This window comes from Mesorhizobium sp. B2-5-13 (assembly GCF_006440535.1).
Taxonomy (GTDB): Bacteria; Pseudomonadota; Alphaproteobacteria; order Rhizobiales; family Rhizobiaceae; genus Mesorhizobium; species Mesorhizobium salmacidum.
Genome location: NZ_VFUI01000004.1, coordinates 282,757 through 339,646, shown reverse-complemented (window position 1 = coordinate 339,646; position 56,890 = coordinate 282,757). Strand labels below are relative to the sequence as shown.

54 protein-coding genes and 3 pseudogenes (2 of these 57 running past the window's edge) are annotated in these 56,890 nt (G+C 62.9%); 26 read left to right on the top strand and 31 right to left on the bottom strand.

Annotated features, from left to right (window positions below; all coding sequences use genetic code 11):
* From FJ434_RS10125 to FJ434_RS10100, 6 genes are all read right to left on the bottom strand, one after another.
* Positions 1–391: the 5' portion of a TadE/TadG family type IV pilus assembly protein gene (locus FJ434_RS10125; protein ID WP_140505828.1), read on the bottom strand. 104 nt of this gene lie to the left of the window's left edge; only the first 391 of its 495 coding nucleotides appear in the window; the start codon lies at positions 389–391; its stop codon lies off the left edge, out of view.
* A 7-nt stretch (positions 392–398) separates the two neighbouring features.
* On the bottom strand, positions 399–1,910 hold the full coding sequence (locus FJ434_RS10120) for a pilus assembly protein TadG-related protein (RefSeq protein WP_140746021.1): 1,512 nt from the start codon (positions 1,908–1,910) through the stop codon (positions 399–401).
* 68 nt (positions 1,911–1,978) lie between these two features.
* On the bottom strand, positions 1,979–2,254 hold the full coding sequence (locus FJ434_RS10115; RefSeq protein ID WP_246678255.1) for a hypothetical protein: 276 nt from the start codon (positions 2,252–2,254) through the stop codon (positions 1,979–1,981).
* A 4-nt stretch (positions 2,255–2,258) separates the two neighbouring features.
* Complete coding sequence (locus tag FJ434_RS10110) at positions 2,259–3,692, bottom strand: type II and III secretion system protein family protein (protein ID WP_140617560.1); 1,434 nt, start codon at positions 3,690–3,692, stop codon at positions 2,259–2,261.
* A 65-nt stretch (positions 3,693–3,757) separates the two neighbouring features.
* Complete coding sequence (cpaB, locus tag FJ434_RS10105; RefSeq protein ID WP_140617559.1) at positions 3,758–4,798, bottom strand: Flp pilus assembly protein CpaB; 1,041 nt, start codon at positions 4,796–4,798, stop codon at positions 3,758–3,760.
* A 92-nt stretch (positions 4,799–4,890) separates the two neighbouring features.
* Positions 4,891–5,109, bottom strand: a complete 219-nt coding sequence (locus FJ434_RS10100; protein WP_140617558.1) for a Flp family type IVb pilin — start codon at positions 5,107–5,109, stop codon at positions 4,891–4,893.
* Between the two features lie 540 nt (positions 5,110–5,649).
* On the opposite strand from FJ434_RS10100, the gene FJ434_RS10095 reads away from it, so the two are divergent.
* The 6 genes from FJ434_RS10095 to FJ434_RS10070 all read left to right on the top strand — a co-directional run bounded on the left by FJ434_RS10095 (position 5,650) and on the right by FJ434_RS10070 (position 10,501).
* Positions 5,650–7,038, top strand: coding sequence for a CpaF family protein (locus FJ434_RS10095; protein WP_140746017.1), 1,389 nt, complete (start codon positions 5,650–5,652; stop codon positions 7,036–7,038).
* Positions 7,038–8,006 carry a type II secretion system F family protein gene (locus FJ434_RS10090; protein WP_140617556.1) on the top strand — a complete coding sequence of 323 codons (969 nt, stop codon included), beginning with the start codon at positions 7,038–7,040 and terminating at the stop codon, positions 8,004–8,006. Before FJ434_RS10095 ends, FJ434_RS10090 begins: the two co-directional genes overlap by 1 nt.
* An 18-nt stretch (positions 8,007–8,024) precedes the next feature.
* Positions 8,025–8,975 carry a type II secretion system F family protein gene (locus FJ434_RS10085; RefSeq protein WP_140746015.1) on the top strand — a complete coding sequence of 317 codons (951 nt, stop codon included), beginning with the start codon at positions 8,025–8,027 and terminating at the stop codon, positions 8,973–8,975.
* Between the two features lie 53 nt (positions 8,976–9,028).
* Positions 9,029–9,568: a tetratricopeptide repeat protein gene (locus FJ434_RS10080; protein ID WP_140746013.1), complete on the top strand. Its 540-nt coding sequence runs from the start codon at positions 9,029–9,031 to the stop codon at positions 9,566–9,568.
* A gap of 2 nt (positions 9,569–9,570) precedes the next feature.
* Positions 9,571–10,110 carry a prepilin peptidase gene (locus FJ434_RS10075; RefSeq protein ID WP_140746011.1) on the top strand — a complete coding sequence of 180 codons (540 nt, stop codon included), beginning with the start codon at positions 9,571–9,573 and terminating at the stop codon, positions 10,108–10,110.
* A 193-nt stretch (positions 10,111–10,303) separates the two neighbouring features.
* Entirely contained in the window at positions 10,304–10,501 is a 198-nt protein-coding gene (locus FJ434_RS10070) for a hypothetical protein (protein WP_140746009.1), read from the top strand.
* Positions 10,502–10,809: 308 nt separating this feature from the next.
* On the opposite strand, the gene FJ434_RS10060 is transcribed toward FJ434_RS10070, so the two are convergent.
* The 8 genes from FJ434_RS10060 to FJ434_RS10025 all read right to left on the bottom strand — a co-directional run bounded on the left by FJ434_RS10060 (position 10,810) and on the right by FJ434_RS10025 (position 16,969).
* Positions 10,810–11,103: a hypothetical protein gene (locus FJ434_RS10060; RefSeq protein WP_140746005.1), complete on the bottom strand. Its 294-nt coding sequence runs from the start codon at positions 11,101–11,103 to the stop codon at positions 10,810–10,812.
* Positions 11,104–11,168: 65 nt separating this feature from the next.
* Complete coding sequence (locus tag FJ434_RS10055) at positions 11,169–11,687, bottom strand: ferritin-like domain-containing protein (RefSeq protein WP_140746003.1); 519 nt, start codon at positions 11,685–11,687, stop codon at positions 11,169–11,171.
* A 152-nt stretch (positions 11,688–11,839) separates the two neighbouring features.
* Positions 11,840–12,841 (bottom strand): ATP-dependent DNA ligase, encoded by a 1,002-nt coding sequence (locus tag FJ434_RS10050; protein WP_140746001.1) that lies wholly within the window; start codon positions 12,839–12,841, stop codon positions 11,840–11,842.
* A gap of 56 nt (positions 12,842–12,897) precedes the next feature.
* The gene (locus FJ434_RS10045; RefSeq protein ID WP_140745999.1) at positions 12,898–13,341 is read right to left on the bottom strand and encodes a PPC domain-containing DNA-binding protein; all 444 of its coding nucleotides are present in this window, start codon (positions 13,339–13,341) and stop codon (positions 12,898–12,900) included.
* Positions 13,342–13,367: 26 nt separating this feature from the next.
* Entirely contained in the window at positions 13,368–13,685 is a 318-nt protein-coding gene (locus FJ434_RS10040) for a plasmid stabilization protein (RefSeq protein ID WP_140505910.1), read from the bottom strand.
* Positions 13,686–13,794: 109 nt separating this feature from the next.
* Positions 13,795–15,507 (bottom strand): HAD-IIB family hydrolase, encoded by a 1,713-nt coding sequence (locus FJ434_RS10035; RefSeq protein ID WP_140745997.1) that lies wholly within the window; start codon positions 15,505–15,507, stop codon positions 13,795–13,797.
* A 10-nt stretch (positions 15,508–15,517) separates the two neighbouring features.
* On the bottom strand, positions 15,518–16,489 hold the full coding sequence (locus FJ434_RS10030) for an SDR family oxidoreductase (RefSeq protein ID WP_140745995.1): 972 nt from the start codon (positions 16,487–16,489) through the stop codon (positions 15,518–15,520).
* A 78-nt stretch (positions 16,490–16,567) separates the two neighbouring features.
* Positions 16,568–16,969 (bottom strand): hypothetical protein, encoded by a 402-nt coding sequence (locus FJ434_RS10025; RefSeq protein ID WP_246672818.1) that lies wholly within the window; start codon positions 16,967–16,969, stop codon positions 16,568–16,570.
* 192 nt (positions 16,970–17,161) lie between these two features.
* Here FJ434_RS10025 and msuE point away from each other — a divergent pair.
* Both msuE and fghA read left to right on the top strand, forming a co-directional pair.
* Positions 17,162–17,722 (top strand): annotated as a pseudogene (msuE, locus tag FJ434_RS10020) (FMN reductase).
* A 275-nt stretch (positions 17,723–17,997) separates the two neighbouring features.
* Positions 17,998–18,861, top strand: coding sequence for an S-formylglutathione hydrolase (gene fghA, locus FJ434_RS10015; protein ID WP_181165850.1), 864 nt, complete (start codon positions 17,998–18,000; stop codon positions 18,859–18,861).
* Between the two features lie 16 nt (positions 18,862–18,877).
* Here the strand turns inward: fghA and FJ434_RS10010 are convergent, their stop codons facing one another.
* Positions 18,878–20,161 carry an FAD-binding oxidoreductase gene (locus tag FJ434_RS10010; protein WP_140745993.1) on the bottom strand — a complete coding sequence of 428 codons (1,284 nt, stop codon included), beginning with the start codon at positions 20,159–20,161 and terminating at the stop codon, positions 18,878–18,880.
* A gap of 361 nt (positions 20,162–20,522) precedes the next feature.
* On the opposite strand from FJ434_RS10010, the gene FJ434_RS10005 reads away from it, so the two are divergent.
* From FJ434_RS10005 to FJ434_RS09975, 7 genes are all read left to right on the top strand, one after another.
* A complete protein-coding gene (locus FJ434_RS10005; RefSeq protein ID WP_140745991.1) occupies positions 20,523–21,296 on the top strand; it encodes a glucose 1-dehydrogenase in 774 nt (257 codons plus the stop codon).
* Positions 21,297–21,376: 80 nt separating this feature from the next.
* On the top strand, positions 21,377–22,699 hold the full coding sequence (gene hisD, locus FJ434_RS10000; protein WP_140505793.1) for a histidinol dehydrogenase: 1,323 nt from the start codon (positions 21,377–21,379) through the stop codon (positions 22,697–22,699).
* Positions 22,700–22,714: 15 nt separating this feature from the next.
* The gene (locus tag FJ434_RS09995; RefSeq protein WP_140745989.1) at positions 22,715–23,743 is read left to right on the top strand and encodes an alcohol dehydrogenase catalytic domain-containing protein; all 1,029 of its coding nucleotides are present in this window, start codon (positions 22,715–22,717) and stop codon (positions 23,741–23,743) included.
* 1 nt (position 23,744) lies between these two features.
* A complete protein-coding gene (gene hutC, locus FJ434_RS09990) occupies positions 23,745–24,476 on the top strand; it encodes a histidine utilization repressor (RefSeq protein ID WP_140745987.1) in 732 nt (243 codons plus the stop codon).
* A gap of 431 nt (positions 24,477–24,907) precedes the next feature.
* Positions 24,908–25,915, top strand: coding sequence for an ABC transporter substrate-binding protein (locus FJ434_RS09985; protein WP_140746085.1), 1,008 nt, complete (start codon positions 24,908–24,910; stop codon positions 25,913–25,915).
* Positions 25,916–26,039: 124 nt separating this feature from the next.
* Positions 26,040–26,807, top strand: coding sequence for an ABC transporter permease (locus FJ434_RS09980; RefSeq protein ID WP_181165849.1), 768 nt, complete (start codon positions 26,040–26,042; stop codon positions 26,805–26,807).
* Between the two features lie 10 nt (positions 26,808–26,817).
* Positions 26,818–27,600 carry an ABC transporter ATP-binding protein gene (locus FJ434_RS09975; RefSeq protein WP_140745985.1) on the top strand — a complete coding sequence of 261 codons (783 nt, stop codon included), beginning with the start codon at positions 26,818–26,820 and terminating at the stop codon, positions 27,598–27,600.
* A 36-nt stretch (positions 27,601–27,636) separates the two neighbouring features.
* Here FJ434_RS09975 and FJ434_RS09970 read toward each other — a convergent pair whose 3' ends face one another.
* The 3 genes and pseudogenes from FJ434_RS09970 to FJ434_RS09960 form a co-directional block, all read right to left on the bottom strand.
* Positions 27,637–27,966, bottom strand: a complete 330-nt coding sequence (locus FJ434_RS09970) for a hypothetical protein (RefSeq protein ID WP_140745983.1) — start codon at positions 27,964–27,966, stop codon at positions 27,637–27,639.
* Positions 27,967–28,162: 196 nt separating this feature from the next.
* The gene (locus FJ434_RS09965; RefSeq protein ID WP_140745981.1) at positions 28,163–30,055 is read right to left on the bottom strand and encodes an ABC transporter ATP-binding protein; all 1,893 of its coding nucleotides are present in this window, start codon (positions 30,053–30,055) and stop codon (positions 28,163–28,165) included.
* Positions 30,055–31,907: pseudogene (locus FJ434_RS09960) on the bottom strand (ABC transporter ATP-binding protein). The gene FJ434_RS09965 and the pseudogene FJ434_RS09960 overlap by 1 nt, the downstream one beginning before the upstream one ends.
* Before the next feature lie 319 nt (positions 31,908–32,226).
* Here FJ434_RS09960 and FJ434_RS09955 point away from each other — a divergent pair.
* Positions 32,227–33,666: a 2-hydroxyacid dehydrogenase gene (locus FJ434_RS09955; RefSeq protein WP_140745979.1), complete on the top strand. Its 1,440-nt coding sequence runs from the start codon at positions 32,227–32,229 to the stop codon at positions 33,664–33,666.
* A 28-nt stretch (positions 33,667–33,694) separates the two neighbouring features.
* On the opposite strand, the pseudogene hutH reads toward FJ434_RS09955, so the two are convergent.
* From hutH to FJ434_RS09930, 5 genes and pseudogenes are all read right to left on the bottom strand, one after another.
* Positions 33,695–35,190: pseudogene (gene hutH / locus FJ434_RS09950) on the bottom strand (histidine ammonia-lyase).
* Positions 35,191–35,338: 148 nt separating this feature from the next.
* A complete protein-coding gene (locus tag FJ434_RS09945) occupies positions 35,339–36,442 on the bottom strand; it encodes an alcohol dehydrogenase family protein (RefSeq protein ID WP_140745977.1) in 1,104 nt (367 codons plus the stop codon).
* Between the two features lie 9 nt (positions 36,443–36,451).
* Entirely contained in the window at positions 36,452–37,831 is a 1,380-nt protein-coding gene (locus FJ434_RS09940; protein WP_140745975.1) for an aspartate aminotransferase family protein, read from the bottom strand.
* Between the two features lie 36 nt (positions 37,832–37,867).
* Complete coding sequence (locus FJ434_RS09935; protein ID WP_140745973.1) at positions 37,868–39,361, bottom strand: NAD-dependent succinate-semialdehyde dehydrogenase; 1,494 nt, start codon at positions 39,359–39,361, stop codon at positions 37,868–37,870.
* A 130-nt stretch (positions 39,362–39,491) separates the two neighbouring features.
* Positions 39,492–39,983, bottom strand: a complete 492-nt coding sequence (locus tag FJ434_RS09930; protein ID WP_140714870.1) for an Lrp/AsnC family transcriptional regulator — start codon at positions 39,981–39,983, stop codon at positions 39,492–39,494.
* Positions 39,984–40,066: 83 nt separating this feature from the next.
* On the opposite strand from FJ434_RS09930, the gene FJ434_RS09925 reads away from it, so the two are divergent.
* The 10 genes from FJ434_RS09925 (at position 40,067) to doeB (ending at position 49,927) form a co-directional block, all read left to right on the top strand.
* Positions 40,067–41,452, top strand: a complete 1,386-nt coding sequence (locus tag FJ434_RS09925) for a PLP-dependent aminotransferase family protein (RefSeq protein ID WP_140505768.1) — start codon at positions 40,067–40,069, stop codon at positions 41,450–41,452.
* Positions 41,453–41,595: 143 nt separating this feature from the next.
* Positions 41,596–42,387 carry an ectoine/hydroxyectoine ABC transporter ATP-binding protein EhuA gene (gene ehuA, locus FJ434_RS09920; protein WP_027145205.1) on the top strand — a complete coding sequence of 264 codons (792 nt, stop codon included), beginning with the start codon at positions 41,596–41,598 and terminating at the stop codon, positions 42,385–42,387.
* A 70-nt stretch (positions 42,388–42,457) separates the two neighbouring features.
* Complete coding sequence (gene ehuB, locus FJ434_RS09915; protein ID WP_140745971.1) at positions 42,458–43,309, top strand: ectoine/hydroxyectoine ABC transporter substrate-binding protein EhuB; 852 nt, start codon at positions 42,458–42,460, stop codon at positions 43,307–43,309.
* A gap of 169 nt (positions 43,310–43,478) precedes the next feature.
* The gene (gene ehuC, locus FJ434_RS09910) at positions 43,479–44,138 is read left to right on the top strand and encodes an ectoine/hydroxyectoine ABC transporter permease subunit EhuC (protein WP_140714866.1); all 660 of its coding nucleotides are present in this window, start codon (positions 43,479–43,481) and stop codon (positions 44,136–44,138) included.
* A gap of 34 nt (positions 44,139–44,172) precedes the next feature.
* Positions 44,173–44,832, top strand: coding sequence for an ectoine/hydroxyectoine ABC transporter permease subunit EhuD (ehuD, locus tag FJ434_RS09905; protein WP_140505765.1), 660 nt, complete (start codon positions 44,173–44,175; stop codon positions 44,830–44,832).
* A 3-nt stretch (positions 44,833–44,835) separates the two neighbouring features.
* Positions 44,836–45,615: an ectoine utilization protein EutA gene (gene eutA, locus FJ434_RS09900; RefSeq protein WP_140745969.1), complete on the top strand. Its 780-nt coding sequence runs from the start codon at positions 44,836–44,838 to the stop codon at positions 45,613–45,615.
* A gap of 5 nt (positions 45,616–45,620) precedes the next feature.
* Positions 45,621–46,613 (top strand): hydroxyectoine utilization dehydratase EutB, encoded by a 993-nt coding sequence (eutB, locus tag FJ434_RS09895; RefSeq protein ID WP_140745967.1) that lies wholly within the window; start codon positions 45,621–45,623, stop codon positions 46,611–46,613.
* A complete protein-coding gene (gene eutC, locus FJ434_RS09890; RefSeq protein WP_140745965.1) occupies positions 46,610–47,602 on the top strand; it encodes an ectoine utilization protein EutC in 993 nt (330 codons plus the stop codon). Before eutB ends, eutC begins: the two co-directional genes overlap by 4 nt.
* 139 nt (positions 47,603–47,741) lie before the next feature.
* Positions 47,742–48,920, top strand: a complete 1,179-nt coding sequence (doeA, locus tag FJ434_RS09885; RefSeq protein ID WP_140714860.1) for an ectoine hydrolase DoeA — start codon at positions 47,742–47,744, stop codon at positions 48,918–48,920.
* A 5-nt stretch (positions 48,921–48,925) separates the two neighbouring features.
* Positions 48,926–49,927: a N(2)-acetyl-L-2,4-diaminobutanoate deacetylase DoeB gene (doeB, locus tag FJ434_RS09880; protein ID WP_140745963.1), complete on the top strand. Its 1,002-nt coding sequence runs from the start codon at positions 48,926–48,928 to the stop codon at positions 49,925–49,927.
* 118 nt (positions 49,928–50,045) lie between these two features.
* Here the strand turns inward: doeB and FJ434_RS09875 are convergent, their stop codons facing one another.
* The 8 genes from FJ434_RS09875 to FJ434_RS09840 all read right to left on the bottom strand — a co-directional run.
* Complete coding sequence (locus tag FJ434_RS09875; RefSeq protein ID WP_140745961.1) at positions 50,046–50,498, bottom strand: MaoC/PaaZ C-terminal domain-containing protein; 453 nt, start codon at positions 50,496–50,498, stop codon at positions 50,046–50,048.
* Between the two features lie 8 nt (positions 50,499–50,506).
* Positions 50,507–51,583 (bottom strand): Gfo/Idh/MocA family oxidoreductase, encoded by a 1,077-nt coding sequence (locus FJ434_RS09870; protein WP_140745959.1) that lies wholly within the window; start codon positions 51,581–51,583, stop codon positions 50,507–50,509.
* Positions 51,576–51,905, bottom strand: coding sequence for an L-rhamnose mutarotase (locus FJ434_RS09865; protein ID WP_140745956.1), 330 nt, complete (start codon positions 51,903–51,905; stop codon positions 51,576–51,578). The genes FJ434_RS09870 and FJ434_RS09865 overlap by 8 nt, the downstream gene beginning before the upstream one ends.
* A gap of 10 nt (positions 51,906–51,915) precedes the next feature.
* Positions 51,916–53,028 carry a mandelate racemase/muconate lactonizing enzyme family protein gene (locus tag FJ434_RS09860; protein WP_140505750.1) on the bottom strand — a complete coding sequence of 371 codons (1,113 nt, stop codon included), beginning with the start codon at positions 53,026–53,028 and terminating at the stop codon, positions 51,916–51,918.
* Positions 53,029–53,033: 5 nt separating this feature from the next.
* Positions 53,034–54,131, bottom strand: a complete 1,098-nt coding sequence (gene ugpC / locus FJ434_RS09855) for a sn-glycerol-3-phosphate ABC transporter ATP-binding protein UgpC (RefSeq protein WP_140714850.1) — start codon at positions 54,129–54,131, stop codon at positions 53,034–53,036.
* A 4-nt stretch (positions 54,132–54,135) separates the two neighbouring features.
* Positions 54,136–55,002 (bottom strand): carbohydrate ABC transporter permease, encoded by an 867-nt coding sequence (locus tag FJ434_RS09850; protein WP_140617472.1) that lies wholly within the window; start codon positions 55,000–55,002, stop codon positions 54,136–54,138.
* 2 nt (positions 55,003–55,004) lie between these two features.
* Entirely contained in the window at positions 55,005–55,901 is an 897-nt protein-coding gene (locus FJ434_RS09845; RefSeq protein ID WP_140745954.1) for a sugar ABC transporter permease, read from the bottom strand.
* A gap of 122 nt (positions 55,902–56,023) precedes the next feature.
* A protein-coding gene (locus tag FJ434_RS09840; RefSeq protein ID WP_140505742.1) for a sugar ABC transporter substrate-binding protein crosses the window boundary here: on the bottom strand, positions 56,024–56,890 show its 3' portion. The gene runs 453 nt beyond the window's last position; 867 of the gene's 1,320 nt are visible here — the last part of the coding sequence; the start codon falls outside the window, past its right edge; it ends in the stop codon at positions 56,024–56,026.

Genomic DNA, 56,890 nt, shown 5'->3' with positions numbered 1-56,890 from the left:
CGTCCACGACATCGACAGTGCTCTTGCTGCTAAGATAAAGCTGCGTGCCCGTGGCCACATCAACCGCGTCCAGCGAGCGCGCCATGGTGATGTCAACTGCCGCCGGCAGCCATCCGGTCACCCTGGCGCTGCCGTTGGCGACCGCCCCATTGGCAGCAAGGTTTTGAGCCCGCCCCTTGCAGGTCTCCCAGTCACTGCTGCATCGTGCCATGTAGCGACCCGCATCCTCAACGCCGGCTTCGAGAAGCAGGCGCGTGTTCAGGATGTTGGAGAACTCAAACACACCAGCCGATAACAACAACACGAGTGGTATGGTGATCGCGGCTTCCACCAAAGCGGCGCCACTTTCGTCGCCTTGAAACCGCCCGATGATTTTGCCGAATCTGGTCATGTCGACTCTACCGATACAGTTGGGCTTCGTTGCGGAATGCTTTGTCTAGAAGGGTGTTGTTCGCAAACCCTCCATCGACGTCGACGATCTCAAGGCTGATCGGCTTTTCGCCAGCCGAAGGATCTTCGGGGTCTTTGGTGTTATCCTGCTTCTGGATGGGGCTGTTTATAAAGACGCTGGCATAGCCATCAGGCTTGAGCTGGACATGGCCATTGATCTTGGCTTGGTTGGCGATGCAGTCGACGATCGCCATGTTGAGCAACCGCCGATCGGGGTCAGCTGTCGGCGTCGTGCCTTTGAAGCAGGCCGGAATGCCGGTTTCCTTTGTCGGCGCCTTGGACTTGTCCCCGACGAGCCCGTTCGCAATCTCGTACTTATAGACGTCATATCTCGACGCCGGCACAGCGGCGCCGGTCGGGTTGGTGGTGCTAGGGACGGAGGGATATGCCGCACCGTGATTGATCAGCCAATAATTGCTGCGATCCCAGGTCGAGTTCGTCATCCCCGTGGTGGAATCGAAGCTGTTGCCCGGCGGCAGCGCCATGGCCGTCCCGTCCGTATTGGGTGTGTATTTGTTGCAGTTAGAGGTTTTATCTACCCCCTTGCGAACATTGCTCGCCGGCCGATATTGCCAATCGGTGTCATGGCTCTTCAGCGAAGTGCTGTAGATGTCGAAACGTACATTGAGACCAGCGTTGACCTGGCCCAGGGTGACGCCGGTCTTAGTGGTGAGCTTATCGCGTTGATAGCAGGTGCCGGCGGTTCCGATAGCGAGCGCGTCCCGCAATGACGTGAGATTGTTGTCGATCAGTCCGAAATTGCCTGGGCCGGGGTTCGAGTCAACCTTGAGGATACGGTATTCGCGGCTATAGGCGAGCCCGGCGGCGAACGCCTGCTGGATGGTTTTGCTGGTCAACGGGTCGGTCGTCTCGAACGGATTGCACATGAAGATTGGCACCGTTTCGCAGATCGACTGGACAAATCCGGCGACAGCCTGCGGCTTGATATCAAAGGTGTTGCTGCCGCCTAGAAAGCTTGCCGGAAAAATCGCCCCGAAAGCACCGGCACCATCGGTCAAACCGGAAGGATTCACGGAGACGAGGGCGAATGACACCGCTTTCGGATCGGTACTTGCCCACGCCACGCCATTCGCGTCAACGCCGTCAGCGTCCAATCCCGTGCTGTCGCTGGCGGGTATCCCGGTCAGATACTTGATGGTCACGTCCGCCAGGGCGAGAGTGTGGTCGCCAGTGGAGGTGGAAAATTTGGTGGTGTTGGTCAGAAGGGTTGTAGCGGCCAGATTTGCCCGGGTGATCGAATCCGGCCTGCCATCCAGTTCAGCGGCCGTCGCTAGCGCAAGCGCATCGACGCCTTTCTGAAGATCATTGTGCAGTCCGTAGGCCCGGCTCATATCGATTGCCAGCAGAGCGAAGCCGATAAGCACCGGCAGCATGATCGCCACGAGGATCATCGCTACGCCGCGTTGATCGTTCCAGAAGGCACGAATGGTCCCCAACATGACCTTACTCTCTGCTCTCTTGCAGGGCCCCTCGCATGCCCGGCGCCCTCCGCATCCTTCCGTTCAGTTCACGGCGTCGTCACACCCGACCCGCCGACATTGACCGTGATGGCTGGCGGCGGCGGCGGTGGTGGCGGATATTTGTAATTGTGCGCAACAAGTGCGGCGCGCGTGCCGTCGCCTTCGATATGTGTGTTCCTGGAGGCCGGGTTGAGCGGGTCCACCGTCTGCAGCAGCGAATTGTATTTCTGCGTGTCGCCGGCAGCCAGGGTCACCGAGTCGTAGTGGTTCAGATAGTCCGCGGCACAGCCCGAAAGCGACCCGGCAAGCAGAATGAGGATCAAGGCGCTATTTCTTGACATAGAGCATCTTGTCCTTCGATTTGAAATCCAGCATGTGGCCATAGGGGCCGGTGACGCCTTCGCCATGTTCATACTTGCGGATCATGTCCTTGTTCACTTCGAGCTGGCCGAGCACGAAGAACTCCGGATCGTTCGCCGGCCGCGTCTTGTCGAACGGCGTCGCCAGCTGCTCGCCGGGCTTCACCGGCCGCACGATATGCGGCGTGACGACGACGACCAGTTCGGTCTCTTCCTTCTGGCTGCTCGAATTGCGGAACAGCGTGCCGATGACAGGCACCTGGCCCAGCCACGGCACCTGGTTCTGCAGCTTGGTGGTCTTGCTGGACAGGAGCCCACCGACGGCGAAGCTCTGGCCGTCGCGCAGTTCGACCACGGTTTCCAGCTTGCGGTTGGTGAAGATCGGGTCGCCGGCGGTGGTGAAGCCGGTCAGGTCGCTGACCTCCGGCGCCAGCTGGATGTGGATCTTGTCGTCGGCGAGCACGACCGGCGTGAACAGAAGATTGACGCCGAATTGCTTGTATTCGATCTGGACCTCGCCATTCTTGTCGACGCTGCGGATCGGAACCTGGCCGCCCGCGTTGAAGCTGGCCGGTTCGCCGGAAAGCGTGGTGAGGTTTGGCTCGGCCAGCGTGCGCACGACGCCCTTGGCCTCCAGCGCCTCGATGATCAGATCGACCTTGATGTTGCTGTCGATGACGCGAGTGATCAAGGCTGCGAAGGGATTGCTGTTCGACAACAGGCCACTGACCAGATCACCCGTACCGAGCACTGCTCCGTCCGCATCGACCGTGGCAATACCTGTTCCAGTCCGGGTCGTGCCTCTGCTGTTCGTGCTCTTGATCGACACACCGAGATCGCGGCCGGCGTTGCGCTTGGCTTCCAGCACGCGCACTTCGAGATTGACCTGCTGGCTGTCGTCGACGGTGACTGCATTGATGATGGCGTCGGGACCATATTGCTGCGCCACTTCCATGATCGCCGCCAGCGTGGCGCCGTCCTTGACATGACCGCCAAGCCGCACCCTGCCATTCACCGAGCCGATTTCGATGCGCGACCTTGGCGACACCTGGCGGATCGCCGCCGCCATGTCGCTGACATCGACGCCGACCTCGATCTGGATGACGCCGAGCGATCGCTTGTCGGGTGAGAACAGGTTGACAGTGGTGGTGCCGGCGCCCTTGCCGATGACGTAGAGCGTACGGTCGGTCATTGGCTGCGCATCGGCGATCTTCTCGTCGCCGACGACGATATCGCCGAGATTGGCATTCACCTGGAGCGTCACCGATTGCGACATCGGCAGGAAGATCCGATGGACGCTAGGGTTCGACACGTCGATGAAGCGGTCGGCGGCATCGGCCGCAACGCTCGACAGCAGCGCCATAAGCACGGCCGCCGCCATCCTCAACCAAAACCCCTTCATTCCCCGTCTCCCCAAATGCTGCTTGAGGCAGCCACCGTGTCGCGCGGTATTGTGCCGCATTATTATCATGGTTGTCGCGGCACGTCATATGTCTCGAGCTTCACGCCACGAAATACGCCCACGGTCACGTTCTTCGGCGGTTCCGGCTGCACATATTTGATCACTTCCTTGACGACCTCGCGCACTTCAGGCGCAGATGTCACGGCCGGAGCGGGTTTGACCTTGCCCATCTCGTCAAGCCGGCTTCCCACCCTTTCCACGGCCTGAGCCAGCCCGGCCAGCTTGTCGTCGGCCCGCTTGCGCTCAGCTGCCGCCAAGGCTTCCGCTGCAGCCTTCTTGTCGAGTTCGGCCTGCCTGGCAGCGACATCGGCCGGTGTTTCGCCGGTCAGATCGGAAAGCGTCACCCGTTCGGTCGTCTCGCCCTTGCTGGCGGCGGCCTGGCGAAGCGCCAGCGACAATTGCCCGGCACCTGCCGCCAGTGTCAGCTTCTGCGCATCCTTGGTGCTGGCCTCGAGCGTCACCGACTTCACCACGGTTGGGCTGTCCTTGCTCACATCGGCCACCTGGTCGATGGCCAGCACCTTCATGCCCTGTAGCAACACGTCGACAAAACTCTTGTCCGCGCCATCCTCGCCGCGAACCGTTCGGGTCAGCAAGACATCGACCCGGTCGCCCGGGAAGACGAAACCCGCAACGCCCAGCACGTCGTTGACCCTGATGGAAACGGCCTTCATCCCTTCGCCGAGCACCGCCGAAAGCGTGGCGCGCTGCCCCGGCCCAGTGATCTTGCTGGCGAGGACAGGTTCGTTGGCACTAATGGTTTGAAGAGCCTGCCTCGTGCCGTCGCCTGCCAGAGCTTCCTTCGTTGTCTTGAAGGCGCCCGTTGGAACCGCGCCCGCCGGCCAGGCCACTTCGCGCAATTTATCTGCGGTGAGCGCGTCGCCGAACTTCAGCGGCATTGCCGCTACGACGACTGTGCTGCCTTGAACGAGGCCCGTTTGCGCCATGGCGCTACGCTGGCCGGCCAGCCAGATATTGACCAGCACAACTGCCAGAACGCCGAACACGCCGGCGAGAACGATCATGATAAGCGTATTGGCGCGCATGTCCCAAGCCCCAAGCCCCAATGCGGGATTCGCCCGCTTCGATAGGACTCAGGCCCGGCTCGAGCGATCCGGGCCTGAGTGTAGTCAAGCGATCAGCTGCCGATGCCGGTCGTGGCATTGCAGGCGCCAGTCGGGTGCGCGTCGAGGGCCGTGCAAAGGGCCGAGAAACGACCATTTACCCAGCCGCCGATGGCGAGGACAGTCAGGATCGATGCTACGGCGATAATGCCGATAAGGATGGAATATTCGACCATGGCAGCGCCGTTTTCGTCGTCGCGGAACTGCCGGGTCATCGTCATGAGCTTGTTCATGTCAATTTCTCCCTTGGAGGTTTGAACCCGACGAGACAGAGCCAAGGATGAACTCCATACCCAAGCATCCCCCGTCATCTCGATCCTAGGTCCCGAGAAATTGCAGAGTCAAATGGGATTAACGGTTCCTTAACTTTCCAATACATCAACTTTCGATTTGAGCGCGGCTTTGATTTTCAGCAAGAGCTTGATTCGCCTAATTTTTCAAGCGTCCTTAACCATTCGTTCACAATTATGCCTACCCACTAATGAAGTGATAACTACTTTAGCCATATGGCATATTCCTTTATATCTAATGGGTTATAGCCAGATATGGAGTGGCGTCCATGGCGGAGCACGCAAGGGGGCAGGGCCGCTGCAAAGCTTAGTGCAGCACTCATGTTTGAGAGTATGGAGACCGGAAATAAAAACGATATTTTTCTGGTGCGCTCCTTAACTATGTTGAAAGTATTGACCAGGCGCGAGGCGCCACGGCGCTTGTGCCCTGATTGGTTAACGTTTAGTTTCCGCTAATGCAGGGTTAGGGGAGCATAGGCGATTATGCTGGGGCGGTTCATCAAGGGGACAAGCGAACAGCAGGCAGTGACGAAGGTCGAGCCGCCGGCGGTTTCGCCTGTTGCCCAGCCCCTTTCGACCGCCGCTGATATTGAATCGCATGGCGATGATTTTCTGACGCTCAAGGTCGAGATTCATCGCCATCTTATCGATCGGTTCAACCTGACCGCGCTTGAAAGTGCTTCCAAGGATGAGATCCTGAACGAGATCCGTCCGATCGTGCGCGAGTTCGTTCGAAATCGGAACGTGCCGTTGAACGCACGCGAACTCGATCAATTGACCAGCGACACCGCCGACGAGATGCTGGGACTTGGGCCGATCGAACCGCTGCTCAAGGACGATTCCATTACGGATATTTTGATCAACACCCACAAGCGCGTTTTCATAGAGCGGCGTGGCATCGTCGAAGAAACGGCAATCCGCTTCCGTGATGAGGCGCATCTGCTGCGCGTCATCAACAAGATCGTTTCGGCGATAGGCAGGCGTGTCGATGAATCCTCGCCGATGGTCGATGCCCGCCTGGATGACGGCTCACGCGTCAACATCGCGGTGCGACCGATCTCGGTCGATGGTCCTCTGGTATCGATCCGGAAGTTCTCCAAGAACCCGTATTCGCTCGAACGGTTGATGGCGTTCAACTCCATTCGCCAGCCGATGGTCGATCTGCTGCGCATCGCAGTACAGGCGCGCAAATCGATCCTCGTTTCGGGCGGCACCGGCAGTGGCAAGACTACGCTGCTCAACGCGCTGTCGAGCTACATCCCCTCGAAAGAGCGCCTGATCACCATCGAGGATGCGGCCGAACTGCAGTTGCAGCAGCCTCATGTCGGCAGGCTTGAAACGCGCCCACCCAATGTCGAGGGCAAGGGCGAGGTGCGCCAGCGCGAATTGCTGAAGAACGCGTTGCGCATGCGGCCCGATCGCATCATCGTCGGCGAGGTGCGCGGCGAGGAAGCCTTTGACATGCTGCAGGCCATGAACACCGGCCATGAAGGCTCGATGACCACCATTCACGCCAACACCCCGCGTGACGCGATCTCGCGGCTGGAACAGATGGTCGGCATGGCCGGCATGCCGATGACGCACGACTCGATCCGGGCGCAGATTGCCTCCGCCATTGACATCATCGTTCAAACACAGCGTCTTTCGGACGGCGGCCGGCGTGTCACCTCCATATCGGAGCTGACTGGCATGGAGGGCAATGTCGTCCAGCTTCAGGAAATCTATCATTTCGTCCGCCGTGAGGTCACAGCCGAGGGCAAGGTCATCGGAGAGTTTCGCGCAACCGGTGTCCGTCCGCGTTTTGCTCCGGAGGCCGCGACGCTTGGCCATCATTTTGCCAAGGACGCCTTCAACCCGCAGGTCGCCCTCTGATGCCGACTGGTCAAGCTCTGCTGTATTTCATCTACATGCTGGCGGCAGCCTCGGTCATTCTCGCCGGCGAAGCCCTGTATCTTTCATTTGCCGGCCGCCGCTCCCGGTCTCTAGCAGTTAATCGCCGATTGAAGCGGCTCGCTGGCGACGCCCCGGCCGAACAAACGTTACAGGGATTGCTGCGAGAGCGCGGGCTCACGGACTCGGGCGATTTTCTTTTCGGTATGGTCTGGTTGAACAGGCTCTACACCCAGTCCGGTATCACCGGAAATCCGTTGACCTTCGCCGCAACATTTCTGCTTGCAGGGCTGGCGATGGCGTTGCTGCTGGTACTCTTCCATTTTTCCGGTTTGCCGTCGCTCATTGTCTTTCTGGTCGTAGGGGTTGTCCTGCCGCTTCTCGTCCTCCGGCGTGCCCGCAACAAGCGAATCCGGAAATTCGCCAAACAGCTGCCGGATGCGCTGGACATGATTGTTCGCTCGCTGCGCGCCGGACATCCCGCTTCGGTCGCGATCGGTCTTGTGGGGCGCGAGATGCCGGATCCGCTCGGTACCGAGTTCGGTATCGTTTCCGACGAGATCACCTTTGGTCTCAGCATCGAGCAGGCCGTGCGAAAGCTTTCGCAGCGTGTCGGCTTCGAGGGCCTTCAACTGCTGTCGGTATCGCTGTCGATCCAGGCCAAGACGGGCGGCAATTTGACCGAAATTCTGGCCAATCTTTCCTCGGTTCTGCGTGAACGGCAGAAACTGCGAATGAAAATCAGGGCGCTTTCGGCCGAAGGTCGCGTCTCCGCGTGGATCATCTCCTTGTTTCCTATTGTGATGTTCTTCATCCTTCAAATCGTTGCCCCAGGCTATTACGGCGGCGTCTGGGGCAACCCGCTCGTCTTCCCGATATTTCTGCTTTTCGGGTTGTGGGCGCTGCTTGGCGACTTCATCATGTACCGGATGGTTACTTTCGATTTCTGACTGGGGCGACGAAAAAAATTGTTTTCGAACATTCAGAACCTGGGCTTCTTGGTGTCTATTGCCGTCTTTGTGGCGGCGGTGTCCTTCTTCCTGTTCGGTGCGCTTGTCTTCCTGCCGGCTCTGCAGACACGAAAGCTCGTCGCGCAGAGCCTGATGGGCGAAGGAATTACAGACCGCCGATCGATGCTCGGACAAGACCAGCTTGCCAAGCTTGCGGCGCAACGGCCGGTCGATGCCTACTTCAAGTCGGTCGAGAGGGAGCGCGATGAGCCAAATGCCCTGGAGGCGAAGCTGTTTCGCGCCGGCTTTTATCAATCAAGCGCACCACTGATTTATACGGTGTCCCGCCTTGTCGCGGTCTGCGTCGGTTTTCTGGCAATGTATGCAGTCCTGTCGCGGGTTCTGCCGCCGCACCTGCCAGGTTTCATCACCCTTGCTGGTTCTGCCCTGTTCGGCCTCGCCTGCATGGTGATTCCCTCCATTCTGCTCGACCGTTTCGAGAACAGCCAGAAACAGATCTATCGTCGAGCCTTCCCCGACTTCATGGACATGATGATCACCTGCGCCGATGCCGGCATGAGCCTGGAGGGGGCAGTCGAACGCGTCAGCCATGAAATGGCCGCCACCCACAAATGGCTGGGGATACAGCTGTCGATCATGAATTTGCAGTTGCGTGCTGGCAAGCCGTTGCGCGAAGCGCTACGCGAACTTTCAGATCGCATCGGACTTGACGAGGCGCGGGCACTGGCTGTCCTGTTCCGTCAATCGGAAGAGCTCGGCACCAGCCTCACCGATGCCTTGCGTGTTTATAGCGCCGAGATGCGGGGGCAACGAATCCTGAGTGCCGAGGAACGGGCCAATTCTCTTCCCGTCAAAATGATGATCCCCTTGGGGTTGTGCATCTTCCCTGTCGTGATGATGGTCATTATGTTGCCGGTGATCATCCGCATGAGGGGCATTTTCTTCTAGTTACATCTATGCTTTGGTCCTAATGTGAGTCGGGGATCCTCGAGGGGAACTATATGAAAAGGGTTATCGCTGTCGCAGCTTGCCTGTTGACGGTTGTCCTTGCCGGCTGCCAGACGGACGCCGCGGACGGTGTCGTCCGCACCAACGAGCCGTCGAAAGGCGATGTAACGTCCTTTGGCGATGCGTTCGACGGATTGAAGACGGTCGGCGACGTCGAATACTACGCCTCGGACCAGGCTGTTGCCGAAGCCAAGAACCAGTTCCGCGCCGAGAATTACGGCAATGCCGGCGCCTTGTTCTTCAAGGCGACGCAGCTGGCGCCCAATGACGGCGGCGCCTGGATGGGACTTGCTGCTTCCTGCGACCGCATCCACCGCTTCGACCTCGCCGATCGCGCCTATGGCCGCGCGTTCAAGCTGATGGGGCCATCGCCCGAATATTACAACAATGTCGGCTATTCCCATCTGCTGCGCGGCAAGCTGCAGGACGCGCGCAGCAATTTCCTCAAGGCCTATGAACTGGCGCCCAACGATCCGACCGTGGCCAACAATCTGAAGCTGCTCTCGTCCAGCGTGCAGAACATCGAGCGCTGAACGTGCTGCTGATCGAAGCCATACTGCTGAAGGTATTGGCCGCGGCCCTGCTCGCACGGACTGGCTGGCTCGATTTTACCACTCAGAAAATATCCAACCGCGACGTGCTGTTGCTGCTCTGCCTCGGGCTCGGATCGCTGCTGCTTATGTCGCTCCGGGCCGGGTCCTGGTGGGATATGGGTTTGAGCGCGCTTGCAGGGCTGTTGCTGTTTCTGGCGCTCTTCCCATTCTGGTTGCTGCGCAAGATCGGGGCCGGCGATGTCAAGCTGCTGGCGGTCGTGCCGCTTCTGATCGGCGGTAGTGGCCTGACGGTATTTTCGCTGCTGTTGATGGTTTTCGCGCTCGCCACGGCCTTGGTCGTGAAGAACCCGCTCCTGCTGCCTCAAAGTGCCTTCCGCGTCTATGTCCAGCATCTCGATCAGCGGGGCGTGGTGCCTTTCGGCGTGCCGATCTCGGCGGCCGCGATCTGTACGATAGCGCTCCAAGTCTACTGGAGTTTTGTCTTGGCCAACAGCTCTGGAATCCTGGGCCAGCTCAACTAGCACCTCGTCGCTGTGTAGATACTGTTCAGCGCAACGGTCTGACAATCGTGCTGCTCGTCGTCGCCCTGAACGCAGCAAGCGGGCTCGGGAATCACCACGGTTCACGAAATATTATGTGACGGAACGTCCGGGCCGCCAGTGTCTTTGGCCCTCGAGGCGGCCGTTCGCCTCGGTAACTCAAAGGAGAAGAAGAATGCCCAATAAAGGTGGTAGCCATGAGCAACATGTGAAAGCAGGCCAGCAGAGCCACAAGAACATGGATGACAAGAACCGCCAGCAGCAGGCGGCCGGTGGCAACCAGCGCCAGCAAGGCGACAGCTCCGGCAGTATGCGCGGCGGGACCCATGAACAGCATGTGAGAGCTGGCGAGCAAAGCCACAAGAATCGCTAGCCAACCCCTGTGGCATCGAGCCCGTCCCGAGCGCTCGGGACGGGCTCTGCATGGTGATAGGTGCTGCGGTCAACCCGCCCGGTCCGGCGAAAGAGAGGCCGCCGAAAGAGAGACAGATTTGATGCCCGATCCTAGAGAACCCGACCCCAACCACGACGTGCCCATGCCCGCTCCCAACTGGAAGCCCAAGCCGATCGGCGAACCGGAGCCGGACGGATTGCCCGATGAGGCGCCGTTACCCAATCCTGATGAGAATGAAGAGCCCCCGTTGCATGCGGCCGGCTGACCCGATTGCGGACGTCGTTTGGTCACTCGTCGTCGGCGTGGCCGCCTTCCCTTGAAAGATCGCGTGAGATGGCCGCCTCCTCGACGTCGTCGGGCAATGCCTCGTCGCTTTCCTGGTAGGCATTGTCGTCATCTTCCTCGGGCAAGTCGCCCTCAGCCTCGTCTTCCACCTCGGCGTCGTCGGGAAGGATTTTCGCGCCTGCGAGCGCGTCCCAGTCCTGCTGCTCGATCACGGGACCTTCGGTTTCTGCCGCGTCTTCGGCCTGCACTGCGTCTTCGGGCTGCACTGCGGGTTGCTTTGTTTTGCGGGGGTCCATCGTCGTTCTCCGAAATCCGGGGAGTTGCCCCGGATCGCCTTGCGCCCGGGGCAATAGCTCGCTTGCTAGGCGGCCTGTTCCAGGGCACGTTCGTTGACGCCGCCCTCGCCAAGGCTGGAAAGTGCCTTGTCGGTCGCCGTCTCTTCCTCAAGGGTCTCGTTGAGGAGTTTGACCACGTCGCTCTTGCCGAGCTGTTCGGCCCAGGCGATGAGCGTGCCGTAGCGCGCGATCTCGTAGTGTTCGACGGCCTGCGCCGCCCCGACCAGCCCAGCATCCAGCGCGGGGTCGCCCTTATATTCCTGGAGGACTTCCGAACCCTCCTCGATGATGCCGTCGATGGCCGGACAGGTCTTGCCTCGGGCCGGCTTGTCGAGAAGCTCGAAAATCTGTTCGAGGCGGTCGACCTGGTCCTCGGTCTCCTGCAGATGTTTCTCGAACGCCGCCGAAACATCTTCGGATTCGGCGCCCTTCGCCATTTTCGGCAGCGCCTTCAGGATTTTCTTCTCGGCATAATAAATGTCCTTCAGCCCGTCGAGGAACAGGGCTTCAAGGCCCTTCGGTGCCGCTTTCTTCGCAGTCGCCATGATTGTCATCTCCAATTATCAATTATCGTGAAGCCCACCAGCGGTGTAGCTGGGACACAACTTGCCATCGGGAAGGTTGTTCCAGCCCTTTCGCGAAGAGGCGACCGGGAGGGCGCCTCCGGCCAGCGAGCGCGCCCGTGGCGCGAACTGCGTCACTCGATCTGCCGCATGGTGCACTGGCGCGGCGCCTTGTCCGGGCGCCAGCGCAACAGTTTGGTGCCATGCCGGAACCTGTCGCCGGTGACATGATCGAAGCGGACCTCGACCACAAGTTCCGGCCGCAGCGGCTCCCATTCGCCGCTGCGCTGCGTGCTCCAGCGGCTCGGTCCGCCCGGCGCCTTGCCGGTGAAGCCGGGTCCGCCACGCAGCTTTTCCAGCTCTCGGGTGACACGGGCCCGGTCATCCCTGCCGATGGTCGAGGTAAAGCCGACATGGTCGAGTTTGCCGCTCCCATCGTAGAGGCCGAGCAGGAGCGAGCCGACCTCCCTGCTTCCGGTCAGATAGCGAAATCCGCCAACCACGCAGTCGGCGGTACGCAACCGTTTGACCTTGACCATCGCGCGTTCGCCCGGCCGGTAGGGGTCGGCCAGCAATTTGGCGACGACGCCGTCGGTGGGACCATGGCCGGCCCCTTCCAGCCAGCGCCTTGCGGCCGCCGGATCGGTCGCGCTGGGCGAGAGCCGCAAGCCGGGTTTGGCGCAATCGCGAACGAAGTCCTCGACCGCCCGGCGGCGTCGCGACAACGGCGCGCCAAGCAGGATCGTCCCGCCCGGCGCGGCCGGCATGTCGAACTGGATCAGCCGGGCAGGCGTTTGCGCGCTCAGCTTGCGGATACGGCTTTCGGCCGGGTGAAGCCGCATCTGCAGCGCGTCGAAGGATAGCTGGCCATCGAGTTCGATGACGATTTCGCCATCGACAACGAAGTTGCGGGCCTCCACCTGCTGCAGCATGGCGACGACTTCCGGGAAGTAACGGCCAAGAGGTTTGCCGGATTTGGCGCGCAAGTCGACATCCGTGTCGCCCTTGAAGGCGAGGCAGCGAAACCCGTCCCATTTGGGCTCGTATTGCCAAAGGCCTTCCCCCTCCGGCAGGGCGTCGGCGGCCTTGGCCTCCATGGGCGGCGTGTCCAGGGGTAGGGCGAACCTGTGCGTCATTGAACTATCGCTCTCCGGGGCGTCGCGCCCCTCGGCGAAGCGCCCGCAAAGACACCTCAGCCGCCGAGATCGATCAAAGCCACACCGAACTCGGCGCGCTTGCGGCGGCGCAGGTGACCCGGCGCTTCCACCACGGTGACTTCCAATGTCGGCCGAACGGTGCCTTCGAGCAGATGGCCGCCCCTGGTCGTGCCGTCGCTCAAGCCAAGCACCGCGTGGACATGAAGACTTGGCTTGCCATCATCGCCCGTCGCGACATCACCGATCGCGCTCAGGACCTCGCATTGCTCGTCTACCGGGATTTTTCGATAGCGCTTCGCCTCCAGGTCGAACCAGCCGACAGTGGCCCGTTGGAACGCGCCGATCGCCGTCAGGGACGCGCTGCCGATCGTCTGCTCGACCGCGAAGCTGGTCAGTGCCGCGAACGCTTCCTCACCCGGGTCGAGCACCACGACAAATGTCCGTTGGCCGTTGGCCTCGTTGACCAGTCGCGATTTCATGCCGGTGTTCCGATCTTCGAGGCCGTTCAGTGGGCGTGGTGTTCGGCGTTCCTCTTGCGGGTCGCCGCCGCCTTCCTTGCCGATTCGGACCGGCTGGCGGCCGATCGGGAAGCGGACGCCTTTCCGCCGCTCTTGCCGCCCTTGTGCGCCGCCGGATGACCCGTGTGCTTGCCACGCCCGGAGCCGCCTTCCTTCTTGCCGCCACCATCGTCCTTGTTGACCGTCGCCCATGCGCGTCGCTCGGCTTCCTTGTCGGAGACGCCACGCTTCTCATAACCTTCGGCAATATGGTCGGCCTTTCGTTCCTGCTTGTCGGTGTATTTGGATTTCTCGCCTCGTGGCATGATCGTTTCTCCTTCTCGATAGAGGTTGAACGTCAAGTCGCCGCCCAAGTTCCAATCGCGGTCGGCGAACCGGCCGTTCCCGACGTCGTTCATGACCGCCTCCGGGCTGCTATTCCTCAGGCGCCGTCGCCGGTGCGGTGTAGCGCCGCCGAACGGCATCGAGAACCCGTTTGCGGCTCTCCTCCGCCGAAAGCTTCTTGTCCTTTTCCGCCTCGGTGGTTTCGCGGGCGAGATCCTTGTCCCTGATCTGCTGGCGGAACCATTTCGAATAGTCGCCCGCGCGCAGATGGAACTCCCAGGTCTTGTCGTCTATGCCTTCGGCCATCTGGGCAAAGATCATCAGATTATGGGCCCTGAGGTTCATCGCGTCGTCGGGACCGCGGAAATAGAAGCTGCCGGTCTCATCGAGGTGGCCCTCGGCATATTTGCGGCTGTGGCGCTTGAGAGACTGACGAGGTTCGATGACCTTGACCGTCGTGAGTTTTTTGCGCGCTTGCGGCCGCCAGAACAGAACCCGGTCGCCCTTGGGCGTGGGAATGTCTTTCGGCGGCTCGATGCCCGTCTCGTGGCAGAAGGCCTTCACCACGTCCTTCGCGTTGGGGCCAAGGGCGATGACGGCCGTAACCAGGCGCAGGGCGTCGGTCGAAATCGCCTCGGGATGGACGGTGATCAGGATCGTGCCCGGCAGTTCCAGCGAGAGCACGGAGCGCGTATCGTCGCGCCGCTTCGGAAGAAGATGGTGCGCTTCGTCGATGACCAGCCAATGCGGTCTTGCGGTGCGGCGGCGAAAACTGCCGAGGCCAGGCAGCAGGTCGGCAAAGAAGTCAGGCCGTTCATCGACACGAAGCGCCAGGCCATTGACGACGATATTGCTGTCGGCCTTGGCCATCAGATCCAGCACCTGCGCCTTTGTTGGCGCGCTCGACCCATCCCCGAGCCGAACGGCGCCCTCGAGGCCGTCATAGTCACCCTCAGGGTCGAAGACGCAAAACTGAAATCGGCTCTCGACAAAGCGTTCCGTCAGCGCGGTGGCCAGGGTGGATTTGCCGATGCCCGAACTGCCGGCGATGAGCACGCTTTCAGTCGGCGACAGATAGATGTCGTCGCCACCGGACGATCCCAGAACAACGCCGTCATGACGTTTCGGCACGATCCCGTGGTCGCGTTCGATCAATTTGGCGATCAGTTCCTCGACGCCTTTGCCGCGTGCGCCGCGCGTGACCAGGTTTGCGGTGCCTTTGACCGCGGGAATGGCATTGTCGACCGCAACGCTGCAGCCGCAGGCCTGCAGGAAGGCATGATCGTTCTCGGCGTCGCCGATACCCACCACATTGTGCGGCGACAGGTGAAGGTCCTCGAGTGCGGCCGCCAGCCCGGTGGCTTTGTTGACGCCGCTCGGCAGGATCATCACCGCGCCCTTGTTGAAGATGATCTCGAGCTCGAGCCCCATCTTCTTGATGACCTCGAGCACAGTCGCCTGATGTGGCTCCCAGGTAGCGACGATCGACCGTCCCGACGAAAGTGGCTTTACCCCCTGTTTTTTCAGCATGGCGATGAATTTGGGCTCCGGCGATGGCGAGATCGCCCGCTCCTCCTCACTCGCCGGGGTGTAGATCAGGGCGCCGTTCTCGGCGACGACCTTGTCGAACATGCCGATGTCGGGAAACACGCGCTTGAGGTCGGGCAGCTCGCGTCCGGTGACCAGAAGCAGTTTGCGGCCACTTTTCTTGAACCGCTCCAGTGCGGCGAGGGTTTTCTTGGAGACAACTCCGTCATGTGCGAGCGTCCCGTCATAGTCGGTCGCCAAGGCAATGAAATACATTGCGATGACCTCAGTAGCCGCCGACGATCGGCAGGATCTCGCCGGTGATGTAACTCGAGCAGTGCGGGGAGGCGAGGAACACATAGGCCGGAGCCACTTCCTCCGGCTGTGCCGGCCGTTTCATCGGCGTGTCCGCGCCGAATTTCGAGACGTCGTCGGCTTCCTTGTCGGACGGATTGAGCGGCGTCCACACCGGGCCAGGCGCGACCGCGTTCACCCTGATGCCCTTGGCGATGAGGTTGCCCGAAAGCGCGCGCGTGAAGGCGTGGATGCCGCCCTTGGTCATCGAATAGTCGACCAGTTGCTTGGAGCCGTCTATGCCGGTAACCGAACCGGTATTGACGATCGCCGAGCCCGGCTTCATGTGCGGCACCGCTTCCTGTGCCATATGGAAATAGCCGTAGAGATTGGTCTTGAGCGTCGTGTCGAAATGTTCTTCGGTCAGGTCGCCGAAGTCGCTGGAGTGGATCTGGAAGGCGGCATTGTTGACCAGCACGTCGATGCGGCCGAATGTTTCGACCGCTGCCGCCACGGCATCGTGGCAATCCTGCCGTTCGCTGACGTCGGCCTTTATGAGGATGCAGCGCCGACCTTCTTTTTCGACGGCGGATTTTGTCTCTTCGGCGTCCCTGTCCTCGGCCAGGTAGACGATCGCGATATCGGCGCCTTCGCGGGCGAACAATACCGCCACCGCGCGACCGATGCCGGAATCGCCGCCTGTGATGAGAGCCACCTTCTCCTCGAGTTTCCTTGATCCGAGATAATAGGGTGCATCGTAGAGCGGGGCAGGTTCGATCGCCGCTTCATACCCGGGTTTCGCCTGATGTTGCTTGGGGAAGGGCGGCTCGGGATAGGTGCGCGCGCCTGCCTGCATGGCGTGTTCAGCCTTGCCGTTGCGCTTCGATTTGTCCTTGGCGCCGATGCCGCGCTGGATATGGCGTTGCTTGGCGGCTTCACTGGCGGTCTGGGATTTCGTCTCCATGGTTGTCTCCTTGGCTGAAGAAAGTTCAACGCGCGGCGGACCGAAAGGTTTGCGCGATGCCAAAGCTTGTCGTCCGCGTCAGTCCTTGACGTAGGCGCCGGGTTGGCGGCCCGATCTTGGAGACTTCGCGTCCTTCGAGTGTTCGGAGATCGTCGGGCCCGCGCCGGATGTCTTTTCAGTTGCCGGGCTGGGTGTCGCCTTGCCGGGCTGGCCTCCGGACTGATGTGTTTCTTCCTTTGTCTGATCCGCTGGTCGCGTGAGCCCCATTCCGCCTGCCGGCGGCTTGTTGCCCGCTGCATCGGGCGAGAAATCATCGCTCGGATCCGAGCCGGTCCTCGCCGGATATTTCCGTGCGCCGGTTTCGTATTCGGTCCTCTCGCGTGCCATGGCCGCCTCCGTGTTTGCCTGAACGGAAAACAGCCGCGGGCCGATCAGGTTCCGAACAAACGGTGATGATCGTCCCTTTTCCAGCGGTCGCATCGGCCCTCGCGTGCGACGGCTGCAGCCCGCACGCTCGCCAAGCCATGCTCCTTTTTCAAGGATGGCGCTCCGGAAGAAAAGTGTTTTTCCGATTTCGCTCCACGGCGACCGTCAATTCCTTTTATTCGGAAGTAATGTCTATAAAAACTATGGACATTCCGGCTGGTTCGAAAAGATCACAGGGCATCCATCATGACCAACCCGGCCATTGTCGGCTTCTCCGGCAAATTTCACGCGGCCCTCCAAGACCCGCGGCTTCGTGGACCATATCGTGACGGAGATCGCCGGGCGATACGGCCTTACCGCCAGCACCCATGATATCGTTGATGTCGGTCCCAGCCTTGGCAATGCCAAAGGGACGCGCGACCTGGATGTACAGGCTCGCGCCATTCTCGAGCGGATCCTGGCCGCCGATGTCCTGGTGGTCGGCTCGCCCACCTACAAGGGCAGCTATACCGGTCTGTTCAAGCATTTCTTCGATCTCGTCGACCCGGCGGCCCCCAGGGGCAAGCCGGTGCTGCTGGCGGCGACCGGCGGCGGCGACCGCCATGCGCTGATCGTCGAGCATCAACTGCGGTCGCTGTTCGGCTTCTTCGAGGCCTTTGCGCTGCCGACGGCCGTCTTCGCCTCGGAGAAGGATTTCGTCGACGCGTGCTGGCATCCGAAGCGATCCAGGCCCGTATCTGTCTCGCGGTGGACGATGTCGGCCCGGCGCTTTTCGGCCGGCAACGCGCCAGGATCGCCGCCGAGTAGCGTGCTGCGGAATATCTCCCACTCCGACCCATGAGCGCGCTGAAGCGGCCCCTGAACGCGCTTAGCGCGCGGTAGGGCGACATCCAGCACGCTGCCTGTGCCACCTGACCGTCAGCGGCGTTGCCAAGATGATGCGGGCTGCCGATTTCGATGGCGATGGCCGACGCCCGATCGGACCTGGCCCGATATCCAAAGCCCAATCCGTCGAGGTTGCCGTAGTCCCGGCCGATGCCGTAGACAAGCGGCGGTGAATCACATTGGCGGAGAAGAAACACATGTCGGATCGGATGAAAATCATCTCCGCTGCCAAGTCGCATGGCGGCGTCCAGGGCGTCTATTCTCACGCTTCGGATGTCTGCGCCTGCGACATGACCTTTGCCGTCTTCGTGCCGCCACAGGCCCGTGAAAGACCTTGCCCCGTCATATGGTACCTATCCGGTCTCACCTGCACCCACGCCAATGTCATGGACAAGGGGGAGTACAGGCGCATGGCGGCCGAGCTTGGCCTGATCGTAATCTGTCCCGATACCAGCCCCCGCGGCGCCGGCATTCCCGACGAGAAGGACAATTGGCAGTTCGGCAGCGGCGCCGGATTCTACGTCGATGCCACGCAAGAACCCTATGCCAGTAATTATCGCATGTATTCCTATGTCACCGAGGAATTACCAGCGCTGATCGCGCGGGAGTTTCCGGCCGACATGACGCGTCAGGCGATCTTCGGCCACTCGATGGGTGGACATGGCGCATTGACCATCGCGCTGAAGAATCCTGAACGCTTCAAGAGCTGCTCGGCCTTCGCGCCAATCGTGCAACCCAGCACCGCCGGCTGGTCGAAGCCGGCCTTCGAAAAATATCTCGGTGCGGACGAGAAATCATGGCGGGGCTACGATGCCACCTTGCTCATCGAGGATGGCCACCGCTTCCCGGAGCTTTTCGTCGACCAAGGGACATCGGACGGATTTCTCGATGATGGGCTGAGGCCCTGGCTTTTGGAAGCGGCATGCGCCAAGGCTGGCATTGCGCTGACGCTGCGCATGCAGGACGGCTACGATCACTCGTTTTTCTTCATTTCGACATTCATGGACGATCATCTGAGATGGCACGCCGGAAGATTGTCCGGCGCTGGAGCCGGAGCATAGCCGCGGGCTCTTCTCATCAAAGCCCGAACCGGTCCTTCATCCGGCCAGAAAGGATCGCCGCCTTGACGCCAAGCGGCCAGAAGCGATGGAACCGGATTGGCTTGAGCGGCGATATCGGCATCGGAAACGGCGATGTCTCGTCGCCCCGTAGGCGCCGCGCCAGGGCAGCGCCCATCGCCGAGGCCATGGCAACACCGCGGCCATTGTAGCCAAGGCAGATCAGCACGCCGTCTTTCGGCTCGTGAACGTGCAGGAGATGGTCCTTGGTGATCGCGACCCGGCCGTTCCAGCCATGTGTCCACCCGGCTCCAGCAAGCGACGGCCAGAGCCGTAGCGCATGGTGGGTGAGGTAGCGGATGGCGGAAGCATCGCCGATCGGGCTCATCGGGCCCCGGCCGCCCATGAGAAGCCGGTTCTGGGCGTCGATGCGATAGTACACGGTGATGTTGCCGGCTTCGTAGACGACGGGCCTTTCCGGGAGAATTGCCGCCGCGGCTGCCGGCGCAAGCGGCTCGGTCGCCGCGATGGCGCTGAACACCGGGACGAGCGACTGCTCCAGGCCCGGCCACAGGTTTCCGGTATAGCCGTTGGTCGCGATCAGGACGTTCTCGGCGCTGACGGAACCGCCTGCCGTCTCGAGGACCCAGCGTCCGGCCTGCCTGCTCAGCGAGAGCACCTCGCTGCCGCCGAAGATCCGCGCGCCGGCCTTCTGCGCGGCGACTGCCAGGCCAAGCGCGTATTTCAAGGGATGGAGGTCGCCGCCGCGGGCATCGAACATGCCGTATATATACCTGTCCGTGCCGATACGCGCCGCCATCGCCCTTGCGTCGAGCATTTCAACCGGCATTCCCCGCCGCTCGCATTGCGTTGCCGCGGCCCGCACGGAGGCTGCCGGCTTCGGCCGGATCGCCGCGCGTATGGTGCCGTTCTGCCGGGCCTCGCAATCGATCGACAGGCGCCTGATGAGATCGAAGGTGAAATCCGGCGCGCCGTAGGAGAACTCGATCATCCGCGGCCCAAGCTCCGGGCCGAACATCGCCTCGATGGTGTCCGGATCGTATTTGAGGCCGGGATTAACCTGGCCGCCATTTCTGCCCGACGCTCCCCATCCCGGCTGGTGGGTCTCGATCACGCAGACGTCTTCGCCGGCTTCCGCCAGATGCAAGGCGGTGGAAAGGCCCGTGAAGCCACCGCCAACAATGGCGACCCTAGCCTGCTGCGGACCGGCAATGGCGGGGTACTTGCCGGCGCCGCCAGCCGTTTCGCGATAGAGGCTCCTAGGCGGGCTGCTTTCCAGCATATGACGGGCTCTCACGACAGGGCGGCGGGCTTGACGGGCAACCGGCTTTCAACTGCCCGATATCCGGCACGCGCGGCAGACTCAGACTTTTTTGTCGGGTACGCCAGGTAATTCTGCAGGGCTTTCGGAAATCTCAGGTTTGGACATGTTGGTCTCCCCCATCGCCGGCCGATTATCGTCTTGGACAAACCTCGAACAATCGCCGCCCGTGGCATCTCGTATGAACGAGCTAACTTTGTGATCGCGCATGCGGCGGATGACGTCACCCTCAATCTCACTCGATGCTGTTTGTACATGCTTGTATATGCAACTCGATCTGATAGTCTCTCTGCCACGCAACCGGGGCGGCCAAGGAGGATCAATGCGCAACGCTTCTCTTTTCGACCTTTCGGGCAGGAAGGCGCTTGTCACCGGCGCCAGCCGCGGCATTGGCCGCAGCATCGCCGAGGCGCTGAGCGCCGCCGGCGCCGACCTCGCGGTCACAGCGCGTAACCGGGACTCGCTCGGTGAGACGGTGGCGGCCATCCGCGCCGCCGGCGGGGTCACGCATGCCATTGCCCTTGACGTGACCGATGTCGGCCGGTGCCGTGCGGCCACCGCCGAGGCAGCCCGCCTGCTTGGCGGCCTCGACATTCTCGTCAACAATGCCGGGGTGGAAGAGGTCCGGCCCTCGCTCGACGTCGACGAGCCCCTCTGGGACCGGATCATCGATACCAATCTCAAAGGGGCGTTCTTCTGCGCCCAGGCGGCGGCGCGGCAGATGCGGGACGCCGGGCGGCCCGGCGCTATCATCAACCTCTGCTCGCTGACTTCAGAAGTCGGTATTCCAACGGCGGTGCCATACGGTTCGTCGAAATCGGGCCTGCTCGGCATGACACGGGCGCTGGCAGTGGAATGGGCGGAACTTGGCATCAGGGTCAACGCCATCGCCCCGGGCTATTTCAGGACGGCGATGACGGAAATGTTCTACGGCAACGAGGCGTGGCAGCAATCCATGCTCGCCAAGATTCCGCAGCATCGTTTCGGCGATCTGCGCGATCTGCACGGCATCGCCGTGTTCCTTGCTTCGGATGCCGCAGCCTACATAACCGGCCAGTCCATTCCGGTGGATGGCGGTTTCCTCGCATCGATCTGAGGCGGCTCGCCCAGGTTTGAAAACAGAGTCTTCCGCAATGTGACCGGCCGGCACATTGCGTTCCAACAGGAGGGAATACCATGTCCGACATCAGCTTCCATGATCTGTCATCCCTCGATGCCACCCGGCGGGCCGGTCTGCTGAAACGCGCCGAGAGCGATCTGTCGGTCTTCGTCGAAAAGGTCCGTCCGATCATCCAGGCGGTCAGGGACGAGGGTGACGCCGCCCTGATCCGGTTCGCCAGGGACTTCGACAAGGCCAATGTGGCCGAAGGCGGACTGAAAGTGTCGGAAGCGGAATTCGATGCGGCCTTCGACAAGGTCGAGAAGGACGTCGTGGAGAGCATCAGGTTCGGCATCGAAAACATCCGGCATTTTCATGAAGAGCAGAAGCCGGAAACCATGTGGCTCAAGGAAGTCCGGCCGGGCGCCTATGCCGGCGACAGATATACGCCGATCGCATCCGTCGCGCTCTACGTGCCGCGCGGCAAAGGGGCCTTTCCGTCGGTGACGATGATGACGTCGGTTCCGGCTGTCATTGCCGGCGTGCCGCAGATCGCCATCGTGACGCCGCCAACCTCGGATGGCTCTGTGGACGCGGCCACGCTGGTCGCCGCTCGCCTCGCCGGCGTCGAGACCGTGTACAAATGCGGCGGCGCGCAAGCCGTCGCCGCGGTCGCCTACGGCACCGAGACGGTGAAGCCGGCGCTCAAGATCGTCGGCCCCGGCAGCCCTTGGGTGGTGGCGGCCAAGAGCGTGCTGTCCTCGATCATCAACACGGGTCTGCCGGCCGGGCCGTCGGAAGCCATTATCTTTGCCGACGACAGCGTCGACGGAGGCCTTGCCGCGCTCGATCTGCTGATCGAGGCCGAGCACGGGCCGGATTCCTCGGCCTATCTGGTGACGCACAGCCGCAAGGTTGCCGAGGCAGCACTTGCTGCACTTCCCGACCACTGGTCGCGCATGACCGAGCAGCGTGTGGAATTCTCGCGCGCGGTGCTGACGGGAGAGCGCGGCGGCATCGTGCTGACCGCGTCGTTGGAAGACTCCTACCGCTTCATCAACGACTATGCGCCCGAACATCTCGAGATACTCTCGAAGGAGCCGTTCGCGCATCTCGGCCACATCACCGAAGCGGCCGAAATCCTGATGGGTCCGCACACGCCGGTCACCCTCGCCAATTTTGTCCTCGGGCCGAATGCCGTGTTGCCGACCAGCCGCTGGGCGCGGACCTATGGGCCGCTCTCGGTAACGGATTTCGTCAAGCGTTCGTCGGTCGGCTATGTCACCTCGGCCGCCTATCCGGAACTGGCGCTGCATGCCCGCAGGCTCGCCCGCTACGAGGGCTTCAGTTCGCACGAAAACGCGGTTTCGGAAATCCGCGACCGCTATCTCGCCGGCTGAGCGGAGACGATCACGATGAAGGCGGCACGACTTTATGGACCGGGCGATCTGCGCGTCGAGGATATCGCCGCGCCAGGCATTCCGGATGCCGGCTGGGTGAAGCTCAGGGTCGATGCAGCAGGCATCTGCGGTTCGGATCTGCACAATTTCCGCACCGGCCAATGGATAAGCCGGTCGCCTTCGACATCAGGCCATGAGCTGACCGGCACGGTGATCGCGCTGGGCGAGGGCGTCGATACCGTCGCCGTCGGCCATAGGGTGGTCGCAGATTCCCGCTTCTGGTGCGGAGATTGCACGCAATGCCGCGCCGGCAAGCGGCATCTCTGCACTTCGCTGGGCTTCGTCGGCGAAATCTGCGATGGCGGCTTTGCCGAACAGGCGGTGCTGCCCGCACGTCTGCTGCATGTCATCGACGCCGGTCTCGACGAGCGGGTCGGTGCCATGGCCGAGCCGCTCGCGGTCGCGCTGCACGCGGTGCGGCGGTTGCCGAGAACGGCGGGCTCGGTGCTTGTCGTCGGTTGCGGTCCGATCGGTGGTCTCGCCGCGCTGTTGCTCTCCCGAACCTCCGCCGGCACGGTGCTCGTCGCTGACCGCAACCGGGACCGCTGCGCCCGGGTGGCGCGGGTGACCGGCGCCACCATCGTCGATCTCGACCGCGATGCCATTGCAGCCGCGACCGCCAATGCCCCGCTGCTGGCGGCCCTCGAGGCGACGGGCAGCATCGCCGCATTCAACCAGTTGCTCGGCGTTCTCGATCCCGGCGGCGCGGTGGCGATGGTCGGCATCTTCCATGGCCGGCTCGACATCGACCCCAATGTTCTGGTCGAGCGCGAGATCGCATTGCTCGGATGCCATGCCTTCGCCGACGAATTGCCAGAGGCCGTGCGGATGCTGGGCGAACTAAGTGAACCGCTGCTGGCCCTGATCGATCGCGAGATCGGCCTGGACGAGATTCCAGCCGCCTATGAGCGGCTGCTGGCCGGGAAGAGCGATGGCTTGAAGACAATCATCCGCGTGCGGCAACCTGCCGGAAAGGATTTTTGAGATGATCGATTTGCCCGACACGGCGAGCCCCCTTTACGAGAAGGTGAAGGATTACATCCTGACCAACATCGGAACGGGCAAATGGGGCAAGGATCGCAAGCTGCCGTCCGAGAACGAGCTGGTGGTTTCGCTGGGTGTGTCGCGGATGACGGTTCACCGGGCCCTGCGGGAACTGACCGCCGCAGGATTCCTGATCCGGCTGCAAGGTGTCGGCACGTTCATCGCGCCACCCCGGCCACAATCGACGCTGATCGAGATCAACAACATCGCCGCCGAGATCGTCGAGCGCGGCAACAGGCATCGCTCCGAAGTTCTCGTCCTCGAAACCATCGTGCCCACGAAGGAACTCGCGCTGTCGTTCGAGTTTGCCAAGCGCACCTCGGTCTATCACTCCGTCGTCGTCAATTTCGAGAACGACCTGCCGGTGCAACTGGAGGAGCGTTTCGTCAATCCGAACCTGATCCCCGACTACGACAAGCAGGACTTCACCAGGACGGCGACCTACGACTACCTCATGCAGAAGACCCCGGTGACCGAGGTCGAGCATATCATCTCCGCTATCCCGGCCGACAAGGAGACGGCGCAGCATCTCGGCATCGATGTCGGCAGTTGCTGCCTTCTCCTGCATCGCCGAACGTGGACGGGGGCGGTCGTGGCCACGATCAGCAAGCTGGCCTATGCCGGCAGCCGCTACTCGCTCGGCAGCCGCTACTCGCCTTCCAGGGCAAGCTGAAGCCAACGAGCCAATGCAAGCCGAGATTTCACGGCGACAGGAAAAGTCCTGATCGCAGCATTGCTCGCCAATCCACCGGCAGCATGCCGCGACGCTCGAGTTCCAACAGCAAGGAATGGTCGCGGCGCGCCCGATGGCGGAACCGACCGGATGACCGGTTTTCTCGATCGGATCGATCCTGAAAAAGCGTGAGCACTCGGGCGGGAGATTCGACGGTTCAAACGTAAAATTGGACTCCACCAACTTGTATATGCATGTATGTATTTCAGCCTTGACATCCGCTGCCGCTGACGCTGAGATATGTCGGCACTTCAACCATGAAGTGGCGGGCAAGACGCCGAGGCACAGTGCCGCAAGAGCAGAACCCCGCAGTCTCACCAGACCGGATGCCTGGGTAAAAGCGGTCTGATCATCAAGGGGAACGAAAGATGATGCTCAACCTAGCAGGACAATTTCGCGCATTGGTGATGGCCGTTGCCGTCGGGCTCACCGCCGCCCCGGCGGCCCATGCGACCGATGCGGCCATTCCCACGACGCCCGAGGCCGGTCCGTTCAAGATCGGCATCGAGCCCTGGCTTGGATATGGCCAGTGGCACGTCGCCGAGGCCAAGAGCCTGTTCAAGACGAACGGCCTGTCGGACGTCCAGATCGTCAATTTCGCCGAGGACAAGGATATCAACGCGGCACTCGCAAGCAGCCAGCTCGACGCCGCCAACATCGCCACCCACACGGCGATGGGCATGGTTGCGGCCGGCCTGCCGGTAAAGATCGTGCTGCTGCTTGATGTCTCCATGACGGCCGACGCCATCGTCGCCGGCAAGGACATCACCTCCATCGCCGATATCAAGGGCAAGCAGGTCGCTTTCGAGGAAGGCACGACGAGCGACATCCTGCTCAAATACGCGCTCGCCAGGAACGGCATGTCGGTAGCCGATATCCAGCCGGTTCCAATGCCTGCCGCCGACGCCGGCAGCGCCTTGATCGCGGGCCAGGTGCCGGTCGCGGTCACCTACGAGCCGTACCTCACTGTCGCCATGGCGCAAAACAAGGATGTCAAGCTGCTGTTCACCGCCGGCGAGGATCCCGGCCTGATCAGCGACGTCCTGGTGGTGCGCGACGAGGTGATCAAATCTCGGCCCGGCCAGGTGCTGGCCATGATCAAGAGCTGGGACGCCGCGCTCAAGGACTACAAGGCCGACACCCCGGGCGGCCGCGCCATCATCGCCAAGGCTGTCGGTTCCGACGTCAAGGACCTCAACACCGCCTTCGACGGCGTGCGCTATTATTCCCTGGCCGAAAACAAGACGGCGCTCACCGGCGATTTTACCACCAAGACATTCGCCGACGTCGAAGCGGCCGCCAAGAACGCCAAGCTACTTCAGGCCGACGTGACGCCGGAGCAGATGATCGACCCGTCTTTCGTCAAGGCGGCGCAATGACGAGATCCGGATCGCGGTGGTAACGCAGATGTCCGGGGAGCCTCCCGCGAAAACCGGTTTGGCCCGCCCGACGCCGGCGCCCGCCGCAAAACCGGCGAGGCGTCGCCGATCCTCCGGGATCGGCGTGCCCATCGCCAGGTCGCGTTTCCTGGCGATAGCGGTGGCTGTCTTTGTCGGCCTTGGTCTCGCCTGGTGGGCGGCGACCGGGCTGGAATGGGTGAAACCCATCTTCCTGCCGTCGCCAGGCAGCGTCGCGACCCAGATCACCAAGCTCGCGGCCGACGGTACCTTGTGGCTGGACCTCAGGGCCTCGATGTACCGCATTTCCATCGGCTTTCTCCTCGCCTCGGCATTGTCCATACCGATCGGCGTGCTGATCGGCAGTTTCCGCTCCTGGGAGGCGGCCATCGAGCCGCTGGTGGATTTCATCCGCTATATGCCGGTTGTCGCCTTCGTGCCGCTCTCCATCCTGTGGGCCGGTACCGGAGACACCCAGAAATTCCTGATTATCTTCATAGGCACCTTCTTCCAGCAAGTGCTGATGGTCATGGACAATGTGAAACGGGTTCCTACCGATTTCATCGGCCTTGGCCGCACGCTCGGTCTGCCGGACCGCAAGATCCTGACGCGCATCGTCGTGCCCAGTGCCTTGCCGGGCATCTGGGACACGCTGCGCATCAGCCTCGGCTGGGCATGGACCTGGCTGGTGCTGGCCGAACTCGTCGCGGCGACATCCGGCCTGGGCTATCGCATCACCGTGTCGCAGCGCTATTTTCAGACAAACACCATCATCGGCTACATCCTGCTGCTGGGCGTGCTCGGCCTCATTACCGACCAGGTCATGAAGGCCTTGGAGAAGGTACTGTTCCGGCAGGAAGGCCACCCGCAATGAGGAACCGCCGATGACAGTTCCCAAATTGCGCATCGCCGGTCTCGACAAGAGCTTCGGCACCGGCGAGCGGCGTACGCAAGTGCTGCGGGACATCAATCTCGACCTTGCCGACAATGAGTTCGTCTCCCTCGTCGGCACGTCGGGCTGCGGCAAGAGCACGTTGCTGTCGATCGTCGCCGGACTGCAGGATTTTGACGCCGGCGACCTCAGCATCGATGGCGCACCGATCTTGCAACCGGGTCTCGACCGTGGTGTCGTGTTCCAGTCCTACACGCTGCTTCCCTGGCTGACGGCGCGGCAGAACATCGAGTTTGCCCTCAAGGCGGCCGGCTATGACCGATCCTCGTGCCGCGAGATCGCGCTCGAGCATCTCGACCTCGTCAAGCTGTCGCAAAGCGCTGATCGTTTCCCGTCCGAACTGTCGGGCGGCATGAAGCAGCGCGTCGCCATCGCGCGCGCGCTCTCCTATCGCCCCAAGATGCTGCTGATGGATGAGCCCTTCGGTGCGCTCGATGCCTTGACGCGGCATCAGATGCAGGAACTGCTGACCCAGATCTGGGAAGAGCATCGGCTCACAGTGCTGTTCGTCACGCATGACGTCGAGGAGGCCGTCTACCTCTCGGATCGCATCGTCGTCATGGGGATCGGCCCGGGACGCATCATGCAGACCTTCAACGTCGACATCGAGCGCCCGCGCCGGGAAGAGGTGATGGAAACTCCGGCCTTCATGGATTTGCAGCGCGGCGTGCACAAGGCGATCCGCGAGGCGTCAAGACGTCCCGAAATGGCGTAATACCAGCAAACTTCGTTGGCCACCGACGGTCAGGAATCAGGGGCCGTGGGGACTGCATATGTCGAGCGTCCATGCGATGGTGCCGCAAAAGTCGCCGGCATACCCACGGTAACTGCCGTAACCATTGTAATAGCTGTCCATCCAGTTGCTGTTGTCGGTCGAATTCCCGCCGGTCCAACCGCTACCGACCCAACCGTAACGGTGTCCGTGTCCGCGGTTCGCGGCGTGCGTGTGGCCATTATGGGCGGTGGTGACGCGGACATAGTGATGCCTGGCGACGGCGGCATCGGCGACAGTGGCAAACGGGACAGCGCTCGTGGCCAACGTCAACACGATGGAACAAAGGAATACGCTTGGCTTTCTCATAAGCATGTCTCCTTTTCATTCGAGACATATGGAAAAGAACGCGCGCCTCCCCGCACACGTTCCTTCACGAAATCGGGCTTTCACGGTCCCGAGGACGGCGTGCGGGTCAGCGGCCACATCAGGGGATCTCGCAAATAGGTCTTCTCGGCAAGGGGTATGGAAGCAATCCGTCCGTTCGCACCCCGCCAGCACGAGCTTACGTTGCTTTGCCGGCCGCCGCGTCCATTCCCGTCTCTTCCGCGGAAATGTCGTCGAAGGAAGCGTAGTTCATATTGTAGAGGCGGGCATAGAGGCCTTTCCTCTTCATCAGCTGCTCATGATTGCCGCTTTCGACGATCTCGCCGTTCTGCAGCACGATGATGCGGTCGGCGCCGCGGATGGTGGCCAGGCGATGCGCGATAACCAGCCCGGTGCGGCCCTCCAGCAGTTTGATCAGCGCCTTTTGGATCAGCATCTCGGTGTAGGAATCGATGCTGGCCGTGGCCTCGTCGAGGACGAGGATCTTGGCGTCGGCCACCAGCGCCCGCGCGAAGCTGATCAGTTGGCGCTGGCCGAGCGAGAGGTTGCCGCCGCGCTGTTCGAGCTCGGTGTCGTAGCCGTCAGGCAATTGCTCGATGAAGTCGTGCGCGCCGACGGCCTGGGCGGCGCGCACCACCTCTTCACGGCTGGCACCGGTCTTGTGATAACGGATATTCTCCAGCACTGTGCCGGAGAACAGGAACGGTTCCTGCAGGACCATGGCCACCTGGTCGCCGAGCGAATCCTGCGTCAGGTCGCGCACATCATGGCCGCCGACCAGGACTTCCCCCGACCAGACATCGTAGAAGCGGTGCACAAGCGCCATCGAGCTCGACTTGCCCGATCCGGTCGGGCCGACAAGCGCGACCGTTTCGCCCGAATTGACGCGGAAGGAGACGTTCTTCAGCACCGGCTGGTTCGGCCGGTAGCCGAAAATGACATTCCGGAATTCGACCGAGCCGTCCATGTCGCGCGACAGCGCCACCGCATTTTCCTTGTCGCTGACATCCACCGGCACGTCGAGCACTTCGGAGATACGCTGGCCCGAAGCCATGGCGCGCTGCATGACGCTGTATTGCATGGTGAGCGAGCGGATCGGGTCGAAGAAGCGCTGGATGTAGAACAGGAACGCCACCATCACGCCGATGTCGAGACTGTGCGACAGCACCATCGACCCGCCGACGACGATCACGGTCGCCATGGCGATGCCGGTCAGCGTATCGACGATCGGCACCATCACCTGCGCGTATCTCGCCGACCGCAGATGCGCGTTGAGATTGGCCAGCACCTTCTCGTCGTAGAGGTCGAAATTGACGTGCTGGCGCTCCAGGCTCTGCACGGTGCGCACGCCATGGATGCCTTCGGCAAGCGCGCCGTTGGCGATGGAGTTGGTCTCGTGCGCCGCCATGAAGGCGACCTTGGCGCGCGGCAGCCAGAACAGGCGCACGATGAACAGCATCGGCATGGTCGACAGCGTCAGCAGGCCGAGCCGGAAATCGAGCCACAGCAGGACGGTGACGATGCCGAACAACAGCACGATGTCGCCCACCGACATCACGGATGTCTCGAGGAATTCCTGCATCGAATTGACGTCGCCCTGCAGGCGCGACATCAGCCGGCCGACCTCGGTCCTGTCCATGAAGCCGAGAGAGACCCGCTGCAGGTGGCTGAACATGGCACGACGCAGGTCGGATAGCACGTTTTCGGCCACCTTGCCGACGACGCTCTCCTGGACATGGCTGGCGGCGTAGTTGATGAGGATGATGACGGCAAAAGCGACGATCGCGGAGATCATCACCGATCGGTCGAGCTTGCCTGGCGCCATGCCGTGATCGATGGCGTAGCGGATGACCAGCGGGATCGCCAGTTGCGTCAGCGTGAACACCAGCACCGCGGCGACCGAGATGAAGATCCGGCCCTGATATGGTCTGACGAAGCTCCAGATGCGCCTGACGATGCGCGGATCGTAGGCCTTGCCGAAGACCTCTTCCTCATCGCGGTGCGAGCCGACGACCGCCTTGGTCGGGCGCCGGCTTGTGTCTTCCTTCTCGTCGTCGTCCTGCGTCGACATCAGGCGGCTCCCTCGAGCCGATCTTCGTCCGGCCGCAGCTGCAGGTCGTAAAGCGCGCGGTAGCGTCCGCCGAGCACCAGCAATTCCTCATGCGTGCCGCGTTCCACGATCCGGCCGCCCTCGACGAACAGGATCTGGTCGGCATGCATCAGCGAACTCAGCCGATGCGAAATGATGAGCGTCACGCGATCCCTGGCGAAGCGCTTCATCGCCGCCCGGATCCGCTGCTCGGTGCCAGCGTCGACGGCGGCCGTGGAATCGTCGAAGACCAGCACCGATGGCCGCAGCATCAGGCTGCGCGCGATGGTCAGGCGCTGCCTCTGACCGCCCGAAAGCGACGCGCCGCGTTCACCGACGACCGTGGTGTAGCCGGCCGGAAGGCCGATAATGTAATTGTGCAACTGGGCATACTCGGCGGCCTGCCCGATGCGGGTCTCGCGCGCCCAGGGATTGCCATAGGCGATGTTGTTCTCGATCGAGGTGGTGAACAGGAACGCGTCCTGCTGCACGACGCCGACAGCCTTGCGCAGCGATTGCAGCGTGACTTTGCGGATGTCCTGCCCGTCAATGGTGATCGCGCCTGAGGTCACGTCATAGAAACGCGGGATCAAATGCGCGATCGTCGACTTGCCGCTGCCGGGCGGGCCGACGATGCCGACGGTCTCGCCGGGCCTGGCTTCGAAGGAAAGGCCGGAAAGCATCGGACGCTCGCCGGCGCCCTCATAGCGGAAGCCGACATTGTCGAAGCGCAGCACGCCGTCGGTGATGACCAGATCTTTGGCATCGGGCGCGTCCTCGATGTCGAGCTCCGCATCGGCAGTTCGAACAGCCGCGTGCCGCAGGTCGAGGCGCGCGCGAAGGAGTTGACCATCAGGCCGAGCTGGCGCACCGGCATCTGCAATATGGTCATGAAGGTGAGGAACTGGGCCAGCGTGCCGACGCTGATCTGGCCCGCGATCACCTTCTGGCCGCCGAACCACAGTACCAGGCCCATGGCGGCCAGGAACGAAAAGTTCATGGCGCTGGTGTTGGAGACGCGGATGTCGACGCGCTCATTGGCGAGCTCCAGCGCATCCTGCTTGGCGCGGTCGAACTTTGCCAGCTCATGCCGCTGAGCCGCGAAGGCGCGCACGACACGGATGCCGCCGAGATTCTCGTCCATCACCCGGCTCAGCACCGACAGCCGCTCCTGCAGCGTCAGCCAGGTGCTGCGCAGCCGGAGCTGCGTCACCGAGGAGCGCCAGGCGACGAATGGCACGAAGCTGAGGCTCAACAATCCGAGCACGAGATCGGTGCTGATCAACAAATAGGCGCCGACGCCGATCAGCACGCCAAGCAGCACCACGCGCAGGATGCCGGTGGAAAAGAACATGCGCACGCCGTCGAGATCGAGCAGCCCGAGCGTGATGAGGTCGCCGGTATGGACCTTGTCGTGGAAGGAAAAGCTCAGCCGCTGGATCTTCTCGTAGAAGGCGAGCCGCAGCTCATAGCCGGTCTGATGGCCGACGGCCTCGCCATAGTAGTTCTGCGCCATGGTGAAGAGGCCGCGCAGGATGCTGACGACCAGCAGCGTCAGCGCGGTAGTCCACAGCGCCTGCTCGGCCGCGGTGCCGGCACCCGTGGCCATCACCCCTTGCGCCTGGTCGATGGCGCGGCCCAAGAGGCGCGGAATGAAGAGCTGCAGCGTCGCTGCGACAAAGGTCGAGATGAGGGTGATGGCAACCTGCCAGGGATGGCGCAGCGTCATGCGCACAATGCGCAGCAACGTGCTGAGGCCCTTGCCCCAGGAGGCTTCCGCCACATGGGCAAATGATTTGCCGCGCTTGGCCGCGCTGGTTGCATCCGTGTGCAAGGAAAATACCCAGACCAATCCGGACATTAGCCCGAACGAATGTAGCAGACTCAATCAGATAGCGCGATTTTACGCGCGTCCGGCTTGCCCGTTCAAGGGGCCAATGACGGCATCGCACTGTACCTGAAAGGCGGTGCCGCGTGCCATCTCGGCCATGGCCATCAGGGCCTGATCGGCGGTGCGGTCACCGGCAAGATCGTGTCGCAACTCGCCGCTGGTCTGCCGCCGGTGATCGATCCCGCACCATTCCGGGCGGATAGGTTCTGGTTATTCAGCGCCTGCTTTATCAGTAGGCCTCCGTCCTGCATGAGGGAACGACGTGACCGCGACCACAGACATACACGCCGTTGAGCCGATCGATCCGCAACGCGCCTACGCCGTTCTGGTCTGCGACCTGATCGGCCTGCGCTTCGACGCTGATGGAAAGCCAGACCCTTCGGAGGTGTGTGCCCATATCGAAGCCAAGGGCGGCCGCTTTCATGCGACCGGACTTGGCGACAAGACCGCTCTCGAACCTGGCCGGGTGCATTTCTTCTACCAGCCGGATCTCAGCACCCGCGAAGAGCTGATCGAGGCCGCCGGTGACGGACGCTATGACGCCGTCATTGCCGCCGCCACCTTCCTGCCTGCCGAGACCGTTTTTCCGCTGGCCGGCGTGCGGATCGGCGCCGGCACCGGCAATATGGGCTCGCGCTCGTGGGGCGGCGGCAGTGGCGAGGGCGGCTCGGCGGTGCTGATGAACACGCCCGGCATCAACAGCCGCGCCACCGCGCAGATGGTGATGAAGGCGATCCTGAAAGTGCTGCCGGATCTCCCGGTCGACACACTTCACGACCGGGTGGCGCGGGGCGCCTTCGACACCGGCAGGGAACTGCGCGATTTCCCCACCGAAAAGCTCGAAGGCAAGACGATTGCGATCATCGGCTACGGCAATATCGGCCGCGAGGTGGCCAAGCTTGCCCGCGCTTTCGGCATGCGCGTGGTGATCCATGCGCGGCCTCGGCATCGGGACTGGATAGAAGCCGAGGGCTTTGCCTATGCGGCGGACCTCGGCGACGCGGCTCAAGGCGCCGATGTGCTGAGCGTTCATGTCGGCCTGGGCAAGCAGGATGCGCGGACCGGCCGCTATGCCAATGCCGGACTCATCGGCACGGACATTTTGTCTCGCATAAAAAGCGGCGCTGTGCTGGTCAACTACGATCGCGGCGAGCTCGTCGACGTCGCGGCCTTGGGCGACGCCCTGAACGCAGGGCAGGTGCGCCACGCCGCGATCGATGCCGACCTGTTCAGGGATTCCTCCACTGGCAGCCTGTCCGGCCCGATGCTGCCTTATCTCGGCTTGGTCGAGAAGCATGGCGCCAGGCTCGAGCTTCTGCCGCATGCGGCGGCCGACACGGATCATCCCTCGCGCGTCGCCGGCGCCAAGCAGGCCGTCGACCAGATATTCGATGTCCTCTGCCGCAAGACAGTGACGAATGCAAAAGGCACCGTGCCGCCAGGCTATCTTTCGCTTGGAGCGACCGCGCCTCCCGGCATCGGGCCGGTGACTGCGGATCATCTTTTGAAATTGACCTCCAACGACTGCGCTGAATTGGCAGACGTCTGTGATCGGCAGAACCGGTTGTGGAGGATCTTGGCTGACATGCCGCAGCCCGAGCGCGGTAAGATTGTCGCCGAACAGGGTGAGGCGCTTGTCAGGCTGATCGACCGCTTCTGCCTTTTGGCCGAGCAACTGAATCTCCGGGGCCCGTTCCAATAGGAACGCGATTGCTTGATGGAGCGCCGGCTCAGTCCCGGGGACCGGACACCATACGGGCGACCCGAGTCATGTCGGCGCTCATCTCGCGGTCGTCGTCGAGCGGGCTGACGAGCGCGCGGACGGCGGCAAAGGTGCGCTGCGGTCCTTCGCCCATGCTGTCGACGACGCCACGCAACTCCACGCCCGTCGCCGCGAAGATCAGTTCCATAGCAACGAGGTAGCGCAGGCGCTCGACAATCTCGGCGGTTTTGGCCACCACGCGCGGCGCCATCGACGACTGGTCTTCGATGCCGTCCGATACGGCAAGCGGGCTGAGCGACATCGGGTTGGCGAGATGCCGGATCTCGGCTTCCAGCGCGGCGAGCGGCTTCTGCAGTTCAGCGTAGCCCTGGCGGCTGCCGCCCCTGGCCGACAGGAATCGCGGCAACTCCGCAATTGTCGGCGACATCAGCTTCATGCAGCGGTTGGCGGTGCCCACCGCGCAATGGGCGAGCGCCTGGCCGAGATGCTCCCAGGCCAGCGTCATCGCCGTGAGGTCGAAATTGCCGTTTGAGACGACGCGTCCATCCTCGGGCAGGATCACCGGGTTGTCGCCGGAATGGGTCAGTTCGATCTCCGTCGCCAGCTTCGCCTGTTCGAACGCATGCAGCAGGCCGCCCCAGACCTGCGGCACGCAGCGATAGCTGAGCGGATCCTGGAGCCGCCGCGCCGCTTTGTCCTTCAACAAGCCGCTTCCCGCCAGTTCCGCACGCAGCCGGGCGCCGATCTCGCGCTGGCCGAACGCCGGCCGGGCGGCCAGGGCATCCTCGTCGATCGCGGTCAGGGAAGAACGGAACGCCTCGTAGTTGAGCGCCACCGCGGCCAGCGCCCAGTCGATGAGATGGGCGACGTCTTCGAGACACAGGCACGCCGTGCCGGTCGACAGGCTGTTGGCGACGATGATGGCGTGGCCGTCCTTCTCGCGCAGGTCGAGCGGTTCGAGCCGGCGAGTGCGAGCGCCTCGGCCGACGGCATGATCTTGCCCTGGTATTCCGTCTCGCCGTCGCCGCGCAGCGCTCGCGCCATATGGCCGAGATGGGCAAGGTCCGCCGCGCCAATCGATCCCCAGGTGGGGATCACCGGATGGACGCCGGCGTTGAGCGCCGCCACGAGGCCCATCACCACGCGTTCGGAAGTGCCGGTGCCGCCCGCAGCCATGCCTGAGATCCGCGCGGCCATCAGCGCCCGCACCGCCTCGGTCGGAAGGGCCGGGCCGATACCCATGCTGTGGCTGAGCGGCACGCTGGGCTGGAAGGCGATCAGATCGGCCTGCGCGAGCGGCGTGTCGACACAGGCGCCAAGGCCGGTCGTGACGCCATACATCGGCTTGCCGAGTTGCGTCAGCTGCTCGATGAGCGCGCGGCTCGCCCGGATGCGCCGCATCGCCTCCTCGCCCAGCGTCAGCCGCGCATTGCGCCGCGCGATCTCGGCGACGTCAGCCGCGCTGAGCGGCTTGGCGTCGAGCAGTATCATTCGGGCTGTCATGTCTCGCCTGTATCCCGTGACCGGATGCCCGGGCCGGTGGCGCTGCGAGCGTCATCGTTTGTGGCGCCTTGCAGGCACGACTGCAAGCCATTCCGATTATGACAGCAGCAGGAGAAGGAGTTTCGGGCGAAAGGCCGGGGTTCCGGGGCTAGGCGAGGCGCTCCGCGACAGCGTCGGGCACCACCACCAGCTTGCCGACGAAATCCTTGGCGATGAAATCGGCCTGCGCGTGGTGGAAATCGGACAGCTTGTAGACGCCGCCGACCAACGGCCTGACCTTGCCCTCCTCGATGTAGCGAACGATGCGGCGGAAATCGGCGCGCGTGCCCTGGCTCGAACCATGCAACTGCAGCTGCTTGAGATACATGGTCCTGAGGTCGAGCTGGACGACCGGGCCTGCAATCGCGCCGGCGGTGGTGTAGCGGCCTTCGGGTCGCAGGATGCGCAGCAGATCGTTGAAGATCGCGCCACCGACGAGATCGGCGACCACGTCGATCGGCTGGCCGCCGGTCGCTTCGGTCACGGCTTGCGGCAGGTCTGCGACGCCACGGGTTATGACCGCCTCAGCGCCGATGTCGAGTACGGCCTGTTCCTTGCCCTTGCCGACGACGGCATAGGGGATGGCGCCACGCGCCCGCGCCAGTTGCACGATGCCGGAGCCGACGCCGCCGGATGCACCGGTGACCAGCACACGCTCGCCGGCTTTAAGTGCGGCGCGTTCCAGCATCTGCTCGCCAGTAAGGTAAGCGCAGCAGAACGTGGCGAGTTCGACGTCGCTCAAGGTGGTGTCGACGACATGCGCGTTGTCAGCCGGGACGGTCTGGTATTCGGCATAACCGCCATCGCGGCCATGGCCCATATAGTCGATGTCGGCGAGTGAATCGTCGTCGCGGTTGTAGATGGAGAAATCGACCATCACCCGTTCGCCGATGCGATCGGGCGAAACGCCTTCGCCGACGGCAACGATGGTGCCGACCGTGTCGGTGCCCTGGATGCGCGGGAAGGTCAGCGTATTGCCCTGCCTTCGCCAGGTCGACACCGCGTCCGCATCCTTCTCGGTACCATAGGCGCCCTGGCGCACCCAGACATCGGTGTTGTTCATCCCGCAAGCGCTGACCCTTATCAGCACTTCACTTGAAGCGGGGGCAGGCACTTTGACATCGGTGCGGTAGACGAGCTTTTCCGGTCCGCCGTGCCCGGTGAGCAGCACGGCGGCCATGGTGGCGGGGAGGGTTTTGGTCATGGCATTCATGGATCGGTCTCAGAGATTGGCGAATACGCTGCTCACGGCATCGGCGGTCTTGGCCACCACGATGTCGGCTTCCTCGCGGGTCAGGCACAGCGGCGGCGCGAAGCCGAGAATGTCGCCCTGCGGCATGGCGCGGCCGATGACGCCGCTTGCGGCAAGGGCCGTGGCAATTTGCGGTCCGATCTTCAGCGAAGGGTCGAAGAAGACACGGTCGTCACGATCTCTCACGAATTCGACCGCTGCCAGCATGCCGTCGCCGCGCACCTCACCGACGTGTTTGTGACCGCCGACGGCCTTGGCCAGTTCGGCACGGAAATAAGCGCCGGTCTCGCCGGCATTCCGCACCAGGTCCATCTCGTCGATCAGTTCGAGATTGGCGACCCCGGCGGCGACGCAGATCGGATGCGCCGAATAGGTCCAGCCATGGCCGAGCGAGCCGAGCTTGTCGGAGCCCTGCACCAGCACCTGCCACATCTTGTCGGCGACGATGACGCCCGACAGCGGCGCATAGGCAGAGGTCAGACCCTTGGCGATGGTGATCAGGTCCGGCTTGATGCCGTAGTGATCGGAGCCGAACATCGTGCCCAGCCGGCCGAAACCCGTCACCACCTCGTCGGCGACCAGGAGCACATCATACTTTTTCAGCACCGCCTGGATTTTTTCCCAGTATCCGGCGGGCGGCGGCACGATGCCGCCGGTGCCGAGGATCGGCTCGCCGATGAAGGCGGCAACCGTGTCGGGACCTTCGGCCAGGATCATCTCCTCGAGCTTGTCGGCGCAATGCTGCGAGAATTGCTCCTCGTTCATCGAGCGGTCGGCGCGGCGGAAATAATAGGGCGCCTCGGTGTGCAGGATCGGCGCACGCGGCAGGTCGAAGGCGTTGTGGAAGAGGTCGAGCCCGGTCAGCGAGCCCGTCATCACGCCCGAGCCGTGATAGCCGCGCCAGCGCGAGATGATCTTCTTCTTCTCCGGGCGTCCCAGCACGTTGTTGTAGTACCAGATCAGCTTGATGTTGGTTTCGTTGGCATCCGAACCGGATAGGCCGAAATAGACCCTCGACATGCCCTTCGGCGCGCGGTCGATGATCATCTTGGCCAGCGTGATCGAGGCCTCGGTGCCGTGCCCGACATAGGCGTGGTAATAGGCGAGGTTCTTCGCCTGGGTCGCGATGGCATCTGATATCTTCTGGCGGCCATAGCCGACATTGACGCAATAGAGGCCGGCGAAGGCATCGATGCTCTTCTTGCCGTTGTTGTCCCAGACGGTGACGCCTTCACCACCGGCCATGATCCGCGTCGGGCTCTCGCCACGGGCATGCGTGCCCATATGCGTCGAGGGATGGAAGAAGTGGTCGCGATCCCAAGCGGCGAGTTCGTTGGACTGATCGAGCATCTTTTTTGACTCCTTGAAAGAGATCCGGGTGCGAGCCTACGCCACATCCAGGCAAAGGTATTTGAGATCGGTGAAAGCTTCCAGCCCGTGGCGCGAGCCTTCGCGGCCGATGCCGGACTGCTTGACGCCGCCGAACGGGATCGGCGCGCCGGTGATCTTCACACGGTTGATGGCGACCATGCCATAGTCGAGCGCGCGGCCCATGCGCTGTTGGCGGGCGCCGTTCTCTGTCACCACATAGGCGACGAGGCCATATTCGGTCGCATTGGCGCGGGCGATCACCTCGTCCTCGTCGTCGAATGCTGTCACCGCGGCGACCGGACCAAAGGTCTCCTCGCGCATGATCAGCGCTTCGTCGGCGACATCGACGAGCAGTGTCGGCTGGTAGAACAGCGGCCCGGCCTGATGCCGCTTGCCGCCGGTGAGGCAACGCGCGCCAAGGGCCATGGCGTCAGCAACCTGTTCCTCGACCTTCTTGACGGCGCGCTCATGCATCAGCGGCCCGATGTCGATGTCATCGGCCAGGCCATTGCCGGCCCGCAGCGCCTCGATGCGCTTGGCGAAAGCCATGCAGAATCGGTCGTAGAGCGGACGCTGGACATAGATGCGGTTGGCCGCAAGGCAGTCCTGGCCCGAGGTGGCAAATTTGGCGTCGATAGCGATGGCCACCGCTTTGTCGATATCGGCGTCGGCAAAGACGATCAGCGGCGCGTGGCCGCCAAGCTCCATCACCAGCCGCTTCATCGTCGGCGCACTTTGCGCCGCGATCAGCCGGCCGATCTCGGTCGAGCCGGTGAAACTCATGGCCCGCACGCGCGGGTCTTCGCACATGCGTCCAACGATCGTCGCGGCCTTGCCGGTGACGATGTTGAAAACGCCGGCGGGCAGGCCGGCGCGTTCGCCGAGTTCGGCCAGCGCCAGCGCCGAAAGTGGCGTCTCCGAGGAGGGATGCGCGACGATGGTGCAGCCGGCGGCTATTGCGGCAGCTGCCTTGCGCGTCAGCATGGCCGACGGAAAATTCCACGGCGTGACCACGCCGACGACGCCGAGCGGTTCGCGCCGCACCATCATCTCCGCGTTCGGCAGATGGCTGGTGACACTCTCGGCGTTGAGACGTTTCGCTTCCTCGGCATACCATTCGATGAAGGAGGCGGCGTAGTCGATCTCGCCGAGCGACTCCTTCAACGGTTTGCCCTGCTCCAATGTCATCAGCAGGGCGAGGTCGTCTTTCGCCGCGATGATCAGGTCGAACCATTTCCGCAGGATTTTCGAGCGCTCCTGCGGCAACAGCGCCCGCCACGCCGGAAAGGCGCGCGCGGCGGCGTCGATTGCCTTTGTGGTCTGCCCGGCATCGAGCGCCGCAACGAAGGCCACGGTGGCGCCGGTCGCCGGATCGGTGACCTCGAAGCTCTCCGCAGCCTCACTCGCCGTCCAATGGCCGTCGACGTAAGCGAGTTCGCGCAGCAGCCGGCGGTCGGCGAGCCGGTCTAGCGCTTCGTGGCGATGCGAGCGGGCGAAATGCGCGGACATGGTCGAAGCCTCCCGGTTCGGTTTGATGCGGGGAGACTATCCATCAGCGGCAGACAGAGAGGCTGTTTGAACGCCTGGCCGTAGAGAGAATCTCTCTATTGCACCGAGAGGGCAGCCCATTTCTCCGGCGCTATGTCGGTGCCGGCAGCAGGTCCGCTATCGGCAGCGCGACATCATCTTTTACCGTCTTGATGACGATGTAAGTGAAGTAGCGGTCGATGCCGATCTCGCGATCGAGCAAGCCGTCGACCAGCCGCTGATAGGCGTCGATGTCGCGTGCCATCACCTTCAACACATAGTCGACGCCTCCACCCACCGACCAGCAGGCGACGATCTCGGGGATGTCGCGGATGACGCGCTCGAAGCGGTCGAAATCGGCCTGGCGGTGGCTGGCCAGCGTCACCTCCATCAGCACCGTGGCGACCGGCGCCACGACGCGCATGGCGATCCGGGCGTGATAGCCCGAAACGATGCCGGCTTTTTCGAGCTTGCGCAGCCGCATCCAGCACGGTGTTGGCGACAGCCCGACCTGCTCGGCCAGCGCCAGCTTGGTGATACGTCCGTCACGCTGGATGGCGTCGAGGATTTTAAGGTCGATCGCGTCGAGTTTCGCGGCAGTCATCAGCGCTCACTTTTTCGTCGATCGTACCATGACGGCGCATTATTTCGATTGTCAATTGCACTGATTTCGATCTCTAATAAGTCATGACATTGTGGCAACCCGATCCTACGCTCATCCGGCGGCCAGCCTATCAATCGTTGGCCGATCAGTTCGCGCGCGCCATCCATGACGGCCGCCTTGCCAATGGCGCGCGGCTGCCGACGCATCGCAGGCTGGCGGACGATCTCAAGCTGTCAGTGCAGACCGTGAGCCGCGCCTACGAGGAATTGATCCGGCGTGGCCTGATTTCGGGCGAGATCGGCCGTGGCAGCTTCGTCCAGACGCAGCGCCGCGAACCGGAGCCGCCCTATCTGCCCGAGCGCCTCGGCGAGGTCATCGACCTGTCGATTCTGAAACCGGTCTGCGAGCCGATGCACCTGGAGCGCATGAAGCAGGCGCTGGGCTGGCTCGCCGAAAACCTGCCGTCGAGTTCGGTGCTGTCGTTCCGGCCAAACATGGTATTCCCGCGCCACCGCGCCGTGGCGGTCGAGTGGCTGAAACTGTGCGGCCTCGATGCCTCCCCGCAGAACATCAGCCTGACCAATGGCGCCACCGCCGGCATGACAGTGGCGCTGATGAGCGTGGCGCCGCCGGGCTCCACCGTCGCCACCGAGGCGATCGGCCATCACACGCTGGTGCCGCTCGCCCGTTATCTCGGCTTCAATCTCGAAGGCCTGCCGATTGACGGCAATGGCTTGATTCCGGAAGCGCTGGACGAGGCCTGCCGGCTTTCCGATATCCGCGCCGTGTTCGTCCAGCCTTCCGTCATAAATCCCACGGCAACGCTCATGGATGCGGCGCGCCGCGAGCAGATCGCGGCGGTGGCGCGCAAGCACGACATCGCAATTATCGAGAACGATGTGCTGGGTCCGCTGGTCGAGGATCGACCGCCGCCGGTCGCCGCTTTCGCACCGGAGCGGACGCTCTACGTCACCTCCTTCACCAAGATCACCGTGCCCGGCCTGCGCATCGGTTATCTCGCCGCGCCCGATCGTTACGTTGCGGCCGTCGCCAACCGGCATCTTGTCTCGAACTGGATGGCGACACCAATGGTGGCCGAGATCGCCACCAAATGGGTGACCGACGGCACCGCGATGGAACTGGTGCGCTGGCAGCGCGCGGCGTTGCATCGCCGGCAGGATATCGCTGGCGAGGTACTCTCAGGTGTCGACTACCGTGCCCGCCGCGACGGATTGCATATCTGGCTGCAACTGCCGGCCGACCGCTCCGAGGAGAGCTTTGTCGCCCAGGCCCGGTTGCAAGGCGTGGCCATTGCGCCGGGCACCTCCTTCCGCATTTCGGATGCGCCCTGGCATCCGGCGGTACGCATCTCGCTGGGTTCGACCACCGAGGGGGAACTGCGGGCCGGTCTCGGCGTTGTCACCAAACTCTTGCTTGGCGATCCCGAGCATTTGCTGCTCGCAATCTAAGCCTGCCCAAAAAGCCGGCTGTGCTTGACTGGAAAATGTGCGCAATCGGAATAATTGTCATGATATTATTTTCCCAATTGACATGATTTGGCGCGTTCCGCATCGTTAAGGGCACCAGCCTTCTCCAGCACGGGGAAATTCATTTGTCCGCATCCGCACCCATCATCAAGGTCGACAGCATCTCGAAGAGCTTTGGCAGCTTCAAGGTCCTGGACGGCCTCTCGATGCAGGTCATGCCGCGCGAGAAGTTGGCGCTGATCGGCCCCTCCGGCTCGGGCAAGACGACGATCCTGCGCATCCTGATGACGCTGGAGCGCATCGACGGCGGTCACATCCAGATCGACGGCGAGCAGCTCTACCACATGGAGCGCAACGGCCAGCTGCTGCCGGCCGACGAGCGCCATCTGGCGCGGATGCGCCAGAAGACCGGCATGGTCTTCCAGCTGTTCAACCTGTTTCCGCACAAGAGCGTCATCGACAATGTGACGTTGGCGCCGATGCTGACCAAGGGAACGCCGCGCGCCGCTGCCGAGAAGCGGGCGATGGAACTGCTCGAGATGGTCGGCATGGCCGACAAAGCGAAGGCGATGCCGGCCCAATTGTCCGGCGGCCAGAAGCAGCGCGTGGCGATCGCCCGCGCGCTCGCTTTGCAGCCGAAGATCATGCTGTTCGACGAGGTGACGTCGGCGCTCGACCCGGAACTGGTCGAGGAGGTACTCAACGTCTTGTGGCGGCTCTGCGCCGAAACCGACATGACCATGCTGCTGGTCACGCACGAGATGGGTTTCGCCCACGACTTCGCCGACCGGGTGCTGTTCTTCGATCGCGGCCGCATAGTCGAGGAAGGCAAGCCAGACGAGATTTTCCGCAATCCCAAGCAGGAACGCACGCAAGGGTTCCTGAAGAAGATCATCGCGGCCGGACACCGTGTCTGACCGCATGCCAAAGGCGGCTAAGCCGTCCTGAAATCACGCGAACCAAGACAAGAACAGGGAGTTGGGAACAATGAAGAAATTTGGTATTCTGGCCGGCGTCGCTGGCATCGCACTGACGGTGGTGCTTGCGACATCAAGCCTGGGCTCGGCCGCGGACAAGAAGCTCGAACAACTCAAGGCGCAAGGGTTCGCACGCGTCGCTATCGCCAACGAGCCGCCCTACACGGCGGTCGCCGCCGATGGCAAGGTTTCGGGCGCCGCGCCCGATGTGGCGCGCGAGATTTTCAAGCGTCTCGGAGTGGCCGATATCGTCGCCTCGATCTCTGAGTATGGCGCCATGATCCCCGGCCTGCAGGCCGGCCGCTTCGACGTCGTCACCGCCGGCCTGTTCATGAAGCCGGAGCGTTGCGCGGCGGTCGCCTATTCGGAGCCGGTGCTGTGCGACGCCGAGGCGATGCTGGTGAAGAAGGGCAATCCGAAAGGCTTCAAGAGCTACGAGGATGTCGCCAAGGACACGTCCGCCACCATCGGCGCGCCCGGCGGCGGCACCGAGGAGAAGCTGGCGCTCAACGCCGGCGTGCCGCGCGAGCGCGTCATCGTCGTGCCGGACGGCCAGAGCGGCCTGAAGATGGTGCAGGACGGCCGTATCGATGCCTATTCGCTGCCTGTGCTGTCGATCAACGATCTGATGAAGAAGGCCGCCGATCCGAACCTCGAAGTCATCGCTCCGGTGCAGGGTGCGCCGGTCTATTGCGACGGCGCCGCCTTCAAGAAGGGCGACGAGGCTCTGCGTGATGCCTATGACGTCGAACTGGCAAAGATGAAGAAGTCGGGTGAGTTCGCCAAGATCATCGAGCCCTACGGCTTCTCGGCGGCGGCGGCAATGTCGACCACGCGCGACAAGCTCTGCTCGGCGAAGTAGCGCGCGCTTTTCTTGCCTTCTCCCCGTTCACGGGGAGAAGGTGGCCCGAAGGGCCGGATGAGGGGCGGCGCCGGTTTGCCGAGCTGGCTCTGCCCCTCATTTGCCTGCCGGCAATCTTCTCCCCGTAAACGGGAAGAAGGACCCTAGTACTACAAACGTTGGAACCTCAATGACCCAGTGGTCCGGCTATTTCGGCCTGATATTGCAGGGAGCGCTTGTCACCATCGAGCTGACGCTGATGGGGTCGGTGCTGGCCCTGATCATGGCCTTTCTCGCCGGCTTGGGGCGCCTGTCGCGCTTCTTCGCGCTGCGGGCCCTGGCGACGGCCTATATCGAATTCTTCCGCGGCACATCGATCTTCGTGCAGCTGTTCTTCGCCTATTTCGTGTTGCCCCTGCTGGGTCTCGAACTGACCCCGTTGCAGGCCGGCGTATTGGCGCTGGGCTTGAATGTAGGAGCCTATGCCGCAGAGGTGGTGCGCGGTGCCGTGCAATCGATCGGCCGCGAACAGCATGAGGCCTGCATCGCGCTCAATCTGGGCCGCTGGCAAGGCATGCGCCATGTCATCCTGCCGCAGGCGTTTCTGGTGATGCTGCCGACCTTCGGCAACAATGCCATCGAGCTGCTCAAGGCGACATCGGTCGTCTCGCTGATCTCGCTTGCCGACCTCACTTTCCAGGCACAGGTGGTGCGCGCCCAGACGGGCAACACCATGGTGCCGTTCACCACCATTCTTTTCATCTATTTCATCCTGGCGCTGCTCATCTCGTGGGGTGTGCGCTCGCTGGAACGCCGCATGGCGCGCGGCCTCGACGGGGTGCGGGTCTGATGGCCGGAGCATTCCTGATGAATTGGGTTCGCTGATGGATTGGGATTGGGATTTTGTCCGGCAGATCCTGCCGACCCTGATCCAGGGGGTGAAGATCACCATCCTGGCGACGCTGCTCGGCTCGGTGCTGGCGGCGATCGTCGGCTTGGGCATCGCGCTGGCGCGCCGCTCGCCCAACAAAGCGGTGTCGCGTACCGTCGGTTGGGTGGCCGAATTCATCCGCGGCACACCGCTCCTGGTGCAGCTCTATTTCATCTTCTATGTGCTGCCCGACATCGGCATCCTGCTGCCGCCCCTGGTCGCCGGCGTCATCGGGCTCGGCCTGCACTACGGCACCTACACGGCGGAGGTCTACCGCGCCGGCATCGACAATGTACCGCGTGGCCAGTGGGAAGCCGCCAAGGCCTGCAATCTCAGCGCCCGGCAGACCTGGACGCATATCATCATCCCGCAGGCCATTCCGCCGATGATCCCGGCATTGGCCAACTACTTCATCGCCATGTTCAAGGAGACGCCGCTGCTCTCGGCGATCACCGTTCTGGAACTGATGAACCAGGCAAAAAGCGTCGCCAACACCTACTATCGCTACCTCGAGCCGATCACGTTGGTCGGTGCCTTCTTCCTCGCCATCAGCCTGATTTCGGTCGTGCTGCTGCGCTGGCTGGAACGTCGCTATGGCAAGATCGAAAGATAAAAGATGAAGCCCTTGCCCGAGATCAAGCTTGTGCCCAACCGGCCAGCGCTCGATGAGCGTCCGCTGGAGCGGCGCGTCGGCCTCATCATCCTGGCCACCGACCATACCACCGAGCCGGATTTTCGCCGCATGGTGGCGAGCGAACGGATCGGCGTCTATGTCGCGCGCATCCCCTATGCCAATCCGACGACGCCTGAGAACCTGCGCAAGATGCAGCCGGCGTTGACGGCGGGCGCGGCCTTGATCCTGCCGGACGAGCCGCTCGACGCCATCTGCTATTCCTGCACGTCGGCCTCGGTGGTGATTGGCGATGGAGAGGTCGAGGCTGCGATCCAGGCCGCCAAACCAGGCGTGCCCGTCGTCACGCCAACAATGGCCGGCGTGCGCGCGCTGAACGCGTTCGGCGTGCGCAGGATCAGCATCCTCACGCCCTATACCATGGAAACCTCCAGGCCGATGGCGGCCTATTTCGCCGAACGTGGCTTCGAAATCCTAAGCTTTACCTGCCTCGGCTTCGAGGACGATCGCGAGATGGCGCGCATTGCTCCGGCAGCGCTTGTCGATCTCGCGCGCCAGGCGATGCACCCGCAGGCCGATGCGCTGTTCGTGTCCTGCACGGCACTGCGCGGCGCACTCGCTGTCACCGGCATGGAAGAGGCGATCGGCCGCCCGGTGGTGACCAGCAACCAGGCGACCGCCTGGAACTGTCTGCGCCTTTGCGGCGACGAGACAGCCCATCCCGAATTCGGCCGTCTAATGACGCTGCCCCTGCCGCGCGACTGACGATCATGGCGACAGTAACCCTTGGCGATATCCGCGCCGCACGTGAGCGAATTGCAGGCAAGGTCGAGCGCACTTCGGTCGTGCTTTCGGCGAGTCTCTCCGAGCGGCTGGGCGTGCCGGTCCATCTCAAGCTCGAGCACCGCCAGACCACCGGCAGCTTCAAATTGCGCGGTGCTTCGAACGCCCTCGCTTCGCTGGATGCCGAGGAGAAGGCGCGCGGCGTCGTCGCGGCATCGACCGGCAATCATGGCCGCGCGCTCGCCCATGCGGCAAAGCTCGAGCGTATGCGTGCGGTTATCTGCATGTCGCGTTTGGTACCCCAGAATAAGCTCGACGAAATCCGCCGCCTCGGCGCGGAAATCCGTATTGTCGGCAACAGCCAGGACGATGCCCAGCAGGAGGTCGAGCGGCTGGTGGCGGAGGAAGGGCTTGTCATGCTGCCACCCTTCGACCATCCCGCGATCATCGCCGGGCAAGGCACGCTCGGGCTGGAGATGATGGAGCAGGTCCCGGATGCCGCTCTGGTGCTGGTGCAACTCTCCGGAGGTGGCTTGGCTTCCGGTGTCGCCGCCGCCATCAAGGGCGTTCGTCCCGGGGCAAAAGTCGTCGGCATCTCGATGGCGCGCGGCGCCGCGATGAAGGCGAGCCTCGATGCCGGCCACCCCGTGCTGGTCGAGGAACTGCCGACGCTGGCGGATTCGCTCGGTGGCGGCATCGGCCTCGACAACCGGCTGACCTTCGCCATGTGCCGCGACTTGCTCGATGATGTCGTTCTGCTCAGTGAGGACGAGATCGCCGCCGGCATTCGCCATGGCTATGAACAGGAACGCGAGATCGTCGAAGGAGCAGGCGCGGTAGGCATCGCGGCGCTGCTCGCTGGCAAAGTCAAGGCGGAGGGGCCGGTCGTGGTTCTGCTTTCCGGCCGCAACATCGACATGGAACTGCACAGGAAGATCGTCAGCGGGGAGATACCATCGATTTCGGAGCGCGCCGCATGAGCAGGATGACTATCCTCACTGAAGCTGAACTGCGCACCATCGTGACGCTCGATCTCGATGCCGTCGCCTGTGTCGAGAATGCCTTTCGCGCGCTTGCCACGCTGCCCGTGGCGATGCCGCCGATCCTGCGGCTCGATATTCCGCAGCATCGCGGCGAGGTTGATGTGAAGACCGCCTATGTGCCTGGGATCGATGGCTTCGCCATCAAGATCAGCCCCGGCTTCTTCGACAATCCCAAGCTCGGCCTGCCCAGCGTAAACGGCATGATGGTGCTTTTGTCAGCCAGAACCGGCCTGGTCGAAGCCTTGCTGCTCGACAACGGCTATCTCACCGACGTCCGTACCGCTGCTGCGGGAGCAGTCGCGGCCAAACACCTGTCACGGCCGGACTCATCCGTCGCCGCGATCTTCGGCGCTGGGGTCCAGGCAGGGCTGCAACTGGAAGCGCTGATGCTGGTGCGGCCGATCAGGCAGGCGCGCATCTGGGCGCGCGATGCCGCCAAGGCGGAGACCGCCGCGGCTACCTTGCGCGAAAGGCTCGGCATCGACGTGCGTGCCGAACCCGATGCGGCCAACGCCGTTGCCGGCGCCGACATCATCGTCACCACCACGCCGTCGACCGAACCGCTGATCAAAGCCGGGTTTGTCTCGGCCGGCCAGCATATCACCGCCATGGGTTCCGACGCCGAGCACAAGAACGAGATCGCGCCGGCGATCCTGCGCATGGCTGATCTCTATGTCGCCGACAGCGCGAAGCAGACGCGGCGGCTGGGTGAATTGCACCATGCCATCGCGGCAGGCGTGATGGCCGCTGACACGGATGTGACCGAGCTCGGCCAGATCATCGCCGGCGCGAAGCATGGCCGGCGCTCGGCCAGCGACATCACCATCGCCGATCTTACCGGCACCGGCGTGCAGGATACGGCGATCGCCACGTTCGCCCGCGACCGTGCGCTGGCCGCGAAAGCCGGAACGGTTTTTGCAAGCTGATCCCGGCCGCAGAGCATGATCCGGAAAAAGTGGCGACCGGTTTTCCCGGCAGATCATGCTCCGACAAAAAAGAATTACCTGGAGCCAGATTCAACAAAGTTGAAACGGGCTCCAGCCCCAAAAAACGAGGACCAACACTATGCAGCCGAACCTGAAATTCTCGCGAAGCGAATATGCGGAACGCCTCGCCAAGACGCGGAAAGCCATGGAGGCGAAGGGCGTCGATCTTTTGATCGTCAGCGATCCCTCCAACATGGCCTGGCTGACCGGCTATGATGGTTGGTCGTTTTACGTCCACCAGGCGGTCATCGTGCCGCCGTCGGGCGAGCCGGTCTGGTATGGCCGTGGCCAGGACGCCAACGGCGCCAAGCGTACCGCCTATCTCGCCCATGACAACATCGTCGGCTACGCCGACCATTATGTGCAGTCGACCGAGCGCCATCCGATGGACTTCCTGTCCAGCGTGCTGACCGATCGCGGCTGGGGCAAGCTCACCGTCGGCGTCGAGATGGACAATTACTGGTTCTCCGCCGCCGCCTTCGCCTCTTTACAGAAACATCTGCCCAACGCCCGCTTCGTCGATGCCACCGCGCTGGTCAACTGGCAGCGCGCGGTGAAGAGCCCGACCGAAATCGACTATATGCGCAAGGCCGCCCGCATCGTCGAGGCGATGCACCAGCGCATCGTCGACAAGATCGAAGTCGGCATGCGCAAATGCGATCTGGTCGCCGAGATCTACGATGCCGGCACGCGCGGCGTCGACGGCATCGGCGGCGATTATCCCGCGATCGTTCCGCTGCTGCCGTCGGGCGCGGACGCCTCGGCGCCGCATCTGACCTGGGACGACAAGCCGATGAAGCAGGGCGAGGGCACGTTCTTCGAGATCGCCGGCTGCTACAACAGGTACCATTGCCCGCTGTCGCGCACCGTCTTTCTCGGCAAACCAACGCAGGAATTCCTCGATGCCGAGAAGGCGACGCTGGAAGGCATGGAAGCAGGTCTTGCCGCCGCCAGGCCGGGCAACACATGCGAGGATATCGCCAACGCCTTCTTTGCCGTCCTGAAGAAATACGGCATCGTCAAGGACAACCGCACCGGTTATCCGATCGGTATTTCCTATCCGCCGGACTGGGGCGAACGCACGATGAGCCTGCGTCCCGGCGATCGCACCGAGCTCAAGCCCGGCATGACTTTCCATTTCATGACCGGTCTCTGGCTGGAGACAATGGGACTGGAGATCACCGAGTCCATCCTGATCACCGAAACCGGTGTGGAGTGCCTGGCCAATGTGCCGCGCAAGCTGGTGGTGAAGGATTGAGCCCGATGTCCAGTCTTCGCCCGTCGCCCATTGCGCCGACCGTCGATTTCGATCGCGGCGGCGTCCAACATGGTTTCCTGCGCCTGCCCCATAGCCGCGACGACTCGGCCTGGGGCTCGGTGCTGATCCCGATCTGCGTCATCCGCAACGGCAAGGGGCCGACGGCGCTGCTGACCGGCGGCAATCATGGCGACGAGTATGAAGGGCCGCTGGCGCTCTACGAACTCGCCAGGACGCTCGATCCCGACCAGGTCAGCGGCACGGTGATCATCGTGCCGGCGATGAACTATCCGGCCTTTCGGGCCGGCACGCGCACCTCGCCGATCGACAAGGGCAACATGAACCGCAGCTTTCCCGGCCGGCCCGACGGCACGGTGACGCAGAAGATCGCCGATTATTTCCAACGCGAGCTGCTTCCCCGCGCCGACATCGTCTTCGACTTCCATTCCGGTGGCAAAACGCTGGATTTCGTGCCGTTCTGCGCCGCCCATACCTTGCCCGACAAGGCGCTGGAGCAGAAAGCCTTTGCCGCGGTGGCGGCATTCTCGGCACCGTTCTCGATGCGCATGACCGAGATCGACGCAATCGGCATGTATGACACGGCGGCCGAAGAAATGGGCAAGGTCTTCGTCACCACCGAGCTCGGCGGCGGCGGCACTTCGCGAGCCGAGACGGTGCGGATCGCCCGGCGCGGCATCCTCAACGTGTTGCGTCATGCCGGTATCGCCGCCGGGGCGGTCGAGACCGGCAAAACCCAGTGGCTGGACATGCCCTCGGGAGATTGCTTCTGCTTCGCCGAGGACGACGGCATGATCGAAACCATGGTCGATCTCGGCGAGCCCGTCGAAGCGGGCGTGGTTCTGGCGCGTATCCATTCCACCGGCCGCACCGGCGTTGCTCCGCAGGATATCCGGGCGAAAATGCCGGGCATGTTGGCGGCGCGGCATTTTCCCGGCCTGGTCAAGGCTGGCGACTGCGCGGCGGTGGTCGCCGTGGAGGTCGATTGACTGATGTGATTTCCCCGCCCGGACCATGCCGGGACGCCGCTGCCAGCGGACCGGTTCGCTGCTGCTTGGTCTGGAGCGAATCACCGCCTGCCACCGGTTCGCGGAATTGCGCGGAGTTTCAGCCCTGCGCCGGCTTGCGTTCGACGATGTAGATGTGGTCGGCCGCCAGCACCACTTCGCCGCGCTGGTTGATCACCTCGCAGCGCTCGATCACCCGCCCCGAGGTGGGCCGCTTGGGGTCGTCCTCCTTGGCCGCGATGGTGGTGCGCGTGCGGATCGTGTCGCCGATGAACACCGGCTTGATGAAGCGCAGCCGGTCATAGCCATAGGAAAAGGCGACAGGGTTGACCACGTTCGCCGTCAGCCCGATGCCGACCGACAACACCAGCGTGCCATGCGCGATGCGCTGGCCGAACGGCGTCGTCTTCATGAACTCGGCGTCCATGTGGTGCGGGAAGAAATCGCCGGTGTGTCCGGCATGGACGATGAAGTCGGTCTCGGTGATCGTGCGGCCGCTGGTCAGCCGCGTCGAGCCGATCTCGTAGTCTTCGAAATAGGTGATCTGTTCCATGTCCTGCCTTACGGCTTTTCGGCCAGCGGCGTCGCCGGCGCCGCGCTCGATTTATAGGCGGCTTCCACCAGCGCCATGGTGGTCCAGGCGTCTTCGACCGAACTGACCAGCTTGTCGTCCTCTCCGCAAGCAAAGCGCTGGACATTGGCCATGCGCCCGACAAAGGCGTCGGGAAACCATTCGCCGGCCAAAGGCACGGCTATCCAATCGGTCCCGCCTTTCGGGTAGATCTCCAGAATGTCCGGTTCGCCACGGGGATAGTCGAGGTTGAGGCCGAGCTTGAGATAAGCGGCACCTTCCGTGCCGCAGATGCGGAACTCGCAGGCCTGGTGCCGGCGCCCGAACTTGTGGTCGTGATTGATCGACAGCGCGCAACGCACCGTGTCGCCATAGTCGAGAATGGCGCTGGTGCGCGTCTGCGCCACCTTGTGGTTGGGATGGCCGAGTGTCTTGGCGTGGACGCCCCTGGGGTCGCCGAGCAATTGCCGGATCAGATCGAGATAATGGATCGAATGCATGGCGATCTCGACGCGCGGCGCCTTGAGCAGGAATTCCCACAATTGCCACGGCGTCGCCAGCGCCAGCCAGGCGTCGAAGTCGACGACCTCGCCGAGCCAGCCCTTGGCGATCGCGTCCTTCAGCGCCAGCATCATCGGCGCGAAGCGCAACTGGAAATTCACGGCCGCTTTGAGGTTCTTGGCGCGACATATCTCGAGGATTTCGGTTGCCTCGCCGAGATAGTTGCCCATCGGCTTTTGGATCAGCGCGAACGCACCGTCGGGCAGAGCCTTCAGGATCTCGGCGTGCCGCCCCGGTGGCGTTGCCAGATCGAAGATCGCGTCCTTCACTTCAGCGGCCTCTTCCACCGAGCGGAACGCCGTCACGCTCCATCTATCGGCCAGGGCCTGCGCCTTGGCCTGTTCCGGATCGTAGAGGCCTGCGATCGGAAATTCCGCCTTCCGGTAGGCCGGAAAATGCGCGTCGCCGACGATAGATCCGGCACCGAAGGTGACGATCGGTCGGGGTTTTGAGGGTTTTGGCCAGGACTGGATGAGCGAGGCGGGGTCGAAACCGGCCTCAGTCATGGTGGAAGACTTCGTCCATCGAAGCCCACCACTCACCTTCCTTGCGGGTTGCAAGCGGCTCTTGGCAGGGCACGCAGACGGACCACCATTCCTGCGTCTTAGGGTCGGCCGCCATCTTGGCCATATCGGCCGCGTAGTCGGTGCCGTGATATTCGTAATAGGAAAACAACAGGTTCTCCGGCCGCTTCAGGTAGATCGAATAATTCTTGATGTTGCAGACCGAGATCATGGTCAGCACATCCGGCCAGACGGCGGCATGGAGGCGGACATATTCCTCGACCTTTTCCGGCTTCAGCCCCAGAACCATTCCCATCCGCTGCATGTTCGTTCCCCTATTTCGTGATCGCCGTGGTGAATTCGGCGATGCTCATGGCCTCGACCGCGTCCCAGTCCCAATCGATGCCGATACCGGGCTCGTCGGGCGCCAGCGCATGCCCATCCTCGATGCGCATGTGCCTGCCGGTCAACTGGTCGAGTTGCGGAATGTACTCGACATACCTGCCGTTCTGAACAGCACAGGTCAGGCTGACATGCAATTCCATCAGGAAATGCGGGCAAACCGGAATGTCGAAGGCCTCCGCCGCATGGGCGATCTTGAGCCAGGGGGTGATGCCGCCGATGCGGCCGACATCGACCTGCACGACCGAGCAGGCGCCTTTCTGCATGTATTCGCGGAAGTGGCGCATGGAATAGAGCGATTCGCCAACCGCGATCGGCGTCGGCGTCGAGCTCGACAACCTGATATGTCCGTCGATGTCGTCGGCCGGCAGCGGCTCCTCGATCCATGCGAGATCGAGTTCGCGCAACCTCGCCGCACGCCGGATCGCCTCGTCCACCGAGAAGCCCTGATTGGCGTCGGTCATGATCTCGTAGCCGTCGCCGACCGCCTTTCGCACCGCCGACAGGCGCGCGAGATCCTCAGACCCATGCGGCCTGCCGATCTTCACCTTCGAGCCACGAAATCCCTTCGCCTTGGCGGCCAGCGCATCGTCGACCAGCGCCTGCGTATCGATATGCAGCCAGCCGCCTTCGGTCGTGTAGAGCGGGCAGCGGTCCTTGGCGCCGCCGGCGAGCTTCCACAGCGGCAGGTTCTGTTTCTTCGCCCTGAGGTCCCATAGTGCGGTGTCAATCGCCGCGATGGCGATCGCGGTGATCGCACCGATCGTGGTGGCGTGGGTGGCGAATTCGAGATCGTGCCAGATCGCCTCGATCATATCAGGATCGCGCCCGATCAGGCGCGGCACCAGGTGGTCGGACAAGAGCCGCATCACCGACGAACCGCCGGTGCCGATCGTGTAGCTGTAACCGGTGCCGACCGCGCCGTCGGAATCGGTGAGCGTCACGATAGGCGTTTCCTGGCTGACGAAGCTCTGGATGGCGTCTGTGCGCTTGACCTTTGGCACAAGGTCCACCATCCGCAGCTCGATTTTCTCGATCCTTGCCATGTCGGTCAGCTCCGCAATGTCTTTCCGGTCTCGGTGGCAAACAGATGCGCCTGCGACAGGTCGAGGCTCATGGCGACGCGCTCGCCGGATCGCAGCGGGCGGGGGTTCAGCATGCGCGAGACCCAATCGCTGCCGTTGAACTCGACGAACACCAGCGTCTCGTTGCCGAGCGGTTCGGTGACGGTGATCGGCAATTCGATCTGGTGCACGTCGGCGGAACTTCCCGAACTGATGCCATGGCCGGTCGGGTAGATGTCGTCGGGTCGCAGCCCGAACACGACCTTGTCGCCGATGGCGACATTGGCCTTGAACTGGCTGGGCAGCGGCAGCTTGGCGCCGCTGGCGAAAGCCAGCTGGCCGTCGTCTATCGTGGCCTCATGCAGGTTCATAGGCGGCGAGCCGATGAAGCCGGCGACGAAGCGTGTCGCCGGGCGCCGGAAAACCTCGTCTGGTGTGCCGACCTGTTCGATGTAGCCGTCGCGCATGATGACGATGCGGTCGGCAAGCGTCATCGCCTCGACCTGGTCGTGGGTGACGTAGATCACCGTCGATTGGACCTTGGCATGCAGCTTCTTGATCTCGGTGCGCATCTGCGTGCGAAGCTTGGCATCGAGATTGGAAAGCGGCTCGTCGAACAGGAAGACATCGGGGTCGCGCACGATGGCGCGGCCCATGGCGACGCGCTGGCGTTGCCCGCCGGAGAGTTGCGACGGGCGGCGGTCGAGCAAAGTATCGAGCCCGAGGATGGCTGAAGCCTCGGCGACACGGCGGTCCATATCCTCCTTGGCGGCACCGGCGATCTTCAGGGAGAAGCCGAGATTTTCGCGCACCGTCATATGCGGGTAGAGCGCATAGGACTGGAACACCATCGAGATGTTGCGCGAGCGTGGCGGCAGGTCGTTGACGACGCGCCCGCCGATCTCGATCGAGCCGGCGCTGATCTCTTCCAGCCCGGCGATCATGCGCAGCGTCGTCGATTTGCCGCAGCCTGACGGGCCGACCAGCGCGATGAATTCGCGGTCGGTGATGTCGAGGTCGATGCCATGCACGATCTGGATATTGCCGTAGCGCTTGGTCAGCTTTTTGAGGGAAACCGTTGCCATTGGATCAGCCTTTCACCGCGCCGGAGGTCAGGCCGCCGACAAGGTGTTTCTGGACGATGAAAGTGAGGGTGAGCGCCGGGATGATCATCACAACGGCGAGCGCGCACATGCCGCGCCAGTCGATGGTGAACTCGGCCGTGTAGTCGAGCAGGCCGACCGGCAGCGTCTTGGCGCTCACCGAGCGGGTCAGTTGGGAAGCCAGCGCGAACTCGTTCCAGCAGGTCAGGAAGGCGAAGATCGCCGCCGACGCAATGCCCGGTCCGGCGAGTGGGAATTCCACCTGCCAGAAGGCCTGCCAGCGCGTGCAGCCGTCGATCTGCGCTGCTTCCGCGAGGTCCTTCGGCACCTGGCGAAAGAAGCCGTCGATCAGCCAGATGGTGAACGGCACGTTGAGTGCGACATAGGCGAGGATCAGCCCGAAATGCGTGTCGATGATGCCGAGCCGCACATAGAGGAAGAACAGTGGCAGCGACAGCGCGATGCCCGGCACCGTGCGCGTCAGCATCAGGCCGAGGAAGACGCTCGACTTGCCGCGGAAGCGGTAGCGCGCGAAGGCATAGCCACCGGCCATGCCGATGGCGACCGCGATAACCGTCGAGGTCACCGAGATGATCAGCGAGTTGCGGAAATACTCGATGACCGGAATGCCGCCCTTGCCGATGCCTGAGAACATCGCGACATAGGCATCGAACGAAATGTCCTGCGGGATCCACACAGGCGGCTTCGCCATGATCTCGACCGTCGGTCGCAGCGACGACAGAACGATCCAGAGGCCGGGCAGGCAGATCGTCAGCATCGCCAGAAACAGGCCGATACGATAGACGATATCAAGCAGCCGGCGCTTGAGGCGGGCGGAAGAATTCTCGTCCATCTTCACCACTCCGCGCCGATTTGCGTGCGCGCCGCGGCGAGCTTGTTGAAGAAGTAGACTGTGAAGGCGATCGACAGCAGGATCGAGAAATAGGCCATGGCGTTGGCCATTCCCATGCGTCCGTCGCTATAGGCGGTGCGCGCCACCAGCGTCCAAAGCAGTTCGGTGCGGCCGGCCGGCCCGCCATCGGTCATGATCTTGACGATGTCATAGGCGCGCGCCACGTCGAGCGAGCGGATGGTCATGGCGATGTAGGCGAAGGGCATGACGAACGGCCACGTCACATAGCGGAATGTCTGCCACGGCGTGCAGCCATCGACGCGAGCCGCCTCGATCGGTTCCTTGGGCATGGCGAGCAGCCCGGCCAGGATCAGGATGGCGAAGATCGCCGTCGACGACCAGATCTCGGCGACTGAAATTGCGACGAAGGCGAGATGGCCTTCGATCAGCCACGGGATGGCGTCGCTGGTGATGCCGAGCGACTGCAGCGCGTTGTTCACCAGACCGATATTATCGTTGAACATGAACTTGAACTGGAAGCCGACGAGGATCGGCGAGAACATCATCGGAAACATCATCAGCGTGCGCAGGATGCGCTGGCCGCGTGTCGCCTTCTCGACCAGCATGGCGAGGCCGAGGCCAAGCAGCATTTCAAGATTGAGCGCGATCGTCAGCAGCAGAACCGTGCGCCCGAACGCCCACCAGAAATCGATATTGGCCAGGATCGAAAGATAGTTCCGCAAGCCGATGAAGACGAAAAACGTCTCGGGCTTGGTCAGCCGGAAGGGCGTGAAGCTGGAATAGAGCGAGAGAAGCAACGGCACCACCACGACCGCCGCCAGCACGATGAACGCCGGAAGCAGCAGCAGGAATGGTGCGGATGGCTTGAAGCCCTTCATCGGGGTCCTTTGGTATCTGGCATGCAATTTTGGGCCGGGGCCTGACCGATGAATGGACAGCACCGGCAAGACGCGATCGCCTCCCCCATTCACAGTGGGGGAGGCGGTCTTGAGAACAATGCTTAGAGTTTGCCGGCGTCCTGCAGGATCTGCGTCGCCTTGGCGGCGGCTTCATCCAGTGCCTGCTTGGAGGTCTTGTCGCCGAGGATAGCGGCCTGCAACTCGGGATAGACGGCGTTCGAGATCTCGATCCACTCAGGCGTCTGCGGCACGGCAAAGGCGTGCTTGGCTTCTTCCTGGAAAGCCGACAGAACCTCCTTCTTGTAAGGATCGTTCGCGGCCTGCTGCAGGTCCCAGTCCCAGACCGCGGTGCGCGTCGGCAGCGGGCCGGCGGCGGCCTCGAGCTTCTGGCTGTCCTCATTGGTCAGCCACCATACGAGCGACGCGGCTGCCTCCTTGTTCGGGCAATTCTCGGTCACCGAGAAACCATGGAAGCCCGACCAGCCGGTGCGTACGCCAGCGGAGCCCTTCGGCGCGACCTTGACGCCGACATTGCCGGCGACCTTCGACGACTTCGGATCGTTGAAGAATCCGGCCCAGCCCGGCCAGTCCAGATTGATGGCGACGGTGCCCGAGGCAAAGCCCTGGCCGAGATCGTCCCAGAGGTAGTTGGTGGTTCCGGCCGGCACGGCCTTGGCCTTGTAAAGGTTGACGAACCAGTCGAGCGCCCGGATGCCTGCCTCGGAATTGAAGACCGGCTTGCCGTCCTTGTCGAGATATTCGCCGCCCTCGGCGACCACCATTTCGTAGAAGCGGCCGTTGATCGCCTCTTCCTTGCCGGCGAACTGGGTGCCGTAGAAATTGGGTGGGTTGGCGAAGAACTCGGCCTGGTCGGTGACTTCCTTCCAGGTGTCCGGCGGCACCAGGTCGTAGCCGTATTTGGCCTTGAACTTGGTCTTGTTGTCGGCGTTTTCGTACAGGCTCTTCTG

Coding starts and splice junctions, on each gene's coding strand:
- FJ434_RS10060 (WP_140746005.1), bottom strand. CDS start 11,103: ATGGACCCCCGCAAAACAAAGCAACCCGCAGTGCAGCCCGAAGACGCA.
- eutB (WP_140745967.1), top strand. CDS start 45,621: ATGGCGACAGTAACCCTTGGCGATATCCGCGCCGCACGTGAGCGAATT.
- FJ434_RS09865 (WP_140745956.1), bottom strand. CDS start 51,905: ATGCAGCGGATGGGAATGGTTCTGGGGCTGAAGCCGGAAAAGGTCGAG.
- FJ434_RS09995 (WP_140745989.1), top strand. CDS start 22,715: ATGAAGGCGGCACGACTTTATGGACCGGGCGATCTGCGCGTCGAGGAT.
- FJ434_RS10030 (WP_140745995.1), bottom strand. CDS start 16,489: ATGGAGACGAAATCCCAGACCGCCAGTGAAGCCGCCAAGCAACGCCAT.
- ehuB (WP_140745971.1), top strand. CDS start 42,458: ATGAAGAAATTTGGTATTCTGGCCGGCGTCGCTGGCATCGCACTGACG.
- FJ434_RS09875 (WP_140745961.1), bottom strand. CDS start 50,498: ATGGAACAGATCACCTATTTCGAAGACTACGAGATCGGCTCGACGCGG.
- FJ434_RS09850 (WP_140617472.1), bottom strand. CDS start 55,002: ATGGACGAGAATTCTTCCGCCCGCCTCAAGCGCCGGCTGCTTGATATC.
- FJ434_RS10005 (WP_140745991.1), top strand. CDS start 20,523: ATGCGCAACGCTTCTCTTTTCGACCTTTCGGGCAGGAAGGCGCTTGTC.
- FJ434_RS10080 (WP_140746013.1), top strand. CDS start 9,029: ATGAAAAGGGTTATCGCTGTCGCAGCTTGCCTGTTGACGGTTGTCCTT.
- FJ434_RS10010 (WP_140745993.1), bottom strand. CDS start 20,161: ATGCTGGAAAGCAGCCCGCCTAGGAGCCTCTATCGCGAAACGGCTGGC.
- FJ434_RS10045 (WP_140745999.1), bottom strand. CDS start 13,341: ATGAAATCGCGACTGGTCAACGAGGCCAACGGCCAACGGACATTTGTC.
- FJ434_RS09985 (WP_140746085.1), top strand. CDS start 24,908: ATGCTCAACCTAGCAGGACAATTTCGCGCATTGGTGATGGCCGTTGCC.
- FJ434_RS10100 (WP_140617558.1), bottom strand. CDS start 5,109: ATGAACAAGCTCATGACGATGACCCGGCAGTTCCGCGACGACGAAAAC.
- FJ434_RS10090 (WP_140617556.1), top strand. CDS start 7,038: ATGCCGACTGGTCAAGCTCTGCTGTATTTCATCTACATGCTGGCGGCA.
- FJ434_RS10025 (WP_246672818.1), bottom strand. CDS start 16,969: ATGCGACCGCTGGAAAAGGGACGATCATCACCGTTTGTTCGGAACCTG.
- FJ434_RS09965 (WP_140745981.1), bottom strand. CDS start 30,055: ATGTCGACGCAGGACGACGACGAGAAGGAAGACACAAGCCGGCGCCCG.
- FJ434_RS09930 (WP_140714870.1), bottom strand. CDS start 39,983: ATGACTGCCGCGAAACTCGACGCGATCGACCTTAAAATCCTCGACGCC.
- FJ434_RS09935 (WP_140745973.1), bottom strand. CDS start 39,361: ATGTCCGCGCATTTCGCCCGCTCGCATCGCCACGAAGCGCTAGACCGG.
- FJ434_RS09945 (WP_140745977.1), bottom strand. CDS start 36,442: ATGAATGCCATGACCAAAACCCTCCCCGCCACCATGGCCGCCGTGCTG.
- hisD (WP_140505793.1), top strand. CDS start 21,377: ATGTCCGACATCAGCTTCCATGATCTGTCATCCCTCGATGCCACCCGG.
- eutC (WP_140745965.1), top strand. CDS start 46,610: ATGAGCAGGATGACTATCCTCACTGAAGCTGAACTGCGCACCATCGTG.
- FJ434_RS09845 (WP_140745954.1), bottom strand. CDS start 55,901: ATGAAGGGCTTCAAGCCATCCGCACCATTCCTGCTGCTGCTTCCGGCG.
- FJ434_RS10110 (WP_140617560.1), bottom strand. CDS start 3,692: ATGAAGGGGTTTTGGTTGAGGATGGCGGCGGCCGTGCTTATGGCGCTG.
- FJ434_RS09975 (WP_140745985.1), top strand. CDS start 26,818: ATGACAGTTCCCAAATTGCGCATCGCCGGTCTCGACAAGAGCTTCGGC.
- doeB (WP_140745963.1), top strand. CDS start 48,926: ATGTCCAGTCTTCGCCCGTCGCCCATTGCGCCGACCGTCGATTTCGAT.
- FJ434_RS10040 (WP_140505910.1), bottom strand. CDS start 13,685: ATGCCACGAGGCGAGAAATCCAAATACACCGACAAGCAGGAACGAAAG.
- FJ434_RS10070 (WP_140746009.1), top strand. CDS start 10,304: ATGCCCAATAAAGGTGGTAGCCATGAGCAACATGTGAAAGCAGGCCAG.
- fghA (WP_181165850.1), top strand. CDS start 17,998: ATGTCGGATCGGATGAAAATCATCTCCGCTGCCAAGTCGCATGGCGGC.
- FJ434_RS10035 (WP_140745997.1), bottom strand. CDS start 15,507: ATGTATTTCATTGCCTTGGCGACCGACTATGACGGGACGCTCGCACAT.
- FJ434_RS09925 (WP_140505768.1), top strand. CDS start 40,067: ATGACATTGTGGCAACCCGATCCTACGCTCATCCGGCGGCCAGCCTAT.
- ugpC (WP_140714850.1), bottom strand. CDS start 54,131: ATGGCAACGGTTTCCCTCAAAAAGCTGACCAAGCGCTACGGCAATATC.
- FJ434_RS09970 (WP_140745983.1), bottom strand. CDS start 27,966: ATGAGAAAGCCAAGCGTATTCCTTTGTTCCATCGTGTTGACGTTGGCC.
- FJ434_RS10095 (WP_140746017.1), top strand. CDS start 5,650: ATGCTGGGGCGGTTCATCAAGGGGACAAGCGAACAGCAGGCAGTGACG.
- hutC (WP_140745987.1), top strand. CDS start 23,745: ATGATCGATTTGCCCGACACGGCGAGCCCCCTTTACGAGAAGGTGAAG.
- FJ434_RS09870 (WP_140745959.1), bottom strand. CDS start 51,583: ATGACTGAGGCCGGTTTCGACCCCGCCTCGCTCATCCAGTCCTGGCCA.
- eutA (WP_140745969.1), top strand. CDS start 44,836: ATGAAGCCCTTGCCCGAGATCAAGCTTGTGCCCAACCGGCCAGCGCTC.
- FJ434_RS10055 (WP_140746003.1), bottom strand. CDS start 11,687: ATGGCGACTGCGAAGAAAGCGGCACCGAAGGGCCTTGAAGCCCTGTTC.
- FJ434_RS10120 (WP_140746021.1), bottom strand. CDS start 1,910: ATGTTGGGGACCATTCGTGCCTTCTGGAACGATCAACGCGGCGTAGCG.
- FJ434_RS10050 (WP_140746001.1), bottom strand. CDS start 12,841: ATGACGCACAGGTTCGCCCTACCCCTGGACACGCCGCCCATGGAGGCC.
- cpaB (WP_140617559.1), bottom strand. CDS start 4,798: ATGCGCGCCAATACGCTTATCATGATCGTTCTCGCCGGCGTGTTCGGC.
- FJ434_RS09940 (WP_140745975.1), bottom strand. CDS start 37,831: ATGCTCGATCAGTCCAACGAACTCGCCGCTTGGGATCGCGACCACTTC.
- ehuC (WP_140714866.1), top strand. CDS start 43,479: ATGACCCAGTGGTCCGGCTATTTCGGCCTGATATTGCAGGGAGCGCTT.
- FJ434_RS09860 (WP_140505750.1), bottom strand. CDS start 53,028: ATGGCAAGGATCGAGAAAATCGAGCTGCGGATGGTGGACCTTGTGCCA.
- doeA (WP_140714860.1), top strand. CDS start 47,742: ATGCAGCCGAACCTGAAATTCTCGCGAAGCGAATATGCGGAACGCCTC.
- ehuD (WP_140505765.1), top strand. CDS start 44,173: ATGGATTGGGATTGGGATTTTGTCCGGCAGATCCTGCCGACCCTGATC.